Origin of the sequence: Terrilactibacillus laevilacticus (assembly GCF_006517395.1) — a bacterium.
Classification (GTDB): domain Bacteria; phylum Bacillota; class Bacilli; order Bacillales; family Sporolactobacillaceae; genus Terrilactibacillus; species Terrilactibacillus laevilacticus.
The window spans coordinates 57,672-115,342 of the sequence record NZ_VDCY01000007.1; the positions used below are offsets into that span (position 1 = coordinate 57,672).

Below are 57,671 nucleotides of genomic sequence, written 5' to 3' on the forward strand. Positions count from 1 at the left end.
AGTTCCCCCACCTATCTTCTTTGAATACTCAGAATCTTGAAGCAGGTCTTTTCTAGCCGTTAAAGAGGCATAAAGTCTAAATACCCCGGTAAACAAGATTAAAACACGTTTGATGATCTATTGATGGGCACAACACATAAAATCATACACTTGTTATGATAATTTGTGGGTTGAATATGAAAAATTGTTTGTCTAAATAATGAAAAGTAAGTTTAATACACTATGAAATATGAACTTATAGAGTCAGTGGAAAGAGACCTGAACCTCTCATGACTAAAGTCACGAGTGTTCTCGGCTATTTCATAAATTGTTTTATTGCAGCGCCTTCTTAATCAAACGTTTGTTTAAATAGCAAAATGCCCATTATAACTAAATTGGAACACTTAGAAAATGTAAAAAAGCAGCCTTTGGCCATCTTTTTTATTATCTTACAAAGGTTGTTCAAAAAGTAACCAAATGGTAAGTTACGAATCTCGGTGCCCGCTTGTTTTTCCGATCCTCATGCTCATGTAGTGGATACAAGGAGCCCTTTTCAACTAAAATCGCTCACGTTGGTGACTGAAACGACCATATCATGTGGAATGTCGGTCCTAAGGAACTGTGCCGTCTTATCCTTCCGACACCCAGGACGAGCTAGTTACTCTCGTTCTGGCAGGATGCCAGCGTACCTAGCCAACCCCTTTCATTTGTCACCTTTTTGAACACGCACTTACATTTAATTTACTTAGCGTTTATTAATAAAGATCGTTTTTTTTCTTCTTTCTTCGTAAATACAATCGTGATCTGGATAGCCACAAGAATGATCCCTACAATAATTAAGGCATATAGTGCCGAATGTGTACTTTTTGTCACATCTAATATAGAACCGATTATAAAAGGACCAAATGATGCAATGATATACCCACCAGATTGTGTCATCGCAGCCCAACTATTCGCCTCATCAGGATCATCAACTTCATCAATCGGTAAAAATAAAGCTAACGAAAATAAACCACCTACACCAAGACCCATAAGGATGGCAGCAATAACAGGACTAATGGATGTAAAGGCAAGGATGAGCAATCCCGTAATTTCCATGAATGATCCAAGTAGTAACCAGAATAAGCGATTTAATAAATTTTTTATCAACATGGGCATAAATAATGAAGCTGGAATTTGCACTAAATTAAATAAAGTTAGAATCGAAGCGGCATAGTTTTTGCTATAACCCATATCAACTAAAATGGGGGCAATCCATGCCATTAAAGTATAAAAAACAGTCGATGCGACTCCGAAAAACAAAGTGAAAATCCATGCTCTTTTACTTTTTAATGGGAGTCCTCTTGATGATTTATTCATATGTTGTTCTTCTCTTAAAGGCTTAGATTCATGTCTTACTATAACAAACCACCAAACGGGTAACACAATAAGAGCAAGTATTGTCCATGATGCTAGTGCCATTCGCCATGAACCATGAGCTGCTGCTTGTATCAAAGGCGTAAATCCTGAACTTATGGCCGCTCCCATCGCCATCATAACACTGTAAAGTCCGATCATAACTGATGTATGTTTTGGGAAATGTTGTTTAACAAAACCTGACAATAAGGGGCCGGATAAACCAATTCCTACACCTACAAGTAATGCTGTTAACAACAAAAAGTCCGATGACATGGTTACGAGTCTTAATAAGGTAGAAAACCCAATAAGGAATAAGGATAGCCATATGGCTCTTGCATTTCCAAAGATTTGTCTCGCTTTCACTGCAAATGGTGAGAAGGCCCCCATACAAAATACAGGAATAGAGGTTAATAAACTAGATATGCTACTACTCATTTGCAGTGAATGATTAATTGATTTTAATATTGGACCTACTGAGGCTATTGAAGGTCGTAAGTTGATACATGCCATGATAAATGTCATGACAATGAAAGATGATTTTGTCCTAGATGACACGTCTGCACTCCCTTTAATCATAGTTACGGTTTGATATACGTATATATTTTTTCATATTCCATAAAAAAATGCGACCATCATGGTTTTGACCGCCGAATCTTTTTGTTTAGGTTATAAGTTAAAACGGTGCTTTATTCTCCTCTGTAGAGGTTGTTCAAAAAGTCACCAAATGATAAGCTGCGAATCTCGGTGCCCGCTTGTTTTTCCGGTCCTCATGTAGTAAAAACATGAGGATCACTGGATAAAACCGCTCTCGTCCTATGGCTGGCGTGAAGCTACCACAACGCGAGGAATGCTGGTCCTCAAAACGGCCGCCTTATCCTCCGACGCCCAGAACGGGCTAGTTACTCTCGTTCTGGCAGGATGCCAGCGTACTTAGCCAGTAACCCTTTTCATTTGTCATCTTTTTGAACACGCACTTGCATTAATTTAATCTTGATACAGAACTTTATATTTTTATCATATCTTTATTATATCCATACGATTTTTAGATTTGTTCCATTTATAAACTAAAATCATGTCATCATCATAATTTTTGATAAAGAAAGGAAAATCTGTTTAAGCTTTGTTCGAAAAAAGAACGCTTGAACTTTCTAACAATTCCTTGTAAGATAGGAATACTAGTAGAGATTAGTTGAGATGAGTTAGATAGAAGAGCTGAGAATTTTATGTATAGCATAATATAATGGCATAAGTATATTAATTTCGTCATTTCTCCTATACCATTCTTGCTCTTTCTGTAAGTTTAAAAATTGCAGAGAGGATGTTACGCATGAAGTTATTATTTGATACGAATGAGGATACTCCGATTTCGTTCACAACCCCGAATGGACTTCAAATTACTCAAGCCAAACAAACATTAGAATTTGATTATCCAGTAACTTATTTATTAGAAAAACTTGATACGTATAAAGGCGCATTATTTTCGAGTACTTATGAGTATCCCGGGCGTTATTCAAGATGGGATATCGGTTTTGTTAACCCTCCACTCGAAATCATCGTCAAACAAAATACGTTTACAATACATGCCTTAAATGATCGTGGAATTGTTTTGATTAACTATATGATTAATACAATCGACCACCCTGCGATCGTATTTAGTGATGTCACATCTGAAACGATTGAAGGTACAATCAAATCAGAGAATTTCGTTGTAACAAAAGAAGAAGAACGGACAAAACAGCCATCCATCTTTGAATTATTAAGACAGATTCAAGCGCAATTCTACTCTAATGATGAATTTCTTGGGTTGTATGGTGCATTTGGATACGATCTTATCTTACAATTCGAGAAATTAAACCTTAAGAAAAATCGTACCAAAGATCAGTCTGATTTGCATTTATATTTACCAGATGAATTTTATATTGCGGATCATGAAATTAAGCAAGCATACAAACTAAGTTATGACTTTAACTACCGGGAACTTTCAACGCAAGATTTACCACGTACAGGTGTGGAAAAGCCTTATAAAATAAGTCCTAATAGAGAAGAGGAGCCTTATAATAAAGGGTACTATGCAAGCTTAGTAAACAAAGCAAAAAAATCTTTCGCTGTAGGCGATTTATTTGAAGTTGTTCCGACGCAAGTTTTATCAAAAAAATGTGATATCACGCCAACAGAAGTCTTCCGTAACTTGAGAAGAATCAATCCAAGTCCTTATGGATTTCTTATTCATTTAGATGATGAATACTTAGTTGGCTGTTCACCAGAGATGTTCGTTCGCGTTGAAGATCGTATTGTTGAAACTTGCCCAATTTCTGGAACGATTGCTCGTGGGGCTTCTAGCATTGAAGATGCCGAACAAATTAAAACTTTGTTAAATTCAACGAAAGAAGAATCCGAATTAACCATGTGCACCGACGTTGATCGAAATGACAAATCTCGTGTTTGTGTTCCAGGTACAGTTGAAGTCATCGGGCGACGACAAATTGAAACGTATTCCCATCTCTTTCATACTGTTGACCATATTAAAGGTCAGTTAAAAGAAGGATTCGATGCTTTCGATGCCTTCATGACACATATGTGGGCTGTTACGGTAACTGGAGCACCAAAGCTTGAAGCAATGTCATGGATTGAAGAACATGAGGCAACTCCGCGTGGATGGTATGGAGGCGCTATCGGTTACTTCTGTTTCAATGGAAATCTAAATACTGGTCTCACATTAAGAACAGTGAAACTTAATAGCGGTCTCGCTCAAATTCGTGTCGGAGCCACATTGCTATATGATTCTATTCCAGAAAGTGAAGAACAAGAAACATTAACGAAGGCCCAAGCTTTAATGGAGGCTTTACGTCCTGCACAAGTAAAAAATGATCTTATGGACCATCATCCTTTGAAGAAAGACATTAAACATCGACGTGTCTTACTTATTGACCATGAAGACTCATTTGTTCACACGTTATCCAGCTATATACAAAGTTTAGGTGCTGAAGTTACCGTCATGAGAAGTGTTCATGCACGTGATCGATTAACTCGTATGGATGAACCTGTTGATCTCGTCATACTATCACCTGGACCTGGTGATCCAGACCGTTTTAACATGAAAGAAACCATTCAAATTTGCCTTGAAAAAGGTTTGCCAATCTTTGGAATATGTCTTGGTTTGCAAGGGGTAGTAGAGTATTTTGGCGGAGAACTTGACTTCTTATCTTATCCATCCCATGGTAAAAAGTCACTTGTAAAGCAAGCAGGAGATTCAAAAGTATTTGAGGAAATCCCTAAATTCTTTTATGCTGGGCGATACCATTCCATCTATGCTAAAAATCTTCCAGACGACTTAACGATAACAGCTTGCACTGAAGACGATTATGTCATGGCGATAGAACACAAAACATTACCTATCGCAGCCGTCCAATTCCATCCTGAATCCATCATGACGATGAACGGGAATGCAGGACTGCAAATGCTTAAGAATGTTTTGACGAAGTTATAAGGCTTATATTATTTACAAAATTAATGATAAGAATAACAAAACAAACACGTTTCAAGGAAGTTTTATTCCATCCTTGAAACGTGTTGTTTTATTCCGCCTTAACGGGCTAGTCAAGACCCCCACCTCAAGATTCTCTGAGTATTCAAAGAAGATAGGTGGGGATCAACTGCCCGTAAAGGTCCAATTGGTTCAGCAGTATAGATTGGCCGTCATTGTATAAGTTGACGGAGACATTATGTGTTTCAATTTCAGCCTTAATCATACGTTTACAACAATTAAATCTGTTGTACATAAAAGACAAAATCATCTGTTCGTCTGAAGAAAGGTATTCCTGTATTTTCTGAAAACTCCCCAATGGAAAACTTGTTATTCTTATTCATCAAAATTCCTCCCATCAAAAGTATAAGTTCATTATAAAACCTCTCAAGGGATAAATTTGAAGAATTTGAAAAATGATATATTGTTCCACTATCCCCATTAATTCAACAATACTTATTCCATTTAATGGCCCGTTTGCGAAAAAAGTTTATATTCTAAAAAACCTAATCATTAAGGTGATTAAGTTTCATTTCAAGTTGATCTTTCTATTAAAGAGTGTAGTTCTTCATCATGCTCTCAAAGACCGCATTAGTAGTAATTTCCGAATAAGTTTGTAATTCATACTTCATGTATTTTCCCGTAATAATATCAAACAATCTATCTTCTTCAGGTGAAAATAAAAGAGGATATAAAACAAAATCTTTAACATTGCCTGTAACAAGTATGCAATCCTATTGCCATGCTGTGTATAAAATTCTAATATCTGATACACCGCCGTACTGTACCTTAGCAATATCAAGTTCTGTCTTGATATCCTCTCGAAATTCCTCGCTTATAAAAGCTGAATCGTTAGGTATCTGAATCCGTTGGTATCTAATAAATAAAATTTTAACTCTGACTCCCCCATCGTTCCTCCCTGTTATTCCACATCTTCATCAAGATATTGCATAATCTTATTCGCAACATTGACAGATTGTTTGTTGATCTTATTTCTCTTTTGAATATATTTATTCCAGTTGTGATGTGCGGTAAATTGATCTGTCGGGATCAGCCATTTTCCACTGCCTTCCATTCTTTGTCTGGCATCAATTTTTCCTTCCGCACAGTATCTTCTAACCATTTGCGGTGTCACTTCAAGAATTTCTGCAACATCTCGAACGGGTAGATACTCTGGAAAATCTACTGTTTTTCTAAGGAGATCACTTGCTTCTTGTTTCTCATTCTCATTAAGTTCTAGATAGAGCTGTTCTTTTTGTTTTTCTAGTTCCATTTGCATTCTTTGAATCGTGACATAGTGTTTCACTCGCTCACTCATTTCAGTTTCATTCGGAACATTCATTTTTCTGATAGTATCATAAAGATTACCTACGATTTCAGTAGCCATCTCTTCATTCACCTCTCTTCACCTCCTATTATACATCCTTAAAATTAGAAACAAAAGAAAAAAAGGAAACAAAAGAAACTTTAATATAGTATATACTACAATTTTAAAAAAGATACACAGCAGTCGTAAAATTATCATCTTGTATAACGGTATACTACTAAACAGCATTTTAAATATATTTATAAACCAAAATACATATGATTATAATTTTATTTTACATATGAGTTTACATAGTTTGAAAAACGTTATAATAGCCAGAAACAGAAACGACTTTTTTCTCTTTATGCTTTGCGACAGCCCCTATCGTTAAATTCATCGGATTGTAGACAAAACTATCAGGCTGAATAATATTATCTTCAACTTTTTTAATTAGAAACGAACGTTCATATCTTTCCGATTTAGGAGTAACACCGTTCAACAAGGTCACGTCGTAACGATTCTTATATTTCCCTTCTACAGTTGTCTGGTGAGTGTGGGGGATGACGCAGGCTAAAAACCAGGCGTCCTGGCTGGCGCCTGCTACTTGCCATCCTGGGCGTCGAAAAAACCCCATTGATAGAAGTTTCACTTTATTCTAATAAGATAAGTTCGTATTATCTCGAGTGATTATTCCATTTAATAATCTTAAACCCCTTTTACCAATGATTCCCTATTTTCTTTTTTAACAAAAATAGATATAATTTATCTTTCACCTTTCCTCACACTATTTTAAAAGGAGGAATTCATATTATGGCAAAAAAATCATTACTCATTAAGCACCATAAAGAACAAAAATTTAACGTAAGAGAATATACACGCTGCGAACGCTGTGGACGTCCACATTCCGTTATTCGCAAATTTAAACTTTGCCGTATTTGTTTCAGAGAATTAGCCTACAAGGGGCAGATTCCTGGAGTTAAAAAGGCAAGTTGGTAAAAATCCCTCAAATGTTTTGGGATTTTTTTGTGTTATTGAAATGAGAATAATAATAAAGAACACTCAAGTCTCCATAAAGAAAATTGAGTGTTCTTTTTACTTCTGTTCATTATAGTTTACTTTCAGCCAACTGAATCTGTACCTTAATCTGATCAGGACCTGTTCCGCCTTGACTATGTCTTGCACGCATGACATTTTCAGGTGCTAAAATGTCAAAGATATCTTCTTCAAAGAGTGAGCTAAACTCTCTAAATTCAGCTAATGTTAAATCTAATAAATACTTGCCCTGTTCAATAGCATATAAAACCACTTTCCCAGTTACTTCATGGGCTTGTCTGAAAGGCAATCCTTTTGTAGCAAGATAATCAGCCATATCAGTCGCATTAGAATAATCTTGTGTTACGGCTTTACGCATGTTGTCTTTTTTGACGGTTAATGTTTCAAGAATTGGTGCCAGAAGATCAAGAGCCCCTTCTAATGTCTCAACCGTATCAAAAATACCTTCTTTATCTTCTTGCATATCTTTGTTGTATGCGAGAGGAAGACCTTTTAAGACGGTTAACATGCCGACTAGATGACCAAATACACGACCCGTTTTCCCTCTTAATAGTTCAGGTACATCAGGGTTTTTTTTCTGCGGCATAATGCTTGAACCGGTGCAAAAAGCATCATCAAGTTCAACAAATTGAAATTCTTGGCTACTCCATGTGACTAACTCTTCGGATAATCGTGACATGTGAACCATAATCAATGAACAAATGGATAAGGCTTCGACTACAAAATCACGATCACTTACAGCATCCATGCTGTTTGGATAAACAAAGTCAAAATCCAAGAGCTCTGCTACACGTTCACGGTTAATTGGGAACGTGGTACCCGCAAGTGCACCAGCTCCAAGAGGGAGCCAATTGATTCGTTTTAAGCTGTCTCTTAGACGATCTTTATCTCGTTCAAACATCCAAAAGTAAGCCATTAAATGATGGGCAAAAGAAATCGGTTGAGCACGCTGAAGGTGCGTATATCCTGGTAGAATCGTTTCAATGTTTTCTTTTGCTTGACTAAGTAAGGCATATTGAACATGTTCAACCAATTCGATTAGTCGTTTTGTTTTTTTACGCATATATAAATGCATATCGGTTGCAACCTGGTCGTTTCGGCTACGGCCTGTATGTAGTTTCCCACCTACAGCCCCGATCTCATCAATTAACATTTTCTCAATGTTCATATGGATGTCTTCATGTTCGGTTAAAAATTCAACGTTACCAGATTCAATTTTCGATAAGATTGTTTTCAATCCATTTTGAATCGTTTCAGCTTCGTCAGTCGATACAATCCCGCATTCACCAAGCATTTGAACGTGAGCGAGACTTCCTTCAATATCTTCTTTGGCTAGTTGTCTGTCAAAACCAATGGATGCCGTAAACGCATCCACCTGTTTATTTGTTTCCTTCGTAAACCGGCCGCCCCATAGTTTTGCCATTGCCATCCTCCTGTTGATTCCCTTTATGAACTTCTGCATAGACTTTTGTTGGAAGGCCCCAAAGTTTGATGAACCCTACTGCTGCATTATGGTCAAAGGCATCACCTTTTGTATACGTCGCAAGTTCTTCATTATAAAGACTTGTATCTGCTTTACGTCCCACAACAACATGTGTGCTTTTGTGTAATTTCACACGCACTGTTCCTGTAACATGTTTTTGAGTGTCATCGATGAAGGCTTGCAATGCTGTGCGGATTGGTGAATACCAAAGACCGTCATAGATGATTTGTGCCATTTGTTGTTCAACAATTGGTTTGAAGTGAGCCACTTCACGAGTCAAAGTTAAGGCTTCAAGTTCTTTGTGTGCGTTGATCAAAATGAGAGCCGCTGGATTTTCATAAACTTCACGCGATTTAATCCCAACAAGACGATTTTCTATATGATCAATACGTCCTATACCATGTAAACCACCTTTGTCGTTGAGTGCTTCGATGATTTCAACAAAGCTTAAAGTCTCACCGTTCAATGACACGGGTTTGCCTTTTTCAAAACCGATTTCAATATATTCTGCCTCGTCAGGTGTATTTTGGATTGGATTCGTCCAATCATAAGCTTCTTCTGGCGCCTCATTCCAAGGATTTTCGAGGACACCAGCTTCACATGCACGTCCCCAAATATTTGCATCAATGGAGAAAGGATTATCTAAATCAATGGGAATTGGAATACCATTTTCCTCAGCGTATTTTATTTCTTCATCACGTGTCATTCCCCATTCGCGTACCGGTGCAACAACTTTTAAATTTGGGTTAAGCGCTTGGATCGATACTTCAAAACGAACTTGGTCATTTCCTTTACCGGTACATCCATGAGCGACAGCTGTTGCCCCTTCTTTTTCAGCGACATCAACGAGAAGTTTAGAAATAAGTGGACGAGAAAGTGCTGAAGATAATGGGTATTTGCCTTCATATAATGTATTCGCTTGAAGAGCTGGCAAGAGATATTCTTCAGCTAACAAATCTTTAGCATCCACAACATAAGAACTTACAGCCCCTACGTCCAATGCTTTTTGTTTTACCATTTGAAGATCTTTACCTTCACCTACGTTAATACTGAGTGCAACAACGTCATAATTATATTTATCCTGCAACCATTTAATACAAACAGATGTATCCAATCCTCCTGAATAAGCGAGAACAATTTTTTCTTTTGCCATTACAAATTCCTCCTTTTTAGTACCCTATTCGATTCTTTTAGTTTACCTTATTAGTGTAAAAAAGTCTTTGGTAATTTAATAAAAAAATTTTAAATTATTTGCTTTCCATCAATACTTTAAGGATCGCTTTTTGAGCATGTACACGATTTTCTGCTTCATCAAAAACAACCGAATGAGGCCCGTCAATGATATTTGCCGTCACTTCTTCCTCCCGATGAGCAGGTAGGCAATGCAGAAAAATAAAATCATCTTTTGCAAATGAACATAATTCTTCATTTACTTGGTAAGCCTTGAATTTATTTAACCGTTCTTCTGCTTCAGCTTCTTGGCCCATACTTGTCCAAACATCCGTAACAATCACATCTGCATCTTTTGCTGCTTCAATCGGATCATTCCCGATAGAGATAACACTTCCTGTTTTCTCAGCGATTTGTTTTGCTCCCTGAACGATACGGCTTAATGGCTCAAATCCCTCCGGAGAGGCCGTTGAAATATGCATGCCGCAACTTGCCGCTCCTTCAAGAAGGGAATGACACATATTATTATTACCGTCTCCAACATAGCACATTTTGAGTCCCTTTAATTTACCTTTGTGCTCATAAATGGTCAGAAGATCCGCCAAAACTTGAGCTGGATGATGCGTATCCGTTAATCCATTGATAATCGGGATATCGGCATTTTCTGCAAACTCTTCGACAATATTGTGTCCGAATGTCCTAATCATCAGGCCATCAACATACCTAGAGAGTACTTTTGCCGTATCAGCAATCGTTTCTCCTCGGCCTAGCTGAATATCCTTATTACTTAAGAAAATGGCTTGACCACCAAGTTGAATCATCCCTACTTCAAAAGAAACACGTGTCCGGGTGGATGATTTTTCAAAAATCATCCCCAGGACCTTTCCGCTTAAATAAGGATGTGGAATCCCTTTTTTCTGTAATGCTTTCATTTGAACGGCTTCATTTAACAAATGTTGAATTTCTTCCGGGGAATATTCGGCTATTGTAAGAAAGTCTTTCTTTTTCGTTTCTTTTATCTCATTCACTTTTAGCATCTGTTTCACTCTCCGTGATTTATCATCAATTTTTCTTTCTTATATTCTTCCAGTGACAGGACGCGCGTGGCTTCATTCGTATTAGTTAAAGATAAAACTTGATTGAGCGTATCTATTGCCGTATACAATGGAACTTGGTATCTTATTGCCATCTCCCGCAGTTTAAATCCAAAGGTTGAAAGGTTTCTTCCTTGTACAGGGAGATTACAAACAGTCGTAATTTCTCCTTCTGCGAAGCTTTGATTCAATTCATCAAGATCTTTTGAAATACGTTTAACTTCTATATCATGCGCCTCTAAATACTTAGCCGTACCCATTGTTGATGCAATTTTAAAACCTTTGTTCACGAGTATTTGAATGTATGGCAGGCACTCCGCTTTATCACGATCATTTATTGAAAAAATCACCGTTTTTCCTTCATTTTGACCGTCCAATAAAGGATGGTTTTTTCCTAACAATAAGGCTTTAGTCAGAGCTTCATTCGGGGATTTTCCGAGCCCGAGTAATTCACCTGTTGATTTCATTTCAGGCCCTAGAACAGGATCAACACCTTTTAGTTTTGAGAATGAAAAGACCGGAGCTTTAACAGCATAAAGGTCAGGTGGTTCTAATAATCCTAATTCATTGTGTTGTCCTTTCAATGTTTCACCCAATTGAACGCCAACAGCTAATTCAACCATTGGAATACCTGTCACTTTACTCATGATAGGAACCGTCCTTGATGCTCGAGGGTTCACTTCTAGAACATATACAACGTCACCCGAGATAACAAATTGAATATTAATTAGACCATTTATTTGTGCTTTTTGACAAATACGCGTCGTATACTCAACAAGTGTTTCCTTTTGCTTATTTGATAAGGTTAAGGATGGAAAAATGGCGACGCTATCGCCTGAGTGAACGCCCGCTCTTTCAATATGTTCAAAGATACCAGGAATTAAACAATCGTGACCATCGCTTATGGCATCAACTTCACATTCAAGTCCTGGTTCATAACGATCAACAAGAAGCGGAAAAGAAGTAGCGCTGATTCCTTCCTTATTCTCCTGAATATACCGTTTTAGCTCCATTTCATTATAAAAGATAACCATGGATTGGCCACCAATGACATAGGATGGTCGAACAAGAACCGGATAGCCGAGTTTTTTAGCTGCTGGAATCAAGCCTTGAAGTTCATGAACGGTATCTCCTTTAATATGAGGAATATCAAGTGAGCTTAGAAGCTCATAAAATTGCTCCCGATCTTCCACTTGATCAATACCAGATAATGATGTTCCTAAGATTTTGACCCCTGCTTCTTCTAATCCTTTGGCTATATTAATGGCTGTTTGGCCGCCAAATTGAACAAGAACACCGTCTACTTTTTCTTTTTCGACTACATTAAGAATATCTTCGAGAGCCAACGGTTCAAAATATAATCGATCCGCAATTGAATAATCCGTACTTACTGTTTCCGGGTTATTATTCATGACTATCGCTTGATAACCCTTTTCTTTAACTGCTAAGGCAGCTTGAACGGAACAATAATCGAATTCAATTCCTTGCCCTATTCGTATTGGACCTGAACCGATGACTAGTATTTTCGGCACTTGGCTTACGTCCGCCTCATCTTCACCAAGCCAAGTCGAATAATAATACGGTGTTTGAGCTTCGAATTCCGCTGCGCAAGTATCAACGAGTTTATAGCTTGGCGTAATACCTAATTCGATTCTTTTTTTACGGATCTCCATTTCACTTACTTTAAAAATCCGAGCAAGTGTGGCATCACTTACATTATATTGCTTGGCTATTTGCCAATGCTCTTTTGTTAATTCATCTATTGATTTATTTGAAAGAGTCCCTTCAAAATCAACCATATCTTTGATTTTATTTAAAAACCAAAAGTCTATTTTCGTTTCTTTATGAATCGTTTCGGTCTTATATCCTTTTTTCATTAATGCAGCAATAGCAAAGATTCTTAAATCCGTTGCTTCTTTTAAATGATAGATAAGTTCATCTTCTGATGCTTTTTCGAAAGGAAAATAAGTCAAATTCTTGATGCCGGACTCAAGGGATCGGAGACCTTTATTTAGAGCCCCCTGGAATGTTCGATCGATAGCCATGACTTCTCCCGTAGCCTTCATTTGTGTACCTAAGCTTCTTTCTGCTTCAGTAAATTTATCAAATGGGAAACGTGGAAGCTTCACAACGATATAATCAATCGCAGGTTCAAAGGAAGCATAAGTTGTTCCTGTAATAGGATTAATGATTTCATCCAAATGATAACCAATCGCACATTTTGTAGCGATACGGGCGATCGGATAACCTGTCGCTTTCGAGGCAAGAGCTGATGAACGACTAACTCTTGGATTAACTTCGATAATCACATATTCATTTGACTCAGGGTTTAAAGCAAATTGAATGTTACAACCACCGACAATTTTTAATGATCGAATGATTTTTAATGAAGCGTGACGTAACATTTGATATTGAACGTCTGTTAATGTTTGAGATGGAGCGACCACGATTGAATCCCCCGTATGGACACCCACTGGGTCTAAATTCTCCATATTACAAACAATGATACAAGTATCATTTGCATCCCGCATCACTTCATATTCAATTTCTTTCCAACCTTTGATGCTTTTTTCGATTAATACTTGATGAATGGGACTAAGCTTAAGTCCTCTTTTTAAGACAAGTTCAAGCTCCTTGTCATTATTGGCAAACCCGCCTCCAGATCCACCAAGTGTATAGGCTGGACGAATAATCACGGGATAGCCAATTTCTTGGACGAACTCATAACCCTCTTCATAAGTATGAATGATCTTTGATTCTGGTATCGGTTCTTGAATATCGATCATCAATTGTCTGAATAACTCTCGGTCTTCACCGTGCTGGATCGAATCAACGGATGTGCCTAAAAGTTCAACCTCATATTTTTCAAGAATATGATGTTGATATAATTCAACAGCTAAATTCAATCCTGTTTGCCCACCTAATGTTCCAATCACGCCATCTGGTCTTTCTTTTTTTATAATGGCTTCGATTGCTTCAATTGTAAGTGGTTCAATATATATTTTGTCAGCGATTTTTTCATCCGTCATAATGGTCGCTGGATTATTATTTATCAGGATAACTTCGATACCCTCTTCTTTAAGAGCTAGACAAGCCTGCGTTCCCGCGTAGTCAAACTCGGCTGCTTGCCCAATGACGATTGGACCCGAGCCAATAACAAGTATTTTTTTTATGTCAGTACGTAATGGCATTGGTCCGGTCTCCCTTGCATGCTTTCATTGATTCAATAAATCGATTAAAAATATGTTGTGTATCATCTGGTCCTGGATGGGCTTCAGGATGAAATTGAACTGTTTCAATCGGTAAATGGTTATGCTTTAACCCTTCAATGGATTTGTCATTCACATTGCGATACGTCACAGTAAAAATTTCTTCATTAATACTATCCTCGGTAACCACGTAACTGTGATTTTGAGAAGTCATCCATACCTTACCAGTTAGTACTTCCTTAACGGGATGATTAGCCCCGCGATGTCCAAAAAGGAGTTTATCTGTTTTGGATCCATAGCTTAATGCAATCATTTGGTGTCCTAAGCAAATACCCAAAGACGGATAATGTTTAGTGATAGCCTTGACTTCTTTAAACAAATGAGCAAGCTTCACAGGATCGTCTGGTCCGTTACTAAACATCACACCATCAGGATTTAGTGATTTAATCTTATTAAAAGTTGTATCATAAGGAACCACAGTCACCTTACATCCTGCATCGGTTAAAGCCGTTAGCATGGACTTTTTAAAACCATAATCGACTAGTACAACATGTAGACCGTCATTTTCAATCGTATAAGATTGTTTAGTAGATACTGTTTGTACTAATGAAGTGGCATCATCTACAGATGTATCGAATTGTACATCTGGTGTTTTCGATATAATCGCCTTCATCGTTCCTTGCTTACGAATTTTCTTCACTATCGCTCGTGTATCTATGCCACAAAGGCCGGGAATGCCTTCGCTATCAAGATGATCAGAGAACCCTTTAATTGATAAATAATGACTTGGCATGGTGCACAAATCACTAATGATGACTGCTTCTGGATGCAAAGCTGCACTTTCATTATCCAATGAATTAACTCCATAATTACCAATCAAAGGATAACAAAATGTCATAATTTGTCCGGCATAGGATGGATCTGTTAATATCTCTTGGTAGCCTGTCATACTTGTGTTAAAGACCAATTCTCCAGAAGCTTTAGCCTGAGAACCAATCCAAGTTCCCTCATAAATGTCTCCTGTTTCCAATACCAGATAACCTTTATCCATCAGGATTCACCTCTTTTCATAGTTGACTTAAAGCTAGATCCATCGTTTGAATGAATGCATCGATTTCCTCTTTATTTGTTGTCAAAGGCGGTAAAATACGAACAACCTTCTCACCTGCTGTTAAAATGAGCACATGATTTTCTCTCATTTTAGTTACTACGTCAGCGGCTGGTATGGCTGTTTCTAACCCGAGTAAAAGACCTTTGCCTCTTACACTCACGATAAGCTTTTTATATTTATCTTTTAACCCACTCAATTGTTCACTTAGATATTTTCCATTTTCGTTACTTTTGGATAAGATGTCTTCTTTATCAAATGTCTCAAGTGTTGCTACTCCTGCAGTAGTTGCCAGTGGGTTGCCCCCAAAAGTACTGCCATGGCTTCCAGGTTCGAAACCTTTAGCAGCAGCTGACTTAGCAAGCATCGCTCCAATCGGAAATCCTGAACCTAATCCTTTGGCTGAAGTTAAGACGTCAGGCTCGATTCCGTACTGTTCATATGCATAGAGTGTTCCTGTTCTTCCAACACCCGATTGAACTTCATCAACCATAAAGAGAATGTCATTTTCTTTACAAATCCGATGCAACTCATTCACCCAATCTTGATCTGCTGGAATGACGCCTCCTTCACCTTGAACTAGTTCTAGTAACACTCCAGCACAGTGACTGTTGTGTGCAAGATATGAAAGAGCATCTAAATCGTTATAAGGCAAGTACGTAAATCCTGGCATTAAAGGCGAGAAACCATCTTGTATTTTCTTTTGGGCTGTCGCAGTCAAAGTTCCAAGTGTTCTCCCATGAAAAGAATGAGTAAACGTCACGATGGTGGGATCTTTGATTCCTTTAATTTTATTCGCATAGCGTCTTGCTAATTTAATAGCTGCTTCATTCGCTTCTGCCCCACTATTACAGAAAAACACTTGATCAAAACATGTTTTCCCCGTTAAGAGTTGAGCTAGCTTTTCTTGGCTCGGAATATAATATAAGTTGGAACAATGCCATAAGTTTTCAAGTTGTTCAGAAACGGCTTCCTTTACCGAATCTGGAACATGACCAAGATTACATGTTGCAATCCCTGAAGTGAAATCTAAATACTTTGTGCCATCTGCGTCCCACACATAACTTCCTTTTCCTTTTTTCATTTCAATTGGAAACCGTTTGTACGTCGGCATAACCGATGATAAAAGTGATGTTTGACTATCCAACATATGTTACTCCCTCCTCAAGGAAAACTTTTGTTCCAACATTTCCACCGCTGGTTAAGATTTTAATACTTTCTTCATCATGACCACTAATAATAGAAACTTCTTTCACATCATTTTGTAAACTTTCAATAGCTGAAATGACCTTTGGCACCATACCTCCGCTAATGATCTTCTTCTTTATAAGCTCTTTTATCTCAAGATCCGATACCTCTGAAAGAATGGTACGTTCACCATCTTTGTCAATCCAAATACCAGGAACGTTACTAACAAAGCAGAGCTTTGCGCCTAAAGCTCCTGCAATGGCTGCAGCAGCCATATCACCATTTATGTTATAATGCTGACCATCATTATCACTTGCAATCGGTGAGATAACGGGGATGAATCCTTGTTCCGCTACCTGCGCGAGGATTGAAGCATGGACTTCCTTCACCTCTCCGACAAAGCCGAGTTTCCCGCCTTTAAGCGGTTCTGCCACTAAGAGATGACCATCCAAACCACTGAGACCAATAGCTTTACCGCCTTCATTGTGGATTTTTGTTACAATTTCTTTATTAATCGATCCATTTAGAACCATTTCTGCTACTTCCAGTACTTCTTGTGATGTTACACGCAATCCATTATAAAAAGTTGACTCTATATTTAATTGCTCACATAGTTTCGATATTTTGGGTCCGCCGCCATGTACGATGATCGGGGTCCATTCACTATCTGTGGCTACTTGAATAATGCTTTTATAAAAAGATGTTGGTAATGTTTCATATACACTTCCACCGCATTTGATGACCAAATACTTCATGTTTTTTCCCCTCTCATGTACGATATGAGGCATTGATTTTGACATAGTCATAGGTTAAATCACAGCCCCACGCGGTCGCTATTCCTGTTCCATCTGCAAGATCGACTTTGATGACCACGTTTTCTTGTTCTAAATAAGTTGTTGCTTCAGCCTCACTATAAGAAAGTGGCGCTCCTTTCTCGAAAATGGAGATATCACCAAGTGCAACACTCACTTTACTCGGATCTAGAGGCTCTCCGCTGTATCCAATTGCGCAGACGATCCGTCCCCAGTTTGGATCTGTTCCGTAAATGGCTGTTTTCACTAAACTAGAACCAACGATTGTTTTACTAATGGCTCTCGCTGAGGCATCATCTTTTGCTCCTGTAACTTGAACTTCAACTAATTTTGTTGCTCCTTCACCATCACGTGCGATCATTTTAGCTAATTGTTCAGACACATAGGTTAATCCATCTATAAAAGTAGACCATTCAGGATGTTCTTTTGATAACACTTTATTTTGAGCCGCGCCATTAGCCATAAGAACGACCGTATCATTCGTACTTGTATCGCCATCTACGGTAATCATATTAAACGTTTGATTGGTGATTTCTTTTAACGCGGAGTCTAATGAAGTAGCGTCAATATTTGCATCGGTGGTTATAAAACCAAGCATGGTTGCCATGTTTGGATGAATCATCCCTGATCCTTTAGCAGCACCACCAATGGTGACCGTCCTGCCGTCAATCTCCATTTGAACCGCTAGATGCTTTGGCATTGTATCGGTCGTAATGATGGCTTTTTCGAAAGAGCCTGTAAAACTATCTTCAAGATTAATCGATTCAATGCCTTTCTCAATTTTATCCATTGGTAGCTGAACGCCGATGACACCAGTAGATAATACACCGACGTGTTTTTCAGAAAGATGAACATGATCTGCAAATAGTTTACGCATCGCATATGCGTCTGACAGGCCTTTTTCACCAGTACATGCATTGGCATTTCCTGAATTGACAATAACCCCCTGTAACATGTGACCATTTTGTATGCTATCTTTTGTTACTAAAAGAGGTGCTGCTTGGAATACATTCGTTGTATAAACAGCCGCAGCAGCCGCTGGATATTCAGAATAAATCCAACCCAGATCTAGATTTTTATATTTTAATCCGCAGTGTAAACCTCCTGATTGAAAACCTTTTGGCGTGTCGACGCTTCCCTCATTTATATACTTAAGCGTTTCTGTTTTCTCTGGAATCATGTTCAATCCTCCTAATCTATTATCTATTTCGTATCATCAAGCCAAAACTAGTCATAAAACTTTTCGTGCAATCTCATTTATGGATACATAGGAACTTGTTTAAGTCCTGTCTGCTGTTCTAAATTATTCATCAAATTGAAGTTTTGAATTGCTTGACCAGCTGCGCCTTTAACTAAATTATCAATAACCGATACAATGATAACTTGGCCCGTTCGTTCATCCACATTAAAACCAATGTCGCAATAATTTGAACCAGATACATCTTTTGTTGTTGGCCATTGACCCACTTCTCGAATACGAACGAACGGTGAATTTCTATAAAATGTTTTATATTCTTTAATGAAGTCTTCAGTTGTTAGGCCACCCAATACCTTTCCATAAATCGTACACATAATTCCTCGTGTCATAGGAACAAGATGTGTTGAAAAGGTAACCTTAGCTTCTAATTGTGTTACTTTTTTAAGTGTTTGCTCTATTTCAGGTATATGTTGATGACTGCCCAAATTATATGCTTTCAGATTGTCATTAGTTTCCGCGAAATGGGTCATCAATGAGGTCCTTCTTCCAGCTCCAGACAAACCAGATTTTGCATCAATAATAATAGAATCTTTGTCAATAAATCCTTGTTTTAGTGCTGGCAAGATACCAAGTAAGGTTGCGGTTGGATAACAACCAGGATTCGCTATCAATTGAGCTTCTTTTATTTCTTCTTGGAAAAACTCTGGTAATCCATAGACAGCTTGATTAAGAGCTTTTTTGGGTGCCGGTTCCTTGTGATACCATGCTTGGTAGGTTGCAGGGTCTAATAATCGATGATCCCCTGATAAGTCTATACAAGGTATGCCTTTATCGATAAGTGATGCAATAAAATGTGAACTTACACCGGATGGCGTTGCAAAAAATAAAAGCTCAACGCGCCCTGCTATCTCATCTATCGTAAGATCTTCTAATTTCATCTCACAAATATCCTTTAAATGAGGATAAATTGTTTTAATAGATTGGCCACTCGTTGAATGAGAGATTAGCATCTCAATTTCAGCAACTGGATGGTTTGTCAGTAACCGAATAAGCTCCAATCCACTGTAACCATTAGCCCCTACAATTCCTACTTTCACGCTTATTCCTCCACTCTTTCTGTACGTCAATTGCCTCTAAAGTCTCTAAAGTCTTCTTTTCTCTTTTATGGGTAAAAAAATACCCGTCCCTATGAAGAGACGAGTATTCACCCGCGGTACCACTCTTGTTGTTCCAAATCGGAACCAACTTGCGAGCTTTAACGGTAGCAACCCGGCTAAACTCTACTTAAATATGTTCTTTCAAGTTAGCATCTCCAAAGTGCGGTTCACCTCAATACACGTACTGGCTTACACCAACCCAGCTCGCTGAAAACGAAATATTGCGATTACTCTCTTTGTCATCGATTTTAATCAATCTATTTTATTGATTTGTTTATTTATTATTTATTCCTTTTAAAATTAAAAAACGCCCGTCTCTATATAAAACAGAGACGAGCGTTATTGACATAACCCGCGGTACCACTCTAATTATCCCAAATATTCGGGATCAACTTTAAGCTATTAACGGGTGCGACCCGATTATCCCTATAAAAGCATTGTTTTCTTTAGGATAATATCTCCAAAGTGCGGTTCATTACAATCTTCGTACCGGCTTACACCATCCCGGCTCGCTAATTACAAAAGAGTGTAATTACTCTCTTTATCATTGATTTTATACTCTTATATGTGTTGAATAATACTGCTTTGTGTAGCTAATTATACAGAATATTATGCTTAAGTCAACAGGTTCTGTTGATTTTTTTTGCGAATTAATTATATCCATAACATTCTGTCTTTTTAAAACATTAAATTACGATTAACGTATAACTATTAATCTAACTATATGATATAATGAATGTGTTTTTTGAAAGAAGTTTTCACTATCAGAGAAAACATGATTTCTTATGATAAATAGTTTAATTAACTAGGATATTAAAAGTTTATTTAGTCATAGTCATGACTTATAAAGGTTGTTCAAAAAGTCACCAAATGATAACTTGCGAAATCTCGGCGCCCGCTCGTTTTTCCGGTCCTCATGTAGTGTATCAAGAGGATCTCTAGCTAAAAGCGCTCACGTCCTGTGGCTAGCGCCAGAAGCTACCACAACGCGAGGAATGCCAGTCCAACGGCGCAGCTCTTAGCCTCCGACGCCCAGGACGGGCTAGTATTGGCGTTTCTTGCAGGATGCCAGTGTACTTAGCCAGTAACCCTTTTCATTTGTCACCTTTTTGAACACGCACTTATAGAAGGTCATGGTTACATTTAAAAAAAGGTTGGTGAATAATTTGCACGACATCCTTATTGCTATTATTCTTGGTGCTGTTGAAGGTTTAACAGAATTCGCACCCGTGTCTTCTACTGGACACCTCATTTTAGTAGGCAGCTTACTTCATTTTACTGGAGATAAAGCCAAGACATTTGAAATTGTCATTCAGCTCGGCTCAATACTAGCCGTCGTCGTTATCTATTGGAAACGTCTGTGGAGTTTATTTGGTCTTTATCGTGACCATCGTGAAAAATACACAAGTAATTTGAACTTAATACATATTATTGTGGCTATGATACCAGCTGTTGTCCTCGGATTGCTTCTTCACGATTTTATCAAAAGTCATTTATTTTCACCAACAACGGTTGTTATTGCCTTAGTCGCTGGTGGTATTTTAATGATTTATGCTGAAAAAAAATCAAAACATGTCGAAAGCAAAACATTGGATCAGATGACCTATCGACAAGCTTTTGTTGTTGGACTTTTCCAATGTCTGTCCTTGTGGTCTGGTTTCTCACGTTCAGGCTCCACAATCTCAGGTGGTATTATCTCTGGACTCAACCATAAAACAGCAGCCGAATTTTCATTTCTTGTTGCGGTACCTATGATGATCGCCGCAAGTGGACTCGATCTTTTCAAAAGTATCGACTCATTATCGATGTCCGACTTACCTCTTTTTATAGTTGGATTTGTGACGGCTTTTATCGTGGCTCTATTAGCGATCGTTTTCTTCTTAAAACTATTGCAACGAGTAAAATTAATTCCTTTTGCTATCTATCGATTTATTTTGGCAGCCGTCTTTGCTATCTATCTATTATTCTAATCATAAGAAACTCCTCTGATAAGCTTATCAAGAGGAGTTTCTTATGGTTATATGTTGTTTTTTATGGGTTGGGTTAATCTTAGATACAACCGTTCATCTTGTTTATCTAAATGCACAGGTCTCTCATAGAATGCAGATAACGACTCTGCATTCATTAATTCTTCTGTTCTTCCAGAATCAAAAACTGTGCCATTCTTTAGCAAAAGGGTGTGACTAAAACAAGGCAATATTTCTTCTACATGGTGAGTAACATAGATTAAAGTTGGAGCGTCTTGTTTCTTCGCTAGTCCTTCAATGATGGAAAGCAAGGTTTCTCTTGCTAAAATATCAAGCCCTGTACACGGTTCATCTAAGATGAGCAGTTTCGGATTTGCCATGAGTGCCCGTGCAATTATGACCCTTTGTTTCTCTCCTTGTGACAGAGTATCGTAGCTTCGTTTAGCCAAGTGATGACAATGTAGTTCACCCATCAATTCATAAGCTTTTTCCCTATCTCTATCTTCAATATCATCATATAATCCGATCGTGGCAAACTTACCACTTAAAACAATATTTTCTACAACTTCATCATTATGAAGTTGCTGCTGCAAGGAAGAGCTCACCCATCCAATTGATTGTCGTAAATTTCGTAAGTCAACTTGTCCAAATGTTTGGTTTAGTACAGTCATAGAACCTTCAGTTGGCCAAATATAACCATTCACCATATTTAATAAAGTTGATTTTCCCGCTCCATTCAAACCAACAAGGCACCAATGCTCTCCTTCTTTTACTTGCCATGAGATATTTTTTAAGACGTCCTTATTTACACGCTTATAGGATACATTTTCTGCTTGAATCATCAACTTTTCTTCACCCCTCTATTTTCTGAATAATTATACACTCAAAAGAAGAAATTCTCATGTTTGACGTTTTATTAAAAGATATTGAAAAAAGTTCGGATAGATAAATTGATCTGAACTACTTTTTAATTAAGTCGTCCATCTTAGACTGGTATCTGTTCATTGCTTTTTCATCAAGCTTCTGCCTAGAGTTAAAGGAGATAGCTTGACTTCCCATTTGCCTCCATCCTTTTATAAAAGCCGATTTTCTCATTTTTTTATCTTTTGTATTTGTAAGCGGATCATTGAAATAAACATAATCCTGATCATACCCAGTTAATAGCACAGAGTGCTCTTTAAATGTAATCTTTATATTACCTTGCTTTGTATGCCATGTGACAAATTGACTTTCAGAGAGCTCATTAAAGTTTGTATTGTTAATAACCCAAATTGAAGAGCCACTTGCTAGTTGCTCCTCTATTTGACCCCACCCCTTTCCTGTTAGATCGACAGCACGATCTCCTAAATAACGCTCTGCTAATTGGAAAACAGGACCATGGTATACGGCATACCCCGGCCCTCCATGATATAAATTGCCGACAAACCCTTCATTTGGATTTCCGTTATAGTTGCCCTCTTTAAACGGAACTTTTTTTATTTGACGGGCTAGTGTCATTTTATTAATCTTTAATCCAGCTTGATTTAAAAGCATCGTCAAACTTGTTACTTCGCATCCATTGGGGAGTTCAGGTAATTGACGGATGAGTGGTGCATCAATCCTCGCCTCACTTTTTGTTTCATCTACCTCAGACTTTATTTGTGAATAATCCGTCTCATTTTCTATTTGGGTTGATGACGTTTTTTGCTTAGCTGACGTTTTAGATCGCTTCTTTTCATCAATTGCTGCATTCTTTTGAGGTGTTACTTTATTCGTATCTGTGATTTTCTCATCTAAATGCAATGCAGTCATAACTATGATTATTAGGGCAATGATGATATAAAGCATATATTTCATTCTAAGCATCTTTTCATTCCCCATCCTTTATGTCATAAACATTATAGAGTACTATACATTTTAATATAGCTGAAAAACGGTCGATTCTCCAATTATTCTGCAGGATTATGGTAAAAGATAAAGTTATCATGAACGAAACTAGTCCCCTTACCTATCTTCTTTGATACTCAGAATCTTGAGATGGAGGTCTTTTCTAGCCGTTAAGGCGGGATATAACAATGCTCAAATAAAAAGGACATCCTCTCAAGAGATAGATGTCCATCCAAAATTAACTTGATCACCTTATTTAGATTTAACAAAATTGCTTCATGCATATTTGACATATTTCGTACGGGATACATAATAGTGCACCTAACCTTGGATTGTATCAGACACAACATCCACTATCCCGAAGACATCTTTTATCAGATTGGAACTGATCACTCTTGACCTTCCTCGCTTTTAGCCATCACATGCTAGGCATAGCGCGAAGCATGATTCAAATCATGAACAACCATTACAATGGTACATTTAAATGTTATATTAGTTCTTATTTGCCTCATTTTCTGCAAATCTTAGTAGATGATAGATGGTTTCAATTGTCGCAACTGGTATATCTTTCTCATGAGCGAGTTTTATAACATAACCCATGATAGCATCTAACTCCATTTTCTTTCCAGATTCAAAGTCTTGCAGCATCGATGTTTTATGATTTCCAGCATCTTCATTTTCTTCAAAGATCCAATTCGCTTGTTCAGGATCAAAATGAATATTATAGGCTTTAGCAACAGCTAAGTATTCAGATTGAATCCGTTTCATAATGGGAAAGATGTCCTGATTATTTAGCGCAACGCCAACTTTGGTTTGAGTTAAAGCCGTAATTGGATTAAAACAAATGTTCCACAATAATTTTTCCCATTTTGCTTGTTGGATGTTATCAGAGACCTCGATCTCAACACCTAAATTTCTGAAGACCTCTGCAAGTTGATTAACCACTTTTGATCTTTCCTTCGTCCAATCACCCATGACAATTTTACCTTCTGCGACATGTTGAATAAGACCTGGTTTTTCAAAAATGGTAGATACAAATGCAGACCCCCCGATCACCCGGTCAGCCCCAAACTCTTCTGCTAAAATTTCTTCATTACCTATACCGTTCAGCAGGCATAAAATCTTCGTTTTTTCTGAGATAAGTTCTTTTATTTGAGGCATGACATCCTTAAGTGCTGTCGATTTAACCGCAAGTATAACAACATCACAAGGGTCCAAACTCGGAATATCATCAGCTGCAACTGCTTTTACAGAAACAGAAAAATCCCCCCAAATACTCTCAATATGTAAATCATGATTTTGCAAATGTTCAAGGTTCTTTCCTCTCGCTATAAAAGTGACATTTTCACCTTGTCTTGTAAGCAATGCTCCATAAAAGCCTCCTATGGCCCCAGCACCCAATACAACAATATTCATGATATCCCTCTTTTCATTCTCTTGATGTGGATTAAAAATGTTTTTTAAAATTATCATCATTTTGTGACTTTTTAATCTTCTTTTCTATTCTATCATAAAATATCCGCTTTCCGACAATAACAATCACTTTTTGAATGTATAGAGTATCTAAATAGATCGCCCTCTCTTAGCAAGAAGGGGCGATCTATTAAAGTTCATCAATTGGCACGAAATACTTTAACTTTATTTGGTTTAACGTAAATATATTCTTCCGGTTTAATATTTAACTGCTGAAATTCGTCTTTCCTTAGATTTACTTCAATTAATTGATGGTTATCTTCTCTTTCCAATTCGATGCGAGTGATGGGGCCAGTAGCATTAATATGTTCTATTTTGGCTTTTATCGATCGATTCCCTGTTGATTCTTTTTCAATCAAAAAATTGTGTGGTCTAACAAATCCCAATGCAGGAGTCTCATTTTCATGACCATACTCTGGTACATCAAATTCTATATAACCATCGGTGAAAGTACCCTTATGAATGTTTCCCTTGATTAAATTAACGTTTCCAATAAAATCATAAACAAAGGGACTGGCCGGATTTTCGTATATTTGTTCTGGAGTATCAATTTGTTCAATTTTACCATTATTAATAATGACGACTCGATCTGCCACTTCAAAGGCTTCCTCTTGATCGTGAGTGACAAATACACTTGTGATATTAAATTTTTGATGTAAATGTCTTAACCAATTCCGAAGTTCTTTTCTCACTTTTGCATCAAGGGCTCCGAATGGTGTCAACTCGGTTTAATATGGATTATTTTTATTCAACTAAAAACCACTCTTCAAAAACACGATATGTTTGTAAAGAGTGGTTTTCTTGTTTTTTATACTATGCATATGCCTAGGAAATGTGTCACACTTAACTCAAATAAGGAACAACGTAGCCAAATTCAATTGATTTTTTCACATCTATGATACGCTGATTCGAGGACCCACGAAATTTAAGTTTTAAATCTCTTTTATCCAGTTCAAACTTACCATCAATAAGAACATGAAGGTGCTTTAGCATCTCACTTTTTTCTGAATCCAATAATATTTCCTCGAAAGTGAATCCAGACCAGCACCAAACATTTTTATTTTCACATTCTTTTTCAATACGTTTTAAAAGACGAGTTAAGATGATTGGATGTTCAAAAGGTTCCCCTCCAAGTAAGGATAATCCTGAAATTTGTTTCATTTTTAAATCATCTATTATTCTATCTTCAGTTTCCTTAGTGTAAGGAGAACCAAATCCAAAGTTCCAAGCCACAGCATTCCAACATCCCTTACAATAATGACGACATCCGCTGACAAACAAGGAATGTCGTATCCCTAATCCATTCAGCATATCAAAACGTTTGTAATCTGCATAATTCATAACTTTTAACCACCTAAACATGCTTTGTTCGACTATTAATCTCTTTTAGACGTCCTTTAATAGGCTTTCGTTGTATCACGGAACCGAGATATCCGCATAACCGCCTGATACATGAAGTGGTTTCTGGGTTGTGATTATGACAATTTGGGCACTGAAAACCATGAGCCGTTGACTCAAACTCTCCTTCAAAGTCGCATTCATAACATTTATCGATGGGCGTATTTGTACCAAAGTAACCAATACGATCATAAGCATAATCCCAAACTACTTCTAATCCTTCAAGATTATGAATTAAAGATGGAAATTCACAATAGTGAATGAAACCACCTGTCGTGTATGGCTCATAATCTTTCTCAAAATCTATTTTCTCAAATGGATTCACTTTTTTTCGAGTGTCATAATGAAAACTATTCGTATAATAGCCTTTATCTGTGATGTCTTCAATTTCGCCAAAATCTTGGGTATCCAACCGGCAAAAACGATCTGTAAGTGATTCTGAAGGCGTTGCATATACACTGAATCCATAGCCTGTTTCCTTTTTCCAGCTATCAGCTGCATCTTTTAATGCTTTCATGATATCCAAAGTAAATGTTTTTGCGTCTTCACTCTTTTCCCATTCTGATCCATAAAAAACTGTCGCTACTTCATATAAACCAATATATCCAATCGATATCGTAGCCCGACCGCCTTGAAACATATCCATGACATGTTCATCTGCTTGGAGTCTAATTCCCGTTGCCCCATATTGATAAAGGATGGGGGCATTTTTTGCTAATGTCCGATGTAAATTTTCAATTCTGAACATGAGAGCTTCATAGACGATGTCTAATCTCTCATAAAACAGTGACCAAAATATAGCCTTATCTCCATTCGATTCGATGGCTATTCGAGGTAAATTCAAGGTACAAACACCGAGATTATTTCTACCGTCTGTGATGTACTTGCCATTTTCCTGATAAGAAGATAGAAATGAACGACACCCCATGGGGCTTTTAAAGTCTCCCGTGATTTCCACTATTTTATCGTAACTTAAAATATCCGGATACATTCGTTTTGCCGAACACTCCAGGGCAAGTTTTTTAATGTCATAATTAGGATCATTGCAATCTAAATTAATGCCACGTTTCAGCGTGAAAATTAACTTGGGAAAAACAGCCGTTTTCTTATCCCTTCCAAGACCCTCTATCCGAACCTTTAAGATCGCTTTTTGAATTTGTCTTGCAAACCAAGACGTGCCAAGACCAAAATTAAAACTAAAAAAAGGGGTTTGTCCATTAGAACTAAATAGCGTATTAATTTCGTATTCAAGAGATTGCATCGCATCATAGATTTCTTTTTCGGTCATCTTATAAGCATACTCTTCCTGTTCCTTTTCCCCAGGAATCCACCTCTTGCCGTTTCTTAAATGTTTTTTAAAACTTCGAATCGCATATGGCTCTAATACTTCATCTGCACGATTAAACGTTGTTCCACCATAAATATTGGAGGAGACATTGGCTACGATTTGTGCGACGAGGGCAGCTGCTGTTTTTATTGATTTAGGTTCTTCAATATCCGCATGACCAATCGAAAAACCATTTTCGAACATGCCTTTAAAATCAATTAACATACAATTAAACATCGGAAAAAAAGGGGAATAATCAAGATCATGAAAATGAATTTCGCCTCTTTCATGCGATTCTGCCACTCTCTTAGGTAGTAAATAACGCAAGGCATAATCTTTAGCCGCAATTCCTGCCAAGAGATCTCTCTGTGTATTAAATACATTTCCGTCTTTATTTGCATTTTCATTTGCTATTGTTTCATCAAGTATGATTAACTCACGGATTTTTTCATCCAATGCTTTATTAACGAAAGTTTCAACCATCTCTTCACCTCAACATATAATTTTAAAAAAACTTTACCACAATATATAGTATTAAGAAGTGATAGAAAGCACATATATTGTATGCTGATTAGATAATTGAATGGTTGAGCTATAATTGTTCACTCTTAAAATATCCTTTTAGAATACTTGTTAATTTCTCTAATATCATATATTCATCAGTGGCATATTTTTTTACCATTGCAGCTAAACTGTCCCGATATTTATGCGCTCTCTCAAATTTTGTTTTAAAACTGTAAAAATTAATGTCAACATCAAGGGAATAGCCATTACGAAAGACCACTCGAGTGGTACCTCCATCAACGTTATGATAATGATCAATTTGGGTTAATGATAACCATATACACTTTCGAATTTGTTTTGGTGAGTGAAGGGGAAATAAATAGACATCCAATTCTTTGCAAATACATACAGGTACCATTTTTATCTTACCCATCACTCGATTCACATGTTCTTTGTTACTTTTATAACTAGAGCCAAAGTTATGGCATGATTTATCGACAATTTTTAAAGCATGTGATTGGATTCTGTATTGTTTTTTTTCTTCTAAAACCAATGTCCATGGATATCCATATGGACCGTCTGTTGGTAATAAAGCCATTGTACTAGGATGAATGATATATTCTTCTAACGTCATAGTAGGTTTGCTATTATTCAGTGTGATCTCCTCCCTAATATTCACCTTTTTATTTTACCGTCTTGTTCTTATTCAGTCCTTTTTTTAAAAATATCATCTCCTGACTCTTTTAATACTTTTTCTTTAGAGAATTCAAGTTAGATCATCATAAACAAAGAAGTGGTTAACTAAGGTGCGAAATCAAGAAGGAATACCGAAGTATGTAGAAAAATATGAATGTTATAGAGGACTTTATAGTTGGTGTCAATATGGCGAACCAATGAATCAAGATGAATGAGAGTAGAACCTGCCCTCAGACAAAAAACTTCGGAATATCGGATCATTGTTCAACAAAAAGGTAAAAAGGTACTTTTGACTTAATTCTTTTTACCTTTTTGTTAATCATATTATATCAGACAAATAATAGAATATTGTGACTCTTTGTGATATTTTTTTGACAAAATTCAAAACTTTTAAATATTGAAAATAGAATATCACAAGAAAATAGATGATTAGAATGGGTGACTTATCCACATGCCATATAAATTAATAGACAACCCATAAGGAAAAGAGGAAGTAACTGGGGAATTTTATTTCGGCAAGGGGAATGGGGGTTAACATGATTATCTAAATACCGGTATCGTCTTGAATTCAGATGTATATATCCTTTTTTGTAGCTATCCGAATATATAAAAGATAACAATACATAGATTAACGAACAAATCGAGTTAAGTTCAAGAAACTTTAATGGATTTATTTAAGACATAATGAATAAACAAATGGACAAGCTCTTTATCATAATAAACATCCACATATTTAGCTAACTCTCTTAATGCTTCTTCTTGAGTATATTCATTCTTTAAATTTCTTGGATGTACCATCAAATCATAATCGTTAATAATTCTTAACATCCGACAGTAATAGGGTATTTTATCCTTTTTGTAATAAAGCGGATAACCAGATCCGTTAATATTCTCATGATGCAATAAAATAACACTCATATCGATAGATGCATCATTTAAATACGTGTTAATAATTTCTTCACCATATAAAACATGATTCGATAGTTCCTCTTCCTCTTTAGGAGTTAATGGCTCTGTTTTTGCAAGCAAATAAGCATCCACGTACAAATATCCAATATCATGGAGTAAAAATGCATCAACAATAGACAACCTAGTTTCCATAGATATATTTAAATATCGACAAAAGTCTGTACATAGGTTAGCTACATTTATAGAGTGATTAAATGTATAAAAATCATGTTCTCTTAGTTGGTATAACAATAGGTCAAATCGCTCATCACGGGATAAGAGTTCCATTTTGTTCAACATAAGGTTTTCCATCGCATCATCCCCATTTCTAATTGATTTAATCTTACGAGGGAAACAGAAAATTGGTAAAATATACTGTTGATCGTAGTTGTTTTACATGGTTAGTAGGCCACTATTCCTATTAAAGTAATTATCGGTTTAACATTATGCTTTTTAAAGTAGGAAAATAGAATTAATTTTGACAAATTTACGAATTATCCTCTTAAGTTGTGATTGTATATAGTAAAAAGAACACTACCATTTTCGGTAGTGTTCTTTTTACTTTATTAACTTTTATTTTCTTCATTCATTCACTGCCATTTTTGAATCATGTTTATAGTTTTTAGATACATTTTTATCCATTGATTTTCCTATACTATTTTTATAATAGCTAATGACTACTGAAGTGACGATGACAGATAAAATGGAGAAGATACCACTCCATATTCCTATAGTAAAGAAACTAATCAATACAACACAAAAATCGAAAAGAAAATTTATCACTCCTGGATTATAACCAAACCTTTTTTGTAAAAATAGGGCTAAAATATTTGCTCCTCCGAGAGAAGAACCATGACTAAATAATACAACTAATCCTAAACCGACTATACAACCTCCTAAAATAGAACCTACCCAAACAGGAAGTGAAAATGGTATAATATAATAATCTAAACTGGACATTAGTGATAAGATCGTTATAGAAATAACTGTATTTAGGGTAAATTTAAACCCCATCCGAATAAGTGAGAAAACATAAAATGGCAGATTTATAACGAAAAATACGATTGAAAAAGGTAAGTCAGTTAGAAAAGACAAGCTTAGTGATAATCCTGCTGTCCCACCTGTTACAACATGACTATGCCTCAATATAATAAGCCCGATGGTTGTCATTAAGCATCCAAGCAAAATGGCTAATCCTTTTTTCATCGGTAAATCACTCCAATTCATTTTGAATAAATGTTTAAACTCTCTAATATTCATGATAAAATACATTTACGAAACTTTACATAGACTAATGAAGTTGTTTCCTATCATAATCATGTAATATGTATGAATTTATAGTATAGTTACTTCATTTTGAAAGGAAGTTATTTATGGACAAATTGGACATACGTTTACTTGAGCTTTTGCAAAAAGATGGTCGTATGACAATTAGTGAATTATCGAAGCAATTAGCCCTTAGCAGACCTAGCATCTCAGAACGTATACATCGACTAATTGAAAAAGGGATTATCGAAGGCTTTACAGCAAGAATATCACCCAGTGCCGTGGGACGTGACATCTTGTTATTCATACAAATTAGTGGTTTAAAAGTTTCTGCAGATGAATTTGAAGAATTAGTAAAAAAAGAATCTGACATTCTAGAATGCCATCGAATTACAGGAGATGCGAGCTATTTATTGGGAGCCGCAGTGGCAGGCATGAAAGGGATGAGAGCTCTTATTGATCGCTTAATGCCGTATGCCATCGTCAATACATCGACCGTTTTAACTTCGCCAGTTCCCTATCGCTCGGTTTTACCACCCAAAGGTTCTAGTTAATCATTCATTCTTGGACAACCTATTATAGGATAAAGAAAACTTGCCGATAGCGGGACCTATAAGAGGTTGTTCAAAAAGTCAACAAATGATAAGCGGCGAATCTCGGCGCCCGCTCGTTTATTCCGGTCCTCATGTAGCAAAAACCTACATTCCGGTCCTCAAAACGGCGCCGCCTTGATCTTCTTGCTTCTAATTTGCTCCCTTTTTGAACACGCACTATAAGGCGCAGACAGAAGCCTAGAATGTATCACTACATCTTCGCCTTCTTGGCAACCCGATGCTTATTCGAAGAAGATTATGCTAGTTGCTCTAATACTTTATATTTTAAATTTTTATACTTTCTTAAAGCACAAAAAAAGGTAAGAGACTTCTACCTAAACGGTAGGTAGTCTCTCACCTTTTTTCAATTCATCAAGCTTGATCAAGAACTCATATAGCTTCCGCCATCAACGTGAATCGTTTGGCCCGTCATATAAGAACCGTCATTTGATGCAAGAAGCACATATGGACCAACTAATTCAACAGGTTGTCCCGGACGTTTCATCGGTGTAGATTTACCAAAATTTTTGACTTGCTCAGGAGAAAAAGTTGTTGGAATAAGTGGTGTCCAAATAGGTCCTGGAGCAACCGCATTGACCCTTATACCTTTTGAAGCTAATTCTTTCGCAATACTTCTTGTGTAAGCAACTATTGCTCCTTTTGTACTTGTATAATCCACTAACATGGGATTACCTACAAATGCATTGATTGATGCCGTATTGACAATGGCGCTTCCAGGTTTCATATATTCAAGCGCTTTTTTGGAAAAGTAATAGAATGAAAAGAAATTGGTTTTAAATGTTCTTTCCATTTGATCGGAAGGAACTTCAGTAACACTTTGTTTTGGTGCTTGTTCCCCAGCGTTATTGACAAGAACATCAAGACCGCCTAGTTCAGCAACCGTTTCTTCAACAGCTTGACTAGCAAATGCTTCATCACCTGCATCCCCTTTGAGTAAAAGACAGCGTTGACCTTGTGCTTCAACTCTCTCTTTCGTCAACAAAGCATCTTCATCATTAATATTATAGATAATCGCCACATCGGCGCCTTCTTTTGCATATGCAATGGCAACAGCTCGTCCAATTCCGCTGCTTCCCCCTGTTACTAATGCCACTTTACCATTAAGTTTTCCCGTACCAATATAATTATCATCTTCATATATTGGATTAGGCGTCATTGCCTCTTCTACACCTTGATCTCTGACCAAAGTTTGAGCAGGTTGTCCATTGACTTGTTTGTTTTGTAAATCCATGCTGACATCCTTTCTTTAGAGTATTAATGGTTATAGTATTTTCTACCTCATATTTGGTTCTCTTAAACGCGAAATATCTATTTTCTACGATCAATCAGAACTTGAACTTTAATTCATGATTTTAAGAACGTGGATCATTTGTATTTAACATAATCGAAAAAATAACCAAACATGAAAGTCTGGTCATTTTTTCATCATCTGAACCTCTCATGACAGTCACGAGTGTTCTCGGCTATTTCATAAATTTTTCTTTATACCAAGATTTTGCTTCCATGACTTCATCTCGTGTTAATTGATGTCCTTGATCACCCCAGAATAAGCTGACATCCGCTTTTGCTCCTGAAATCATTTGATTAAGTTCTTCTGTTTCATCTAAAGAACAAAGGGGGTCATTTTTCCCTGCTCCTATAAAAATGGATGTCTCCTGCAAGTCCGGTAGTGTTTTCCCTCTTAAAGGTACCATTGGATGAAATAGAATAGCTCCACGAAGAGCATTTTGATAATGGAATAATAAACTTGCCGCAATATTGGCTCCATTAGAATAACCTACTGCAATAACATTTTGACGATTAAACCCATATTTTTCTGCACTTTCATCCAAGAATTGATTTAATTCTTTTGTACGAAAAATAAGATCTTCTTCATCCAGTACCCCTTCAGCTAAACGCTTAAAAAATCTTGGCATCCCATGTTCAATAATATTGCCTCTCAACCCAAGTAAATGAGCATCTTCTGAAATCATTCTCCCAATGCCAAGTAAATCCTTTTCGTTTCCACCCGTACCGTGAAGAAGTAAAAATGTTGGGCTATTTTTACTCTTTCCCCGTTCAAATATATGCTTCAAGATGATCACCTCTTTGTGTTAAGTGGTTTTAATCGCGCTTCGATTTGTTCCCTTTGCGGTTCAAAGAATGGCGGTAAAGCTAGAGATTCTCCTAGATGCTCCTCGGCTTCATCTGTGGCAAAACCTGGACCATCTGTTGCGAGCTCAAAAAGAATACCGTTAGGCTCTCTAAAATAAAGAGATTTAAAATAAAATCGATCAACGAATCCTGAATTAGGAAAACCAAGTTTCGTTATTTTTTCAATCCATTCTCTTAATTCTTCCTCATTATCAACACGAAAAGCAACATGATGAACCCCGCCTTTTCCTTGACGTTCAGCAGGAAGATCCTTTCTTTCTTCTATATGAACTTCAGCACCTGAGCCGCCTTTACCTATTTCGAATACTAGAATATCCGGTTGGCCAGCTTCATCAGATGCATAACTTCCTTTTTCTCTGAAGCCGAGAACATCTGTTAATACTTTAATTGTAGCTTCTGGATATCGAACGGTTAATTTGACTGGTCCGAGTCCCGTGACACCATTCTCAGCAGGAACTGGACTCTTAGGCCAAGGGAAGCCAGCAGCTACCCCTTGATTATTTTCATCAGATACAAGATAGAATCTTTGTCCTTCGAAATCTTTAAAAGCTAACGTCAAACGCCCGCCTCTATCTTGAATTTCTTCATGCTCCACATTAAATCTTTCAAGGCGATCTTTCCAATACATTAAAGCCTTATCATTAGATACGCGAAGCGATATACCAGAAATACTGCTGACACCCTCCCTATTTGGTGCTATACGAGGTATCTCGAAAAAGGTTAACTCTGTACCTGGATGACCAACTTCATCTCCATAAAAGAGGTGGTAGACGGATGTATCGTCTTGGTTCACCGTTTTCTTAATCAAACGCATACCGAGTATCTCTGTATAAAATTTAAAATTATCTTGTGCATTGGCTGTAAGTGCTGAAACATGGTGTATTCCCTTTAATTCCATGATTATTCCTCCTGACCTTTTTGAAGTTTCCTAAGCAACTCAAGTAGTTGTTTTTGCTCTTGTTTATTTAATGCATGAAATTGTGACGCTTGGTAATTTTCTTGTTTCGGCACAATATTTTGAAAAAGTTTTTCACCTTTATTCGTTAAAGTGAGATACTTTACCTTCCATTCCTGCCTTCGCTCAACTAGTTCTAGTTTCTCCATTTTCCGAATTAGTTGAGTAACATTCCCTTTTGTTACAAATAATTTATTAGCTAAATCCTTTTGAGTGATAGGTTGATGAGACCCTACCTGCGCTAAGACATCAAATTGTGCTGTCGTTAGATCCCACTCTTTTAAATGATGATTCGACTTCCGAATGCTTTGATTATAGAACCGAGATAACCTAAACCAAAGCAAGAGTTCCAAACGAGTTTTACGTTTTAACATTAACAACACTCTTTTCTTATCAGCCATATCCCTTTTCCTATTTCACATCATCAGTTTATAACTAAACTGATGATGTTTCAACTTTTGTGCTTGGATATATATTCAAAACGAATGAATCCCTTTCACATATTAGAGAGAAATTGATGGAAAAAAGTTCTTACTGCTTTAAACTACCTGTTCGAAAGTAAGTCAAAAAAAACACTACCGTTCTGTTATGAGTCTTTGTTATTTTAACAATAAACCTAACAAAAAAAGAGTAGACCGCCAAAAATATACGGTCTACTCTTTTAACAATGAAATAGATTAATTTTTTCTAAGTTTACGAGCAAGTAAATTGCCGAGTGTTTGAATGGCTTGAACCATAATGATGAGAATAATAATGGTTGTATACATGACATCTGGTTGGAATCTTAGATGTCCAAATTGATACGCAATATCTCCAAGGCCACCTGCACCAACTAGACCTGCCATAGCTGTTGCACCAATGAGACCGATTGTAGCAATGGTTAAGCCCAAGACAATCGATGCTCTTGATTCACGAACGATAACGAACCAAATGATCTTATTTGTCGATATTCCCATAGATTGATAGGCTTCAACAACCCCACGGTCAACCTCAAGTAATGCAGATTCAATAAGCCTCGCAATGTATGGGGCTGTATAAACGACCAATGGAACAATAACCCCTTGAACTCCAATTGTCGTTTGTGCAACAAGTCTTGTAAAAGGAAGAATAAAGAATAGCAAGATGATAAAAGGGATAGAGCGAATAATATTAATCACCGTATTCAATATCGCATATACGATTCGATTTTCAGCTTCTCCGCCCTTTCTCGTTAACACCAGTAAAATGGCAAGCGGTAATCCAATAATAATGGAAATAATTAAAGAGATGGATGTCATTTTTAATGTATCAATAAAGCCTTGCCAAATAGTATCTCCCCATTCATTAATAAAGGAACTCATCAGTTACTCACCTCTTCTACAAGAACTTCCCCAGCTTGAAGATAGGAAATGGCTTTTTTAATTTCTGGTTCTTCGCCTTTTAAATGAACCAATAAATTACCAACAGATTGATCCTTTAATTGATCAATTCCTCCAGCAATAATACTTGGCAAGATATCGAACTTTTTGGCAATTGTCGCTAAGAATGGATCTTTTGATGATTCACCAAGGAAAGTAAGAGCAACCAGTTTACCCGATTTCTCAAGTTGTTTTTTTATCGCTTCAGGGACATGAAAGACGTCTTTGTTTCTTACAAAACTTTTCGTCCTAGGATGTTTAGGCTTTGTAAAGACATCTACAACTTTTCCTTGTTCCACGATCTGGCCTTGTTCCATGACAGCCACACGGTCACAGATTCGTTGGATAACATCCAGTTCGTGTGTAATAAGAAAAATCGTAATTCCGAGTTCTCTATTAATTTTTAAAAGTAGCTCTAAAATTTGTTCAGTGGTTGTGGGATCAAGTGCACTCGTTGCTTCATCACTAAGCAAAACCTCTGGTTCATGAGCCAAGGCACGCGCAATAGCGACACGCTGCCTTTGCCCACCAGAAAGTTCACCAGGATAGGATTTTGCTTTATCGGCGAGTCCAACAATCCCTAAATATTTCTTCACTCGTTCTTTAATCTCAGCTGCAGGTACCCCCTCCAATCGAAGCGGTATAGCTATATTTTGATAGACCGTTGCCGTCTTCAATAAGTTGTAACCTTGGAAAATCATACCGATATTCCGGCGTACTTTCTGAAGATCTTTCTTTTTTAAAGTTAAAATATCGGTACCATCAATGATCACTTTTCCACTTGTTGGTCTTTCAAGTAAATTAACGCAACGAATTAATGTACTTTTCCCTGCACCACTAAAACCAATGATACCGAAAATTTCGCCTTTATCAATCTCAACTGAAACATCTTTTAATGCTTCAACTTTCTTCTTACCGACTTCAAAAGTTTTTGATACATTTTGCAGACTGATCATAATTTACAAGTCCTCCTTACCAAGCAGGTACAACCGAACCACCAAATTGTTTTGCGATATAAGCTTTAACTTCGTCTGAGTGATAATATTTTTCAATTGTTTTTACAACTTTATCTTTTTTATTTTCTGTACGAACTACAAAATAGTTCGGATACGGGTTGTTTTTAATGGGTTCATGGTAAATCGCATCTTTGTTAATCGTTAATCCGGCACCCATCGCAAAGTTTGTATTAATGGCTGCAGCAGTTACTTCATTAAGTTGTGCTGGAAGAGATTCAGCATTGAGTTCTTTAATTTGTAAGTTCAATTTATTTTCAACAACATCTTTTTTCGTTGCTTTTTGTGAAACACCGTCTTTTAATTTGATAACACCAGCTGCTTCAAACAATTGCAAGGCACGTAATTCATTTGCCGGGTCGTTCGGTACCGCAATTGAATCGCCTTTTTTAAGATCTTTCAAGCTTTTGATTTTTTTAGAATATACGCCCATTGGAAAAGCAACGGTTTTGAAAACATCGGTAATTTTGTAGCCTTTGTCTTTTATTTGTCCTTTTAAGAATGGAAGTGTTTGATAGCTATTTGTATCTAAGCTGCCTTCGCTTAAAGCCGTATTTGGTGTATTGTAATCGTTAAATACTTTCAAATTGATTTTCAAACCGTCTTTTTTAGCTAGTTTCGCAACTTGTTCCATTATTTGTTGGTGAGGACCACCCGTTACTCCTACTGTAACTTCTTTTGTGCTTAATTCTTTTGAACCGTTTTGACCGCATGCTGACAAAGCAAACAATAAAATAATAGCTAAACCAATTGATAAAATTTTTACTGATTTCTTCATTTCTTTTCCCCCTGTTCTTAGTGTTTTACTATGAATTGTGTCTGAAAATTAAAATATCTTCTATCTAGTTTTTATTCCCAAAAAACCGCTCCTCGATAGAGAAGCGGTTTGAATGACTCTACTTCTCTTATCTTTCAAAACCATATAGGTTTTGTAGGAATTAGCACCTGAACCCTTAAAAAAGGCTTGGTTGCCGGGTTTCATCGGGCCTTTCCCTCCACCGCTCTAGATAAGATGATATTCAATTCTTTTCAGTATGTTTACTATACATGGTTTCGTCGAATATTGTCAACAAATTTTTATTTTTCTTTATATAGGTTGTTCAAAAAGTCACCAAATGATAAGCTACGAATCTCGGTGCCCACTCGTTTTTCCGGTCCTCATGTAGCGGATACAAGAGGATCTCTGGCCAAAACCGCTCACGTCCTGTGGCTGGCGCCTGAAGCTACCACAACGCGAGGAATGCCGATCCTCAAAACAGCGCCGCCTTGATCTTCCGACGCCCAGGACGGCTAGTACTGGCGTTTCTTTCAGGATGCCAGCGTACTTACCCAGCACCCTTTTCGTTTGTCACCTTTTTGAACACACACTTATAGAGAAAAAATGACCAGATTTAGTTTATATGAATTAAGATCATCTATTAAAGTTTAACGGAGGCGATATTGTCTTTTATAACGCTAGCTGAATTTTTAAATAATGCTTGCTCTTTTTCATCAAGATCCAGTTCAATGACTTGTTTTAAGCCTTCTCGGCAAAGAATCCCTGGTACACCAATGGCAAGATCATTTTGGCCATACTCGCCTACCAATACAGCAGAGACCGGAGATACTGTATATGCATCGTTAAGAATGGACTTCGCTATAAAGGCAAGGGCATTGCCTATTCCATATTCTGTTTTTCCTTTACGATTAAAAACATTCCAGCCTTCACGTTTCGCATGTTCCGAAAGTTCATCAAAGTTGAAAGCCTCAATGTTCTCTTTATGATCCTCGATATATTCACGAATTGGTTTCCCGCCAACAGAAACGTGTGACCAAGCACCAAATTGTGATTCACCATGTTCTCCTAACATATAAGCGGTAATGCTGCGTGAATCGACATGCAAATGTTCAGATAAAAGTTTTCTAAAACGACTGCTATCTAGGGCCGTTCCCGTACCAATAACTTGATTACGTGGTAAACCTGATAGTTTCCAAGTTAAATAGGTAATCACATCACATGGATTCGTCGCCACAACATATATACCGTTAAATCCAGCTTCTTTTAAAGGCGGGATAATGTCCTTAATTATAGCAGATGTGCCCTTTAACAAATCTAATCGAGTTTCTCCTGGTTTTAACGGTTCACCCGCCACACTAATTAAAATAACATCGCAATCTTTTAAGTCCAATAGTTCACCAGATTTCACTTTTGTTCTAGAAGATAAAAAACCAATACTATCTGCAAAATCTATAGCTTCTCCAATCGCTTTTTCCTTTTTGATGTCCACTAGTGTTAATTCCTCACAAATCCCTTGATGAATAACGGAGAAAGCCGCCGCACTCCCCACGTTTCCTACTCCTATAATACCCATTCGTCTTATAGATCCTGTCATCTATGTATCCCCCTTGCTGGTTTTTTACACATACCTTTTTATACTATTATCATAGCGTTTCTACTGAATTTAAACAATGTTTAGTCTTTTGGATTATCTAAAGAAATTTTATTAGTTAAACCGTTTTGTTTCAGATAAATTAAAAAAGGGCTCTTCTTAATGCTAAAAAGCAGAAGAAGAGCTAAAAGTGTATGTTCAAAAAGGTGACAAATTAGAAGCAAGAAGATCAAGGCGGCGCTGTTTTGCGGACCGGCATTCCACACGATGTGGTAGCTTCAACGTTGCTCACAGGACGTGAGCGATTTTAGCCAGAGATCCTCTTGTATCCGCTACATGAGGACCGGAAAAAACAAGCGGGCGCCGAGATTCGCAAGTTATCATTTGGTGACTTTTTGAACAACCTCTATTAGTTTAACCGTTTTTTTCAGATAAATTTAAAAAAAGCTCTTCTTAATGCTGAAAAGCAAAAGAAGAGCTAAAAGGTGGGGTGTGTACTACCTATTCATTCAATCTTATCTACCAAGTCTTTCGTTGACTTGCTGGGAAAACTAAAGTATTTATTAAAAATACTCTCTAAAGTCATTATGACTGATATCCCATGACAAGAACAATTAGGTTAGTATACCAATCAATTTAGTTGGTATTAATGCAGTACTTACTATACAGACAATTTCTTATCTCGTCAACTATTTTTTTGTTGGTAATGAGGAACCCCGGCGCCGAATTGAGCCACTTTCGGATTTATTGAGGAACTCCAGCGCCGAATTGAGCCACTTTCGGATTTATTGAGGAACTTCGACGCCGAATTGAGCCACTTCTAGATTTATTGAGGAACTCCAGCGCCGAATTGAGCCACTTTCGGATTTATTGAGGAACTCCAGCGCCGAATTGAGCCACTTTCGGATTTATTGAGGAACTTCGGCACCGAATTATGCTACTTCTGGATTCGTATATAAACTCTACATAAAATGACACTATACATTTAAAAACTTAACACAAACAGGATCATGCACTTCTGGTTCTCCATCTACCAACGTCAGCTTTCCGGTTTCTTCATCTCGAATAAATAAGACAAGATTGTTCGAGTTTTGGTTGGCTGCGATAAGGAATTTTTCGGTTGGATCTAAAGAAAAATCTCTTGGGCCTTTTCCCTCTGTAGAAGTAATTTCAACTAACGTCAATTTTCCCGTTTTATCGTCTACTTCAAATACACCAATACTGTCGTGTCCGCGCGTTGCTGTATAGACAAAGCGTCCATCACGAGTGATGTGAATAGCACTGCCGCTGCTAGTTTCTTTATAACCTTCTGGTAAGGTCGATTGGTATTCAATGATAGAAAAACGACCATCTTCAGCATTAAATTTTAGTGAAACCACTTCAGAAGTTAATTCTGTCATGACGTAAGCATAGGGTTTTGTAGGATGAAAAACAAGGTGACGCACACCACTAGCTGGACTAAAGTCAAGTGTATGGACTGTTTTTAATGTATTTTTCTCGATTTTGTATGTAACCAGTTGGTCTGTTCCAAGATCGACGACAACGACGAACTTTTGATCTGGGGTAAAAGCGGAATAATGGATATGCGGGGCTTCCTGTCTTTCTTCATAATGCCCTGACCCTTCATGTCTAACAATCGAAACAGCTGGACTAATAGAGCCATCGTCTTTTACTAAATAAAGGCCAACCGTACCTTTATGGTAATTTGATGATAGGAGATGACTATTTTCTTTATTTATACCGACGTAACAAGGAGCTGCCCCCTCGAGAAGTTCGTGATTAATTGGTTTTAAATCATTCGTCTCCGCATCAATCAAAAAGGACGCTACCCCTCCTGATGTCCCCTCTTTTATGACTGAATAAAGATACTTATTATCTTCACTAATGGCTAAATATGTAGGATTATCTATTGTACCAGCAAGCTCAACATCTGTAATTTTAGGCTTGTCCGTATCTAAAGTAAAACGATAAATACCTTGGCTTTCACCATTGGTATACGTTCCAATGTAGCCAATGAACTGTTTTGAGTTAGCCATTCAAAACCCTCCTTCAATTTTATAAGACATTATAGCACATCTGATTTCAAGACTTCTTTAAATAACTCTGTTAGTTTCAGATTATCAAACGCTTTCAAAATGACTCTTTTGCTATTAAATACACCATAAAAAGCAGAACAGATCAAGTGATTTGTTCTGCTTTTAAAATGACTTACTCTTTTAGTTAAATTCCTACGCTTGCTCCATTGCCTCTCGGATCAACACCGCCTTTTAAAAATCCTTGGTCATCAATGAGAATGGCTTGAGCTTGGCCCATGACTTTATCAAATGAATTCACAATATTCACTTGATGCTTCGCTTGCTTTAACTCTGTCACGGATTTCTCATCAACTCGGTCTTCTATTTTGAGTTCTTGGGTCTCTTCGCCCCATGTTTTTCCCCAGACGAATCTAGGTTCATTTAGAGCTTGCTGTGGCTCCATACCATAGTCAATCATTCGGGTAATAATGGCTGTTTGGGTTTGAGGCTGCCCCTCCCCCCCTTGCGTTCCATATAGAATCCTTGGCTTGCCATCTTTACAAGCCATAGCAGGCATAAGCGTGTGGAACGTCCGTTTATTGGGTTCTAACGTATTAACATGCTCTGGGTCTAAAGAAAAGAAAGATCCCCGATTCTGCATGATAATGCCTGTATTTCCTGCTACGACACCTGAACCATATTCAAAATAAAGACTTTGAATAAACGAGACGGCGTTTCCCTCTTTATCAACAACCGCTGCATAAGCCGTGTCACTTCCCATTGATGGCGATTGAACCTCATTCGAATTTACATCTATGGAAGAGGCAAGTTCTTTTGCGAATGTTTTACTTAACAACCGGTCTAATGGTATATCAAAAAACTCTGGATCCGTAAGAACTTGATTTCGTTCATGAATCCCCTTTTTTATAGCTTCAACTAACAGATGATAATACTCAAAAGAGCCATGCTTAATTTTTCCAAAATCGTAATTTTCTAAAATATTGAGGACTAATAGACCAATAAATCCTTGTGAGTTTGGTGGGACTTGATACATAGTATAATCACGATAAGTCGCTGAAATAGGTGTGACCCATTCTCCATGATGTGACGCAAAATCCTCTTCTGTCAACAAGCCCCCTTGACCTTGCAAATAGGAAACGATAGCCTGTGCAACTTCACCTTTATAAAATATATCTCTACCAAACTCTGATATCGCTGATAATGTTCTTGCCAAGTCTTTTTGTATAAAGCGTTCACCTATTTCAGGTATTTTCCCATTTGGCATGTATATATCCGAAGTAATCGGAGTTTCCGAAAGTAATTTGGTATTTATTTTGGTATTAAAATGCTGATCTTCAGAGAAAGGGAAGCCATGTTCAGCGTAATCAATCGCAGGCTCAAGAACTTCCGCTAAAGTCATACTTCCATACTCATTCAAAATGGCGTCCCAACTGTCTACCATACCAGGGACTGTAATGATGCTCTCTATCCCACGAAAAGGAATACTGCTTTTACCAGCAAAGGCCCCTCTTGTCACTTTACCTCCTGATCGGCCACTTCCATTATAAGCCCGAATAGTCTTATCTTTGTTGCGATAAGTCAGCCAAAATGAATCTCCGCCTAATCCAGTCATATGAGGATAGACAACGGCAAGGCAACCACTCACAGCCACCGCTGCATCAAAGGCATTTCCTCCTTTTTGCAAGATTTGATTTCCTGCCATTGAAGCCAGATAATGCGGACTAACAACCATCTGTCTAGTCCCAATAATGGATTGATTCACCAAAAAGACCCCTTTCTAACGCACTATCAGTATTTATAATTATTCGAATTATTTTAAGAAAGAAAACCTTAAAATTCATGTTAGATGATCCTTTGAACTTAGTCAAGACCGTTCAACCTATTCGTTGTTAGTTTTTCAATAAATGGAGTTATTTGTAACTTTCCGTAAGAAATAAGTATCATAACGTATATATAATGAATATAATTATTTCGAAACGTAATTTATCATAAACCAATATATCCTACCTTCTTTTCCTTTTTAAAAGATTTAAGCTAAGAACATATTTAATAAAACATCATTTACTTCTATTCGTTTATCGTTTATTCTAATAATTGATATAACGTAAGAATATACTGTGTAATACTAACGAATAGAAATGTTTTGATTTAGTTAAAGTACGATATGTTAGGCTGAATTTAGATAAGAGAGGATGAAAAAGACATGAATCCTGCAGCATTTGAACTTCCTGAATCGAAACTAGATGAAATCGATAAAAAAATACTTACGATTTTCCATGAAGATGGAAGAATCTCCTTTACGGATCTTGGAAAACGAGTTGGATTATCCCGAGTAGCTGTTGCTACCCGTGTAACGAACTTAATGGAAAAAGGCATTATTGAAAAATTTACTGCCGTCATTAATCCTTCTCAAATTGGGATGGATGTTTCAGCCTTTTACAATGTCGAAGTTGAACCTCAACATCTTCAATCGGTTGCTGAACAATTATCACTTGATCCTGCTGTGACAAGCCTTTATCACATGACTGGACCAAGTAAACTACACATGCATGGGATCTTCTCGAGCAATAAAGAGATGGAAAACTTCCTTGTTGAAAAATTGTATCCAATGGAAGGCGTTATTAGTGTCGATTGCCAAGTTCTCATTAAACGTTATAAAAGCCGTATGGGTATGAAACTATAATAAATGAAGAGGTGAATCATTATGAGTCATACATATAAAGATCTAGTAATTGCTATGGTTCGTACCGGCATTCTTGGTTATGGTGGCGGACCATCCGTCATGCCGTTATTTAGACATGAAGCCGTTAACCGTTATCATTGGTTAGAAGATGAAGAATTTGGTGAAGTCCTAGCATTAGCGAATGCCCTGCCTGGACCCATTGCAACCAAAATTGCAGGCTATCTTGGTTATCGAACGAAAGGCTCTCTAGGCGCTGCTGTTGCGATTATTGCACATATTCTCCCAACTTGTTTAGCGATGATTGCCCTTGCTTCCTTAATCAGTGTTCTAAAAAGCTCTCCATTTATTGAAGGCATGATTGCAGCCGTTTTACCTGTTATTGCCGTCATGCTTGGCCAAATGGCTTATAAGTTTGGGAGTAAAGCTGTGAAAGGGTTAGGTTGGGTATTAGGGTTTGCTACCTTTATCATCGCTTTCGTTATGCTTCAAATTATTCCGGTCCATCCCGCCATCGTCATCATTCTTTTTCTAGCCTATGGGACGGTTCATTATAAACTTAAAAACAAAATCAACAAACACCATGATAGAGACCGGGAGGCCATATAATGATGAGTTTAATTTCCGTTTTTCTAGGTTTTTTTGTCGCTAATATTCTGGGTTATGGTGGTGGTCCATCGTCCATTCCTCTTATGTATCAAGAAGTGGTTACCCACTATCAGTGGCTAACAAATATCGACTTTTCTAACATGCTAGCCCTAGGCAACGCCTTACCTGGCCCGATATCCACCAAAATTGCTGCCTATGTCGGCTATAACGTTTCGGGGGTTTTTGGTGTTATCGTGGCTGTCGTTGCTACAATTGCACCTTCATCCATTGCCCTTATTCTTTTACTAAAGTTGCTTCAAAAACACCGTCAATCTTCAGTCGTTAAAGGAATGACATTACTTGTACAGCCTGTTATTGCCATTATGATGATTGTATTAACATGGCAAATGGGAAGAGATTCCATCCATTCACTGGGACCTATTCAAGCCATCATTATTGCTGCCATATCGTTTCTAGCCATGACAAAATTAAAAGTTCATCCAGCTATCGTTATTATTATTGCTTTTATTTATGGTGGACTTGTTGTTCCTCATCTTCATATTTAATTAATACTAAAAGAACAGGTCAGACGGCCTGTTCTTTTAGAGGTTGTTCAAAAAGTCACCAAATGATAAGCTACGAATCTCGGCGCCTTCTCGTTTTTTCCGGTCCTCATGTAGCGGATACAAGAGGATCTCTGGCTAAAATCGCTCACGTCCTGTGGCTGGCGCCTGAAGCTACCACAACGCGAGGAATGCCGGTCCTCGGGAACTTGCCGCCGCTCTTAGCCTTCCGACGCCCAGGACGGGCAAGTAACTGGCGTTTCTTTCAGGACGCCAGCGTACTTAGCCAGTAACCCTTTTCAATTGTCACCTTTTTGAACATGCACTTTTAGTATTCATTCATCTCCTTGAAGTAAGCTTTTTCTTATTTTGAGCTTCTCTTCATTTGAAATCTTGGTTTTACCATTGTAAAGAGCTTTTTCCCAATGTCCGTACATAGGGTTTGGAAACACTATAAATTTATTTCCAAAGGCACGCTTCATTTTATCCACTTTATTTCTTCTATCTTTTATCGTTGGGTACTCAAATCCCTCAAAATCTGATAAGTTGTCGCCAAAATAAAGTAAAATGCGATGCGTCTTTGCAACGAGTTTACGTCGTCGATTCTTATTTTTCTCGTGATCCCTTTTTAAAAGGACGTGATTCTCTGTAACCTGAGGTGCATCGATATTTTTAAGATTAAGCATCGTTCGTTTTAAGGTTTTATCTGAGCGATCTGAAATATAATAGATATCAACCCCTCTTCGATCGGCTTCTTTTAAAAAGTCTAAGGCCCCTGGTAACGGCTCTGCCTTTGCTTTGGCAATCCATTTGCGCCATTCCTTTTCATTCAAAGAGCCTTGACCAACTTTTGAAAATTTAGCGTCTAGCGGACTATTGTTGACAATCGTTTCATCTACATCCAATACAACCCCTGGCTTCTTACTGTATTTCTTTTTTAAAGCTTGTTTCAACTTTTCAGTTCCAATATTATAACCTTGATAATAGAGTGCTTGAGCTTCTCCAGATGTTTGAAACCATAAATCTGCCATTATGCTCTGTTCGTTAGTTTGCTCTTTATGATTCATTCCATCTTTTGCATATGAACTTTGAGTATCAAAGATGAATGTCACACATAAAAGAGCCATGATTAAACAATTTAGTTTTCTTCTCATTATAAGTCATTCCTTTCACACAATTTCCGTTTGATTACAATGAATAGTTTGACTTAATTCAATGTTTTTATGTGAAGGAATCTTAAACTACCAGTAAAAAAAGGAACTTCAATCATTGGGGATTTGCCAATATCAAAGTTCCGTTATTCGTAACTTACTATTGATCTTTTCATCGATCTTGCCATGATATAATTGACACAAATTACACCGAAAATCCTATACCGCTTAATCTTGTCGCACCAGAAAAGAGAGAAAAAGAGATCCAAGCACAGTTACTGAGACCATCTTTCAATCACATCAATACATCATCTATATCCTATATTTTATTTAAAGACTTGCGTAATGACTGTGATGCGATATGTAAATTTGGACAAGATTGTTTCCGTTCTTCAAAAAATATGTAAAATGGTCTGAATTTTCAACTATGCAAACAAAAGCATTCGATTTATTCCCATTATTTAGTCAAAAATTGCGGTGACAAGTAAGTCACCGCATAGCATCTATATTACTTCTATCTTGCCTCATCCATCCCGCGATTAGCAAGTTCATCCGCACGTTCATTCAATTCAACACCATTATGTCCCTTTACTTTATTAAAACGAATGGTATCCTGCATTTTTGAAAGTTCATATAATCTCATCCATAACTCTTTATTTTTAACCGGTTTATTGCCAGCTGTTTTCCAACCTTTTTTAATCCAGCCTTGAACCCAGCTTGTCATACCATTCACAACATAGGCACTATCGGCATGAATATCGACTGGAATGTGAGTTGTTTTAATGGCTTCAAGTGCCTTTATTGCGGCAGTCAGCTCCATCACGTTATTTGTTGTATTTAAGGCGCCTCCATAAAGTTCTTTCGTATTACCTTTGTATTGAAGAACCACTCCCCATCCGCCAACGTTATGATCACTTTGGTTGCCTCTGCAGCCACCATCACAATAAATTACGATGTTTTCCATTTTATCACCTCTTGCGTTTTAGTCACTGTCCTTACTATACACTAATGTCTCGATTTTTTCTTTCATCTAATCAAAGATTACTTCCTACCATCTTAATTACAGAATCACTAGCAGGCACCTGCTTGCTCTCTAGTTTACTAAAGCTCTTTACGGGTATATTTTGATTACATGTCAGACCGTGAAATTGCTTAACTTATAAAGTTAGTTGTGAAAACGCCTTTTTAAGCTCTATTTAATGGAGTAAAAGATTGCATTAATAAGGTGGAGGTGGCATTAACCCGAAGTCCGAGATGTAATAATTCAAACCTTAGGAAAAAATTTTGAGACGTGATCTGTTTTTTTGAATATTTGACTAGTCCATAAATTCGACTGGAGATGGTTTTCTTTTGAGAACTCATAATAAAGTGAAAAAACATCAATCAAAAATAACATTAAAAGAAAATTTGGGTTATGGTATAGGAGATTTCGCAAGTAACCTTATTTATGCTTCGATCAGTGCTTTCATAACCTATTTCTATACAGACATTGTTGGAGGGATTTCGGCTGGAATCATCGGTACGATTATGTTTGCTTCTCGTATACTTGATGGGTTTACAGATATCGGGATGGGAATCATTACCGATAAAACAAAATCAAAACATGGGAAAGCTCGTACTTGGATCTTTTGGTTAACCATTCCATTCGCCCTTTCCACTATCTTGGTCTTTACTGTCCCTGATCTTAATTTAATAGGTAAAATAATCTATATCGTTGTGACCTATAATTTGTTTAATCTTATTTATACAGGTATTAATGTTCCGTATGGTGTATTAAACTCATTAATTACTCGTCATCAATTTAGTCGGAGTATGTTAAATATTTATCGAATGGCTTGTGCGGTGATAGGTACGGTACTCGTAACAGGATTGACAATCCCTATTACAAATCTCTTTGGAGGTAGTCAAAGAGGTTGGATCATCACTTATGTTTTTTATTCTGTAATAAGTATGCTCGCTTTTTTTATCACCTTTAAGACGACAAAAGAAAGAGTTAGACAACCGAAACGAAAAAAGGATGTCCCCCTACATCAAGGATTTAAGGCTCTCTTTAGGAATAAATATTGGATTATTTTGGTCATGTTCCTTATTGTTTCATTTACATTGATCGGTTTAGCTAGTGCTATTAATGTATATTACGCTCATATTATTCTAAAAGATTCATCACTCGTTGGAGTCCTTGGAGTAGCCTTAAATATTCCTCAACTGTTAGGATTATTCCTTATGCCGAAATTAATCGCCCATGTGGGAAAAAGAAACACCATGATCATTGGGATCATTATTAGTTTATTAGGATCCATCCCGATGATCATTGATCCAACGAGTATTACATTCATCGTAATAGGGCTATTTGTTCGTGGTTTAGGATTTGCTAGTGTTGTTGGCTCACAGTTTGCGATGATAGCGGATACCATCGAATATGGTGAATGGAAAACAGGAATTCGTACGGAGGGGTTAACCTATAGTGCAGGTAGCTTTGGAACAAAAGCAGGAAATGGCCTAGCTATTGCGTTAGTTGGCTGGATTTTATCCCTAACGCACTATAGCGGGGGTTCTTCACACCAACCTGATACCGCTGCGGCAGGTATTTGTTTCATGTTTATCTATTTACCTATTATCTTATCTATCATTCAAATTATTTTATTATTATTCTATAAAGTTGACAAAATCTATCCACGTATTATCAATGATTTATTAAAACGACGTGAAAAATGGAAGGTAAAAAATCCATCATAATTGAAGGCAACAAGGACACATTGCGTTTTAGGTCTTTTTCTCAAAAAGGGAAAAACCGCTTAACCGTGGTTTTTTCTTTTTTCAAATGCTGACAATCTCTGTCTAAAGATAGTTAGAATTGAACATACTAGATTGAAAGAATATGTCGTTTAATAGAATGAATCAAGGAGATAAACCTAGATGCAAAACATCTATTTACATATCCTAATCCAAAGTTTAATAGAATTAATCAATCTTGTTGGTGTTGTCATCATTATTGGTTACCTGCTTGGACAAATCGAGCGTTGGTCCAACTTCTTCATGATGCGTGCGTTTGGAATGAAAGGCATTTTATTTACAGCCTGGCTAGGTACACCTATTCATGAAATAGGGCATGCCCTGATGTGCTTTATTTTTCATCACCAAGTCGTGAAAATCAAACTTCTTCAAACAAAAAGCGAGGATGGAACATTAGGTTATGTTATTCATCGATTCAATCGAGGGAGTCTTTATCAAATGATAGGTCATTTCTTCATTGGGATTGCACCTGTCTTTAGCGGAATAGGGTCCCTTCTCCTTCTCCTGTATTTATTTGTGCCTGATTGTTATCACCTATTCAAAGAATATGTTCAAAATCAAACATCGAATCAACCATCTCTGTCAGTTTTTATCTCAGCGAATACATTTCTATTGAAACATCTTTTTTCTTTAGAAAATCTCATTAACCCATTGTTTTATTTGTACCTTTTCTTAAGTATATGTATTGCTTCTCATATTGCATTAAGCCCTCAAGATATAAAAGGAGCAATAAGTGGTTTAATAACTTTATATATCGTTATTTTAATTGGAAATGGTATAGCCCAAATGAGTCATTTTAACAGTCGTTCACCTATTTCTTTTGTAACTCAATACAACGTTTACCTTCTAGTATTCTCTAGTATTGCCATCCTTTTCTCCTTATTTAGTCTGTTAATGAGTTACACATTTTATTTAATAAGAAGCAGTTAACGAAAACTCTCTATCCACTCAAAAAATATACATAGTTTATTTATTAAGACGCATACTAAGAAAAACTAAAACAAAGGAGAATTTTAATTGAAACATTTTTTACAAAAAGTTGTATATGTTATACCATTGACACTCATTCTATTAGGAACAACATCGGTACATGCTCAATCCCCACAAACGCCACAACAATACCAACAACCTAGCCCAGGGATCAAACAAGTGAAACTTTCAGATCCACAAAAGGCCGAACTTGCCAAATTACATAAACAAATGATAAAAGATAAAACAAAAATAATTGAAAAATACGTGTCTTACGGCATACTCAGTAAAGCACAAGGACAAATGATTATCGCTCATATGGAACGTCGGTATGAAAAACTCGAACAAAACGGTTTCCTCCCTACTGGACCACATCATGGCCAAATGCATCACTCTTGGAACGAACAAGCACGTTAATGAAAGCTCATTGCTAGTTCTTTTTGGTGGTTCACCTAGAATAAGTCGAATACTCTTTGATTGAGTTTGGAAGAACTTTGGGGCCTATTTTACTCATAAAGGACCGGGGAAAAAACAGATAGAGATCACTAAAATCGAAACAACACTTAATATTGATCTTAAGAAATGAAGTTAAATATAAATTACTTTCTTAAAGTTATTCACTATCATGGAAATATTAAAATTTACTTTTGCTTTTCCAACTGATGGTAACAAAAAAAGTCGATTTTTTACATACAGAAAATCGGCTTTTTCTGTCTCAAAATTTGCATATTCGTTGTAGGAATCCTATTAAAGTGCGTGTTCAAAAAGGTGACAAATTAGAAGCAAGAAGATCAAGGCGGCGCTGTTTTGAGGGCCGGAATGTAGGTTTTTGCTACATGAGGACCGGAAAAACTAGCCAACGCCGAGATTCGTAGCTTATCATTTGGTGACTTTTTGAACAACCTCTTAAAGAATATTTTCAACCTCCATTTACTCCTTAATGTGAATATGACAACAACGCTGTCACGACTCCAAAATAAACCAAGTACCCATTAATGGGCATTTGGAATTTTAAGTCGTATCAATGATATTTTTTGATTACTTAGTCAGTGAATTGATAGTGTTAGAACAGGAGGGTTCACTTTAATTTGTGCTTCTTTTTGTATTGATTAATTCACCATCATGAATTATGTTTATTTAACACATCTTTACCGCCTGTAACCGAAATGATAGACCCTGTTATGAAATCAGAATCTTCATTGCAAAGGAACGAAATGACACGTGCAATGTCTTCTCCGGTGCCAGTTCTTCCAACTGGATTAGTTAGGTCACTCTTACCTCGAACATCTTCAATATTCATTTCTTTAAACTTATTACGAATATCTCCTGGACAAACCATATTAACTGTGATTCCATTTTCAGCTTCTTCGATAGCGAGCGTTTTAGTCAAAGAGGCAGTCCCGCATTTTGCTGCAGCATAAGCGGAACGAAATTTCCATGCCGGAGCTGTTTCTACTCTATCAAATCCAATGGTAATCATTCTTCCCCACTTATTTACACGCATCAAGGGAAATACTTCTTTTGATAGATAAAAAACGCTGGTTAAATTACCATTAATTATTGAATTCCATTCCTCGGTCGTGTATTCACTCATCTTTTTCATTTCCTTAATAAAAGGACCAGCATTATGAACGAGAATATCAATTCTACCCATCACAGAATGAGTATGATTTACGAGTTTATGAACATCTTCCAAAAGACTAATATCCGATTGAATAGCCATAGACCGTACGCCATAGGTTTCAGAAATAAAACGAGAAGTTTCCTTTGCAGACTCTGAACTGTGAACATAGTTCAACACAATATCTATTCCATTTTTGGCTAATTCTATCGCAGTACGTTTTCCTAAACCAGTTGCACTCCCGGTTATTAAAGCAACCTTATTGCTCAAAATACTCACCCTTAATTTTAAGATTTCTAAAGATCCCACTAATTTTAATTAACAATATAATAAAATAAATACTCTTAGATCGTGGGCTTATTTATTAAGTAAGGATAAAAACTCCGCTCTTGCATCTGGTTTATCTGCAAAAATACCCCGAACAGAAGAAGTGGTCGTGGATGCACTTGATTTTTTAATTCCTCTTCCGCACATGCACATATGCTTGGCTTCAATAACAACCATCGTCCCTTTTGGTTCAAGAACTTCTTCAATAGCTTCAGATATTTGGGTTGTCATACGCTCTTGAACCTGAAATCTTTTCGCATATCCCTCAACCATCCGAGCAATTTTAGAAAGTCCAGTAACCTTCCGATTGGGAATATACCCAACATGAGCTACCCCAAAAAAGGGTGCAAAGTGATGTTCACACATCGAATAAAACTCAATATCTTTCACTAGAACTAATTCCTTGTGATCAACGTCAAATGTTTTTTCCAGATGGAGTTTGGGCTCTTCACGATAGCCTTCGGTGTATTCAAGAAATGCCTTAAGTACCCGATAAGGTGTTTCTTTAAGACCATCTCTATTAGGATTATCCCCACATAAATCAATTAGATCCTTAAAAGCTTCCATAATATGACGAGCCTGATCAACTTTTTTATTAAATTTCAAAGGACTACTAAAAGTCTCGGGGAAATTTTTAGTAATGAGCGTATGCTCTTTTTCCAACATTAAGTTAGCTTCTTTCGTTGTATTCAATGTCTCTCACACTCCAGTAATTAGGGTAATAGAAGTAACACATTTATTACTTTAAGTCTCTATTTTTCAAGAGTAAAATGGTATGAATCTACATCCACAGGTTGATCAAGCGATATACGAAAAACACATCGTCCGTCGCCATTTTGAAATCGTTTGGTTCTTTCTACTTTGTACCCTAGCAATTGAGTAAGGGTAGAGATTGTGACACTACATAGTGCGGGTCTTTTCGTTGCAACATTTAAAAAAGGACAGTTATGTTCAATTAAGCTAATCGCATTCTCCGACTCTTCAATTTCCATAAACACATCATCTTGGAGATATAGCCCTTTTAACGCCTCAACACGTTCGTTAATATCCAATTCTTGTAATTGAGGTTCCCATTTTTTGACACGTGTTTTTGTCATTGTTTCTAAAATCTTTAATAAAGCATCTTGGCCAAGGTTATCTGCCACTGTATCAATAATTTCCATTGTTAATTGATCATAATTTTTAGGGAAAAGGTGTTCCCCTTCAAGTGTTAAATAGTACTGTTTGGCCGGTCTTCCACCTGCTGGGTCTTTACTCTTTTTGCTTTTCCTCTCCACAAAACCCTCTTGCCTTAATTGAAGGAGGTGCTGCCTTAGAGCCTCACCCGTCATGTCTAATTTTGACTGAAGCATGGCGATAGAGGCAGAACCGGATTCCTTTAATATTTTTAATATTTCGCGTTTCGTTTCTGGAAAACTATTGACATTCATCTGTCCTCCTCCTTGTACATATTCTATTTTTATTCTTACTTTTTCCCCAAGCCCAAACGACAAACAAAATAGGTGATGTGACCAGCATCAAATTTCCTTCCTAAAATATTGGGTTTATGTGTAATTTCATTATATATCTATTATTTTAGTTTTCAAAGTTATATGTTGTAAAACTTGGTTAACCTACAATTAGAAAATCTGATCCTGGAGAAATTTTGTTTACGACTTTTTCTACCGTCTACCCCTTTTTTGATGGTTCATCTAGAATATGTCTAATTTACCAGGTTTAAAGGAACTTTGGAGCCTATGTATTTTACTCATGAAAGACTAGGGAGAAAAACATAAAGATAGCTAAGGGACCTTTTGGACTTTTTTCCCATAAAAGAAACTCCCTCATTTTTAAGGGAGCAGCTCAGGTATATATTTTTTTAATTAATGGCGGATGCCTTATCTAATAGTTGTTCACTAGAATGATTCAATCCTCTGATTTTTACATCAATATGGTTTTCCTTGTATTTCTCTACAATTTTGTCTACACCAGCTACTCCTGATTCATCCCAGATATGGGCACGTGTGAAATCAATAACAATGCCTTTTATTCCTTCAGGATTAAAATCAAAAGAAGCAACAAAATCGGTGACAGAAGCAAAGAATAGCTGACCTTCAACTTTATAAAAAAGAGTGCGTTTTTCTTCATCTATGGTTTTTGAAATTTTGATTTTTGAAATTTTTGCCGCAAAGAAAATGGCACTTAAAATAATTCCTGTAATGACACCAAAGGCGAGATTGTGAGTGATCACAACAACGATGACAGTCACTACCATCACAACGACATCCGTTTTTGGAAATTTATGAAGCCGTTTCAATGATGTCCAATCAAACGTACTTAAGGCCACAACGAACATGACAGCGACTAACGCAGCAAGGGGGACTTGAACAACAATGTCACGTAACACCATCATGAGAAGAAAAAGAAAGGCCCCTGCAACAAATGTCGAAAGTCTGCCTCTTCCACCGGACTTCAGATTGATGACGGATTGTCCTATCATGGCACACCCTGCAATTCCGCCGAATAATCCGTTAAACATATTCCCTATTCCTTGCCCAACGCATTCTCTGTTTTTTTGACTTTCCGTATTCGTTTCTTCATCAATCAATTGGGCTGTTAATAAAGTCTCTACTAACCCAACAATGGCCAGTGATATGGAATAGGGTAAAATAATCAAAAGCGTTTCAAAATTAAATGGGATATCAGGGATTAAAAAATGTGGCAACATACTTGATACCTTTCCCATGTCACCAATTGTTTTAACAGGACTTCCCAACCAAATCGAAACAATCGTAATCACAATGATAGCAACTAAGGCGGAGGGAACGGATTTCGTTATTTTAGGAAAAAGATAAATAATCATGAGTCCGCCTGCAACCATCGCATACATTATCCAAGACTCACCTGAAAAAGAGGCAAATTGTGAGGTGAAAATTAAAATAGCTAAGGCATTAACAAAGCCGATCATGACCGCATGAGGGATAAATTTTACTAACCTGCCTACTTTCAATAACCCTAAAATAAATTGAATAATCCCTGTTAAAAAGGTAGCCGCTAACATATACTGAATCCCATGATCTTTGACTAGACCAACAAGTACCAAAGCCATCGCTCCAGCCGCAGCGGAAATCATGCCTGGTCTTCCACCTACAAATGCAATAATCATAGCCGTACAAAAAGAAGCATACAAACCTACCATCGGACTGACGCCTGCAATAATTGAAAAACCGGTTACCTCAGGTATAAGGGCTAAAGAAACAACGATTCCGGCTAATATATCTCCTCGAATGTTTGAAAACCATTCCTTTTTTATGTGATTTATCATCTTGCACCACTTTTCATTTTTTAAAATAATCCTATGGTTTTTATTATAGGAGACATAATTTATTCAGACAACTAGATGAGAACAACATTTCATATGTTTCAAGTTAAAGAGGTCAAATCCTTTGTGAAAAAATGGACAATCCGTTAAACAAGGACCTAGACTATTAGAAGAATTTTTAAAAGACATGGTTCCTTGTTGTTACACCAGTTGTCATGACGAATCTTCAAAATGGAAAAAAATCGTTACAAAAGAGGATCATGTTGAATTTGGATAACCCACCTATTTTAAAAGAGAATGGACACTTGGTTCATTCTCTTAGCTTTTGTTCATCTTAAAATAAGGATCAAATAGGTAGGGAAATAATGACCTTTTTACATAGATCAAAAATCAACATAGATTTCTAAATGACTTTAACTGCACCGCCATCAATGAGGAATGTTTGTCCTGTCATATATGTATTGCCACTAGAAACCATAAAAGCCACCATGCGACCAAATTCTTCTGGAGTTCCATATCGATTAAGTGGGATCTCTTCTTTAGACTGCCTTGCGACTTCATCTGCAGGAAGACCTGTTTCATCAGCCTTTTTTTGATCCAGTGATTTTACTCGATCTGTATCAATTCGTCCAGGAGCAACCGTATTAACCAAAATATTGTATGGAGCAAGTTCTTCTGCTAAAGTTTTCATTAAACCTATAACGCCAGTACGAATGGTATTTGACAAGATAAGACCCGGAATTGGTTGTTTAACTGATGAAGAAACAACAGACATAATATGACCACCAGATTGTTTTAGATCCGGAAGAACAGCTCTCGTTAAACGAATATAACTTAAGAGGTTTAATTCGAATGCTTTCTGCCAATCCTGGTCCGAAAAATCATCAAATGTTCCAGCGGGTGGTCCACCGCCATTATTAATTAATATATCGATTTTTCCAAATGCCTGATGCGTTTTTTCGATAAGGTTTGTAATATCGGACATTTTTGTAATATCCGCTTTGCAATACACTACTTGTCCAGATTCATAGGCAAGTAATTGCTTATGAACATGTGCAAGTTTTGTCTCATCCCGACTGGTCAGCATGACATTAGCCCCTTCTTTTACTAACTCAGTAGCTATCGCTTTTCCAAGACCTTGACTTGAGGCAATGACAAGTGCAACTTTTCCTTGTAAATTTAGGTTCATAAATACCTATACCTTCCTTTAAACATCGTATTTCGATCATCTTATTTCTATCATAACTTAAAAGTAGCTATTTTTAAAAACAATCCACACATCCTTTATATAAAAAAACCAGACACTCTATTTATTTAGAATGTCTGGTTTTTAACTATTTGTCTTTCATATTATTGATCATTAGTCTTTTATGGCTAAATCTCCTTTAGGTCCAAAAAATTCATAGTTAATTTGAGATTCAGGAACGTTCCAGCCAATCAATATATTATATATTTGACTCATAAAGGTCGTTGGCCCACAGAAATAAAAGTCTGCATCCTTGGACTCAATCAATTTTTCTAACCACTCACTATCAATTCTGCCATATCTTTTTATATCTTCATATTTATTTGTGTCTTGTGATAAGGCAATATGAATTTTAAGTTGTGGTGCTTTTTCTTTTAGTTTTGTTAATTCTTCTTTAAACGCAAGTTTGTCTGCATCTTTTGCAGAATGAATCCATGTTATATGACGTTTAGGATTTTCTTTAATAACCTTTTTAGTCATAGACATTAAAGGGGTTTGACCAATACCTGCGCTAATAAAAACAATGGGTCTTTCGGAAGATTGTAATGTAAACTCTCCTGCAGGGGCACTTACTTCAAGCGTATCACCCGGTTTTATTTGATCATGCAAGTAATTGGAAACCAAACCTTCAGGATATTGATCTCCGCCTTCTTCCCGTTTGACACTTATTCTCAAATAATCCTCATTTGGCACGTCTGAGAGACTATACTGACGGATTTGAAAATACTCAGAACCCGGAATACGAACTCTTACACTAATATATTGACCGGG

Annotated in this window: 50 protein-coding genes, 1 riboswitch and 2 other annotated features (1 of these 53 only partly in view); of the genes, 11 read left to right on the forward strand and 39 right to left on the reverse strand. The window is 36.9% G+C overall.

The features are described 5' to 3' along the window. Positions 1–720: 720 nt before the first annotated feature. Complete coding sequence (locus FG390_RS09730; RefSeq protein ID WP_181406450.1) at positions 721–1,932, reverse strand: MFS transporter; 1,212 nt, start codon at positions 1,930–1,932, stop codon at positions 721–723. Positions 1,933–2,704: 772 nt separating this feature from the next. Here FG390_RS09730 and FG390_RS09735 point away from each other — a divergent pair. After that, the gene (locus FG390_RS09735; protein WP_141190839.1) at positions 2,705–4,864 is read left to right on the forward strand and encodes an anthranilate synthase component I; all 2,160 of its coding nucleotides are present in this window, start codon (positions 2,705–2,707) and stop codon (positions 4,862–4,864) included. Positions 4,865–5,822: 958 nt separating this feature from the next. Here FG390_RS09735 and FG390_RS09740 read toward each other — a convergent pair. After that, positions 5,823–6,299, reverse strand: a complete 477-nt coding sequence (locus FG390_RS09740) for a helix-turn-helix domain-containing protein (protein WP_141190840.1) — start codon at positions 6,297–6,299, stop codon at positions 5,823–5,825. A 214-nt stretch (positions 6,300–6,513) separates the two neighbouring features. Next, positions 6,514–6,840 (reverse strand): hypothetical protein, encoded by a 327-nt coding sequence (locus FG390_RS09745; RefSeq protein ID WP_141190841.1) that lies wholly within the window; start codon positions 6,838–6,840, stop codon positions 6,514–6,516. 176 nt (positions 6,841–7,016) lie between these two features. On the opposite strand from FG390_RS09745, the gene FG390_RS09750 reads away from it, so the two are divergent. Further along, the gene (locus tag FG390_RS09750; protein ID WP_141190842.1) at positions 7,017–7,202 is read left to right on the forward strand and encodes a type Z 30S ribosomal protein S14; all 186 of its coding nucleotides are present in this window, start codon (positions 7,017–7,019) and stop codon (positions 7,200–7,202) included. Positions 7,203–7,311: 109 nt separating this feature from the next. On the opposite strand, the gene argH is transcribed toward FG390_RS09750, so the two are convergent. From argH to argC, 9 genes are all read right to left on the reverse strand, one after another. Next, positions 7,312–8,682, reverse strand: a complete 1,371-nt coding sequence (gene argH, locus FG390_RS09755) for an argininosuccinate lyase (protein WP_141190843.1) — start codon at positions 8,680–8,682, stop codon at positions 7,312–7,314. Further along, positions 8,639–9,895 (reverse strand): argininosuccinate synthase, encoded by a 1,257-nt coding sequence (locus tag FG390_RS09760; protein WP_141190844.1) that lies wholly within the window; start codon positions 9,893–9,895, stop codon positions 8,639–8,641. The genes argH and FG390_RS09760 overlap by 44 nt, the downstream gene beginning before the upstream one ends. A 94-nt stretch (positions 9,896–9,989) precedes the next feature. Continuing rightward, positions 9,990–10,949 carry an ornithine carbamoyltransferase gene (gene argF, locus FG390_RS09765; RefSeq protein ID WP_141190845.1) on the reverse strand — a complete coding sequence of 320 codons (960 nt, stop codon included), beginning with the start codon at positions 10,947–10,949 and terminating at the stop codon, positions 9,990–9,992. Between the two features lie 5 nt (positions 10,950–10,954). Continuing rightward, positions 10,955–14,197: a carbamoyl-phosphate synthase (glutamine-hydrolyzing) large subunit gene (gene carB, locus FG390_RS09770; protein ID WP_141190846.1), complete on the reverse strand. Its 3,243-nt coding sequence runs from the start codon at positions 14,195–14,197 to the stop codon at positions 10,955–10,957. Continuing rightward, positions 14,181–15,266, reverse strand: a complete 1,086-nt coding sequence (locus tag FG390_RS09775) for a carbamoyl phosphate synthase small subunit (protein ID WP_141190847.1) — start codon at positions 15,264–15,266, stop codon at positions 14,181–14,183. The genes carB and FG390_RS09775 overlap by 17 nt, the downstream gene beginning before the upstream one ends. Before the next feature lie 16 nt (positions 15,267–15,282). Beyond that, complete coding sequence (argD, locus tag FG390_RS09780) at positions 15,283–16,473, reverse strand: acetylornithine transaminase (protein WP_141190848.1); 1,191 nt, start codon at positions 16,471–16,473, stop codon at positions 15,283–15,285. Next, the gene (gene argB, locus FG390_RS09785; RefSeq protein ID WP_141190849.1) at positions 16,463–17,266 is read right to left on the reverse strand and encodes an acetylglutamate kinase; all 804 of its coding nucleotides are present in this window, start codon (positions 17,264–17,266) and stop codon (positions 16,463–16,465) included. The genes argD and argB overlap by 11 nt, the downstream gene beginning before the upstream one ends. Before the next feature lie 13 nt (positions 17,267–17,279). Continuing rightward, positions 17,280–18,503, reverse strand: a complete 1,224-nt coding sequence (gene argJ, locus FG390_RS09790) for a bifunctional ornithine acetyltransferase/N-acetylglutamate synthase (RefSeq protein ID WP_141190850.1) — start codon at positions 18,501–18,503, stop codon at positions 17,280–17,282. A 77-nt stretch (positions 18,504–18,580) separates the two neighbouring features. Further along, a complete protein-coding gene (gene argC / locus FG390_RS09795) occupies positions 18,581–19,618 on the reverse strand; it encodes an N-acetyl-gamma-glutamyl-phosphate reductase (protein WP_141190851.1) in 1,038 nt (345 codons plus the stop codon). 92 nt (positions 19,619–19,710) lie between these two features. Next, positions 19,711–19,930: a binding site (T-box leader), on the reverse strand. Positions 19,931–20,003: 73 nt separating this feature from the next. Then, positions 20,004–20,235: a binding site (T-box leader), on the reverse strand. Positions 20,236–20,844: 609 nt separating this feature from the next. On the opposite strand from argC, the gene bacA reads away from it, so the two are divergent. Then, positions 20,845–21,648, forward strand: a complete 804-nt coding sequence (gene bacA / locus FG390_RS09800; RefSeq protein WP_141190913.1) for an undecaprenyl-diphosphate phosphatase — start codon at positions 20,845–20,847, stop codon at positions 21,646–21,648. A 47-nt stretch (positions 21,649–21,695) separates the two neighbouring features. On the opposite strand, the gene FG390_RS09805 is transcribed toward bacA, so the two are convergent. The 9 genes from FG390_RS09805 to FG390_RS09845 all read right to left on the reverse strand — a co-directional run bounded on the left by FG390_RS09805 (position 21,696) and on the right by FG390_RS09845 (position 31,063). After that, the gene (locus FG390_RS09805) at positions 21,696–22,487 is read right to left on the reverse strand and encodes an ABC transporter ATP-binding protein (RefSeq protein WP_141190914.1); all 792 of its coding nucleotides are present in this window, start codon (positions 22,485–22,487) and stop codon (positions 21,696–21,698) included. 118 nt (positions 22,488–22,605) lie between these two features. After that, positions 22,606–23,490, reverse strand: coding sequence for a C39 family peptidase (locus tag FG390_RS09810; RefSeq protein WP_258311639.1), 885 nt, complete (start codon positions 23,488–23,490; stop codon positions 22,606–22,608). A 513-nt stretch (positions 23,491–24,003) separates the two neighbouring features. After that, positions 24,004–24,927, reverse strand: a complete 924-nt coding sequence (locus FG390_RS09815) for a ketopantoate reductase family protein (protein ID WP_181406451.1) — start codon at positions 24,925–24,927, stop codon at positions 24,004–24,006. Between the two features lie 197 nt (positions 24,928–25,124). Further along, positions 25,125–25,676 (reverse strand): sulfate/molybdate ABC transporter ATP-binding protein, encoded by a 552-nt coding sequence (locus FG390_RS09820; protein WP_181406452.1) that lies wholly within the window; start codon positions 25,674–25,676, stop codon positions 25,125–25,127. Between the two features lie 151 nt (positions 25,677–25,827). Then, complete coding sequence (nrdG, locus tag FG390_RS09825; protein ID WP_141190854.1) at positions 25,828–26,325, reverse strand: anaerobic ribonucleoside-triphosphate reductase activating protein; 498 nt, start codon at positions 26,323–26,325, stop codon at positions 25,828–25,830. A 13-nt stretch (positions 26,326–26,338) separates the two neighbouring features. Then, positions 26,339–28,192, reverse strand: a complete 1,854-nt coding sequence (gene nrdD, locus FG390_RS09830) for an anaerobic ribonucleoside-triphosphate reductase (protein WP_141190855.1) — start codon at positions 28,190–28,192, stop codon at positions 26,339–26,341. A 109-nt stretch (positions 28,193–28,301) separates the two neighbouring features. Then, positions 28,302–28,847 carry a competence protein ComK gene (locus FG390_RS09835; protein WP_141190856.1) on the reverse strand — a complete coding sequence of 182 codons (546 nt, stop codon included), beginning with the start codon at positions 28,845–28,847 and terminating at the stop codon, positions 28,302–28,304. A 713-nt stretch (positions 28,848–29,560) separates the two neighbouring features. Then, positions 29,561–30,169, reverse strand: coding sequence for an HD-GYP domain-containing protein (locus FG390_RS09840; protein ID WP_141190857.1), 609 nt, complete (start codon positions 30,167–30,169; stop codon positions 29,561–29,563). Positions 30,170–30,439: 270 nt separating this feature from the next. Continuing rightward, positions 30,440–31,063 (reverse strand): YitT family protein, encoded by a 624-nt coding sequence (locus tag FG390_RS09845; RefSeq protein ID WP_141190858.1) that lies wholly within the window; start codon positions 31,061–31,063, stop codon positions 30,440–30,442. Between the two features lie 167 nt (positions 31,064–31,230). Between FG390_RS09845 and FG390_RS09850 the strand changes: the two genes are divergently transcribed. After that, positions 31,231–31,677, forward strand: a complete 447-nt coding sequence (locus FG390_RS09850; protein ID WP_141190859.1) for an Lrp/AsnC family transcriptional regulator — start codon at positions 31,231–31,233, stop codon at positions 31,675–31,677. A gap of 421 nt (positions 31,678–32,098) precedes the next feature. On the opposite strand, the gene FG390_RS09855 is transcribed toward FG390_RS09850, so the two are convergent. From FG390_RS09855 to FG390_RS09885, 7 genes are all read right to left on the reverse strand, one after another. Further along, entirely contained in the window at positions 32,099–32,968 is an 870-nt protein-coding gene (locus FG390_RS09855; protein WP_141190860.1) for an SDR family oxidoreductase, read from the reverse strand. A 232-nt stretch (positions 32,969–33,200) separates the two neighbouring features. After that, positions 33,201–33,812: an alpha/beta hydrolase gene (locus FG390_RS09860; protein ID WP_141190861.1), complete on the reverse strand. Its 612-nt coding sequence runs from the start codon at positions 33,810–33,812 to the stop codon at positions 33,201–33,203. A 5-nt stretch (positions 33,813–33,817) separates the two neighbouring features. Further along, positions 33,818–34,789 carry a ring-cleaving dioxygenase gene (locus tag FG390_RS09865; protein WP_141190862.1) on the reverse strand — a complete coding sequence of 324 codons (972 nt, stop codon included), beginning with the start codon at positions 34,787–34,789 and terminating at the stop codon, positions 33,818–33,820. Between the two features lie 2 nt (positions 34,790–34,791). Then, on the reverse strand, positions 34,792–35,220 hold the full coding sequence (locus FG390_RS09870) for a MarR family winged helix-turn-helix transcriptional regulator (RefSeq protein WP_246092808.1): 429 nt from the start codon (positions 35,218–35,220) through the stop codon (positions 34,792–34,794). Between the two features lie 303 nt (positions 35,221–35,523). Then, positions 35,524–36,186, reverse strand: a complete 663-nt coding sequence (locus tag FG390_RS09875; protein WP_141190864.1) for a methionine ABC transporter permease — start codon at positions 36,184–36,186, stop codon at positions 35,524–35,526. Next, entirely contained in the window at positions 36,186–37,199 is a 1,014-nt protein-coding gene (locus FG390_RS09880) for a methionine ABC transporter ATP-binding protein (RefSeq protein ID WP_141190865.1), read from the reverse strand. Before FG390_RS09880 ends, FG390_RS09875 begins: the two co-directional genes overlap by 1 nt. A 16-nt stretch (positions 37,200–37,215) precedes the next feature. Further along, complete coding sequence (locus FG390_RS09885; protein ID WP_141190866.1) at positions 37,216–38,034, reverse strand: MetQ/NlpA family ABC transporter substrate-binding protein; 819 nt, start codon at positions 38,032–38,034, stop codon at positions 37,216–37,218. A 124-nt stretch (positions 38,035–38,158) separates the two neighbouring features. Next, positions 38,159–38,270: riboswitch (SAM riboswitch) on the reverse strand. A 252-nt stretch (positions 38,271–38,522) separates the two neighbouring features. Between FG390_RS09885 and FG390_RS16245 the strand changes: the two genes are divergently transcribed. After that, positions 38,523–38,630, forward strand: coding sequence for a DUF3667 domain-containing protein (locus FG390_RS16245; RefSeq protein ID WP_141190867.1), 108 nt, complete (start codon positions 38,523–38,525; stop codon positions 38,628–38,630). Between the two features lie 44 nt (positions 38,631–38,674). On the opposite strand, the gene FG390_RS09895 is transcribed toward FG390_RS16245, so the two are convergent. From FG390_RS09895 to ggt, 3 genes are all read right to left on the reverse strand, one after another. After that, positions 38,675–39,628, reverse strand: a complete 954-nt coding sequence (locus tag FG390_RS09895; protein WP_141190868.1) for an L-lactate dehydrogenase — start codon at positions 39,626–39,628, stop codon at positions 38,675–38,677. A 974-nt stretch (positions 39,629–40,602) separates the two neighbouring features. Continuing rightward, on the reverse strand, positions 40,603–41,661 hold the full coding sequence (locus FG390_RS09900; RefSeq protein ID WP_141190869.1) for a lactonase family protein: 1,059 nt from the start codon (positions 41,659–41,661) through the stop codon (positions 40,603–40,605). A gap of 184 nt (positions 41,662–41,845) precedes the next feature. Continuing rightward, positions 41,846–43,423, reverse strand: a complete 1,578-nt coding sequence (gene ggt, locus FG390_RS09905; RefSeq protein WP_141190870.1) for a gamma-glutamyltransferase — start codon at positions 43,421–43,423, stop codon at positions 41,846–41,848. A 441-nt stretch (positions 43,424–43,864) separates the two neighbouring features. Here ggt and chrS point away from each other — a divergent pair, with 441 nt between their 5' ends. The 3 genes from chrS to chrA are packed head-to-tail and all read left to right on the forward strand — an operon-like array spanning position 43,865 to position 45,495. Continuing rightward, complete coding sequence (chrS, locus tag FG390_RS09910; RefSeq protein WP_141190871.1) at positions 43,865–44,344, forward strand: chromate efflux transcriptional regulator ChrS; 480 nt, start codon at positions 43,865–43,867, stop codon at positions 44,342–44,344. 18 nt (positions 44,345–44,362) lie between these two features. Further along, positions 44,363–44,950 carry a chromate efflux transporter ChrB gene (gene chrB / locus FG390_RS09915; RefSeq protein WP_181406456.1) on the forward strand — a complete coding sequence of 196 codons (588 nt, stop codon included), beginning with the start codon at positions 44,363–44,365 and terminating at the stop codon, positions 44,948–44,950. Positions 44,951–44,952: 2 nt separating this feature from the next. Next, complete coding sequence (gene chrA / locus FG390_RS09920; protein ID WP_141190916.1) at positions 44,953–45,495, forward strand: chromate efflux transporter ChrA; 543 nt, start codon at positions 44,953–44,955, stop codon at positions 45,493–45,495. Between the two features lie 332 nt (positions 45,496–45,827). Here chrA and FG390_RS09925 read toward each other — a convergent pair whose 3' ends face one another. Both FG390_RS09925 and rnhA read right to left on the reverse strand, forming a co-directional pair. Further along, a complete protein-coding gene (locus tag FG390_RS09925) occupies positions 45,828–46,646 on the reverse strand; it encodes a 5'-nucleotidase, lipoprotein e(P4) family (protein ID WP_141190873.1) in 819 nt (272 codons plus the stop codon). 511 nt (positions 46,647–47,157) lie between these two features. Then, positions 47,158–47,607 carry a ribonuclease HI gene (rnhA, locus tag FG390_RS09930; protein ID WP_141190874.1) on the reverse strand — a complete coding sequence of 150 codons (450 nt, stop codon included), beginning with the start codon at positions 47,605–47,607 and terminating at the stop codon, positions 47,158–47,160. A 386-nt stretch (positions 47,608–47,993) separates the two neighbouring features. On the opposite strand from rnhA, the gene FG390_RS09935 reads away from it, so the two are divergent. The 3 genes from FG390_RS09935 (at position 47,994) to FG390_RS09945 (ending at position 50,822) form a co-directional block, all read left to right on the forward strand. Next, positions 47,994–49,379: an MFS transporter gene (locus FG390_RS09935; RefSeq protein ID WP_141190875.1), complete on the forward strand. Its 1,386-nt coding sequence runs from the start codon at positions 47,994–47,996 to the stop codon at positions 49,377–49,379. Between the two features lie 180 nt (positions 49,380–49,559). Next, positions 49,560–50,366: a hypothetical protein gene (locus FG390_RS09940; protein ID WP_141190876.1), complete on the forward strand. Its 807-nt coding sequence runs from the start codon at positions 49,560–49,562 to the stop codon at positions 50,364–50,366. Positions 50,367–50,453: 87 nt separating this feature from the next. Continuing rightward, on the forward strand, positions 50,454–50,822 hold the full coding sequence (locus tag FG390_RS09945) for a YckD family protein (RefSeq protein ID WP_141190877.1): 369 nt from the start codon (positions 50,454–50,456) through the stop codon (positions 50,820–50,822). A gap of 703 nt (positions 50,823–51,525) precedes the next feature. Here the strand turns inward: FG390_RS09945 and FG390_RS09950 are convergent. The 6 genes from FG390_RS09950 to hmpA all read right to left on the reverse strand — a co-directional run. Further along, complete coding sequence (locus FG390_RS09950; RefSeq protein WP_309147195.1) at positions 51,526–52,305, reverse strand: SDR family oxidoreductase; 780 nt, start codon at positions 52,303–52,305, stop codon at positions 51,526–51,528. A 78-nt stretch (positions 52,306–52,383) separates the two neighbouring features. Continuing rightward, positions 52,384–53,019: a GTP cyclohydrolase I FolE gene (gene folE / locus FG390_RS09955; RefSeq protein WP_141190917.1), complete on the reverse strand. Its 636-nt coding sequence runs from the start codon at positions 53,017–53,019 to the stop codon at positions 52,384–52,386. Between the two features lie 86 nt (positions 53,020–53,105). After that, positions 53,106–53,783, reverse strand: a complete 678-nt coding sequence (locus FG390_RS09960) for a helix-turn-helix transcriptional regulator (RefSeq protein ID WP_141190879.1) — start codon at positions 53,781–53,783, stop codon at positions 53,106–53,108. A gap of 428 nt (positions 53,784–54,211) precedes the next feature. After that, positions 54,212–55,657 (reverse strand): SulP family inorganic anion transporter, encoded by a 1,446-nt coding sequence (locus tag FG390_RS09965; RefSeq protein WP_141190880.1) that lies wholly within the window; start codon positions 55,655–55,657, stop codon positions 54,212–54,214. Positions 55,658–56,057: 400 nt separating this feature from the next. Next, positions 56,058–56,843: an SDR family oxidoreductase gene (locus FG390_RS09970; RefSeq protein ID WP_141190881.1), complete on the reverse strand. Its 786-nt coding sequence runs from the start codon at positions 56,841–56,843 to the stop codon at positions 56,058–56,060. A gap of 171 nt (positions 56,844–57,014) precedes the next feature. Beyond that, positions 57,015–57,671, reverse strand: partial view of an NO-inducible flavohemoprotein gene (gene hmpA, locus FG390_RS09975; RefSeq protein ID WP_141190882.1) — the 3' portion only. 552 nt of this gene lie beyond the right edge of the window; 657 of the gene's 1,209 nt are visible here — the last part of the coding sequence; its start codon lies off the right edge, out of view; the stop codon is at positions 57,015–57,017.

Coding starts and splice junctions, on each gene's coding strand:
- FG390_RS09735 (WP_141190839.1), top strand. CDS start 2,705: ATGAAGTTATTATTTGATACGAATGAGGATACTCCGATTTCGTTCACA.
- FG390_RS09745 (WP_141190841.1), bottom strand. CDS start 6,840: ATGGGGTTTTTTCGACGCCCAGGATGGCAAGTAGCAGGCGCCAGCCAG.
- FG390_RS09750 (WP_141190842.1), top strand. CDS start 7,017: ATGGCAAAAAAATCATTACTCATTAAGCACCATAAAGAACAAAAATTT.
- argH (WP_141190843.1), bottom strand. CDS start 8,682: ATGGCAAAACTATGGGGCGGCCGGTTTACGAAGGAAACAAATAAACAG.
- FG390_RS09760 (WP_141190844.1), bottom strand. CDS start 9,895: ATGGCAAAAGAAAAAATTGTTCTCGCTTATTCAGGAGGATTGGATACA.
- argF (WP_141190845.1), bottom strand. CDS start 10,949: ATGCTAAAAGTGAATGAGATAAAAGAAACGAAAAAGAAAGACTTTCTT.
- carB (WP_141190846.1), bottom strand. CDS start 14,197: ATGCCATTACGTACTGACATAAAAAAAATACTTGTTATTGGCTCGGGT.
- FG390_RS09775 (WP_141190847.1), bottom strand. CDS start 15,266: ATGGATAAAGGTTATCTGGTATTGGAAACAGGAGACATTTATGAGGGA.
- argD (WP_141190848.1), bottom strand. CDS start 16,473: ATGTTGGATAGTCAAACATCACTTTTATCATCGGTTATGCCGACGTAC.
- argB (WP_141190849.1), bottom strand. CDS start 17,266: ATGAAGTATTTGGTCATCAAATGCGGTGGAAGTGTATATGAAACATTA.
- argJ (WP_141190850.1), bottom strand. CDS start 18,503: ATGATTCCAGAGAAAACAGAAACGCTTAAGTATATAAATGAGGGAAGC.
- FG390_RS09805 (WP_141190914.1), bottom strand. CDS start 22,487: ATGATTCAAGCAGAAAATGTATCCTATAAGCGTGTAAATAAGGACGTC.
- FG390_RS09810 (WP_258311639.1), bottom strand. CDS start 23,490: ATGCTTAGAATGAAATATATGCTTTATATCATCATTGCCCTAATAATC.
- FG390_RS09815 (WP_181406451.1), bottom strand. CDS start 24,927: ATGAATATTGTTGTATTGGGTGCTGGGGCCATAGGAGGCTTTTATGGA.
- nrdG (WP_141190854.1), bottom strand. CDS start 26,325: ATGAATTATGCAGATTACAAACGTTTTGATATGCTGAATGGATTAGGG.
- nrdD (WP_141190855.1), bottom strand. CDS start 28,192: ATGGTTGAAACTTTCGTTAATAAAGCATTGGATGAAAAAATCCGTGAG.
- FG390_RS09835 (WP_141190856.1), bottom strand. CDS start 28,847: ATGACGTTAGAAGAATATATCATTCATCCTAGTACAATGGCTTTATTA.
- FG390_RS09840 (WP_141190857.1), bottom strand. CDS start 30,169: ATGGAAAACCTTATGTTGAACAAAATGGAACTCTTATCCCGTGATGAG.
- FG390_RS09845 (WP_141190858.1), bottom strand. CDS start 31,063: ATGAAAAAAGGATTAGCCATTTTGCTTGGATGCTTAATGACAACCATC.
- FG390_RS09850 (WP_141190859.1), top strand. CDS start 31,231: ATGGACAAATTGGACATACGTTTACTTGAGCTTTTGCAAAAAGATGGT.
- FG390_RS09855 (WP_141190860.1), bottom strand. CDS start 32,968: ATGGATTTACAAAACAAACAAGTCAATGGACAACCTGCTCAAACTTTG.
- FG390_RS09865 (WP_141190862.1), bottom strand. CDS start 34,789: ATGGAATTAAAGGGAATACACCATGTTTCAGCACTTACAGCCAATGCA.
- FG390_RS09870 (WP_246092808.1), bottom strand. CDS start 35,220: ATGTTAAAACGTAAAACTCGTTTGGAACTCTTGCTTTGGTTTAGGTTA.
- FG390_RS09875 (WP_141190864.1), bottom strand. CDS start 36,186: ATGAGTTCCTTTATTAATGAATGGGGAGATACTATTTGGCAAGGCTTT.
- FG390_RS09880 (WP_141190865.1), bottom strand. CDS start 37,199: ATGATCAGTCTGCAAAATGTATCAAAAACTTTTGAAGTCGGTAAGAAG.
- FG390_RS09885 (WP_141190866.1), bottom strand. CDS start 38,034: ATGAAGAAATCAGTAAAAATTTTATCAATTGGTTTAGCTATTATTTTA.
- FG390_RS09895 (WP_141190868.1), bottom strand. CDS start 39,628: ATGACAGGATCTATAAGACGAATGGGTATTATAGGAGTAGGAAACGTG.
- FG390_RS09900 (WP_141190869.1), bottom strand. CDS start 41,661: ATGGCTAACTCAAAACAGTTCATTGGCTACATTGGAACGTATACCAAT.
- chrS (WP_141190871.1), top strand. CDS start 43,865: ATGAATCCTGCAGCATTTGAACTTCCTGAATCGAAACTAGATGAAATC.
- chrA (WP_141190916.1), top strand. CDS start 44,953: ATGAGTTTAATTTCCGTTTTTCTAGGTTTTTTTGTCGCTAATATTCTG.
- FG390_RS09925 (WP_141190873.1), bottom strand. CDS start 46,646: ATGAGAAGAAAACTAAATTGTTTAATCATGGCTCTTTTATGTGTGACA.
- rnhA (WP_141190874.1), bottom strand. CDS start 47,607: ATGGAAAACATCGTAATTTATTGTGATGGTGGCTGCAGAGGCAACCAA.
- FG390_RS09940 (WP_141190876.1), top strand. CDS start 49,560: ATGCAAAACATCTATTTACATATCCTAATCCAAAGTTTAATAGAATTA.
- folE (WP_141190917.1), bottom strand. CDS start 53,019: ATGTTGGAAAAAGAGCATACGCTCATTACTAAAAATTTCCCCGAGACT.
- FG390_RS09960 (WP_141190879.1), bottom strand. CDS start 53,783: ATGAATGTCAATAGTTTTCCAGAAACGAAACGCGAAATATTAAAAATA.
- FG390_RS09965 (WP_141190880.1), bottom strand. CDS start 55,657: ATGATAAATCACATAAAAAAGGAATGGTTTTCAAACATTCGAGGAGAT.
- FG390_RS09970 (WP_141190881.1), bottom strand. CDS start 56,843: ATGAACCTAAATTTACAAGGAAAAGTTGCACTTGTCATTGCCTCAAGT.